Source organism: Pseudothauera nasutitermitis (genome assembly GCF_004801295.1).
GTDB lineage: Bacteria > Pseudomonadota > Gammaproteobacteria > Burkholderiales > Rhodocyclaceae > Pseudothauera > Pseudothauera nasutitermitis.
Map to the genome: position 1 here is coordinate 225,338 of NZ_SSOC01000001.1, position 54,951 is coordinate 280,288.

Annotated in this window: 59 protein-coding genes and 2 tRNA genes (2 of these 61 only partly in view); 39 read left to right on the top strand and 22 right to left on the bottom strand. The window is 67.1% G+C overall.

Annotated features, from left to right (window positions below):
- Together eutC and E6C76_RS01085 are read right to left on the bottom strand one after the other, a co-directional pair.
- Positions 1–641 carry the 5' portion of an ethanolamine ammonia-lyase subunit EutC gene (eutC, locus tag E6C76_RS01080; protein ID WP_136346425.1) on the bottom strand. Its footprint begins 256 nt before the window's first position, so the window shows 641 of its 897 coding nt (coding positions 1–641); its start codon is at positions 639–641; its stop codon lies beyond the left edge, outside the window.
- Positions 642–660: 19 nt separating this feature from the next.
- Positions 661–2,022, bottom strand: a complete 1,362-nt coding sequence (locus tag E6C76_RS01085; protein ID WP_136346426.1) for an ethanolamine ammonia-lyase subunit EutB — start codon at positions 2,020–2,022, stop codon at positions 661–663.
- Between the two features lie 372 nt (positions 2,023–2,394).
- Between E6C76_RS01085 and E6C76_RS01090 the strand changes: the two genes are divergently transcribed.
- Positions 2,395–3,480: a helix-turn-helix domain-containing protein gene (locus tag E6C76_RS01090; protein ID WP_136346427.1), complete on the top strand. Its 1,086-nt coding sequence runs from the start codon at positions 2,395–2,397 to the stop codon at positions 3,478–3,480.
- A gap of 66 nt (positions 3,481–3,546) precedes the next feature.
- Here E6C76_RS01090 and E6C76_RS01095 read toward each other — a convergent pair whose 3' ends face one another.
- Genes E6C76_RS01095 through E6C76_RS01105 form a run of 3 tightly spaced genes read right to left on the bottom strand, consistent with a single transcriptional unit; the run spans position 3,547 to position 4,554 of the window.
- Positions 3,547–3,819 carry a hypothetical protein gene (locus tag E6C76_RS01095; RefSeq protein ID WP_136346428.1) on the bottom strand — a complete coding sequence of 91 codons (273 nt, stop codon included), beginning with the start codon at positions 3,817–3,819 and terminating at the stop codon, positions 3,547–3,549.
- A gap of 1 nt (position 3,820) precedes the next feature.
- Complete coding sequence (gene fdxA, locus E6C76_RS01100; protein ID WP_136346429.1) at positions 3,821–4,201, bottom strand: ferredoxin FdxA; 381 nt, start codon at positions 4,199–4,201, stop codon at positions 3,821–3,823.
- Positions 4,198–4,554 (bottom strand): hemerythrin domain-containing protein, encoded by a 357-nt coding sequence (locus E6C76_RS01105; RefSeq protein ID WP_136346430.1) that lies wholly within the window; start codon positions 4,552–4,554, stop codon positions 4,198–4,200. Before E6C76_RS01105 ends, fdxA begins: the two co-directional genes overlap by 4 nt.
- Before the next feature lie 131 nt (positions 4,555–4,685).
- Here E6C76_RS01105 and E6C76_RS01110 point away from each other — a divergent pair, with 131 nt between their 5' ends.
- The 13 genes from E6C76_RS01110 (at position 4,686) to E6C76_RS01170 (ending at position 16,134) form a co-directional block, all read left to right on the top strand.
- Positions 4,686–5,171 carry an RrF2 family transcriptional regulator gene (locus E6C76_RS01110; RefSeq protein ID WP_136346431.1) on the top strand — a complete coding sequence of 162 codons (486 nt, stop codon included), beginning with the start codon at positions 4,686–4,688 and terminating at the stop codon, positions 5,169–5,171.
- Positions 5,172–5,393: 222 nt separating this feature from the next.
- Positions 5,394–5,738, top strand: a complete 345-nt coding sequence (eutS, locus tag E6C76_RS01115; RefSeq protein ID WP_136346432.1) for an ethanolamine utilization microcompartment protein EutS — start codon at positions 5,394–5,396, stop codon at positions 5,736–5,738.
- 8 nt (positions 5,739–5,746) lie between these two features.
- Positions 5,747–6,244, top strand: coding sequence for a EutP/PduV family microcompartment system protein (locus E6C76_RS01120; RefSeq protein ID WP_136346433.1), 498 nt, complete (start codon positions 5,747–5,749; stop codon positions 6,242–6,244).
- A complete protein-coding gene (eutQ, locus tag E6C76_RS01125) occupies positions 6,228–7,040 on the top strand; it encodes an ethanolamine utilization acetate kinase EutQ (protein ID WP_136346434.1) in 813 nt (270 codons plus the stop codon). Before E6C76_RS01120 ends, eutQ begins: the two co-directional genes overlap by 17 nt.
- 20 nt (positions 7,041–7,060) lie before the next feature.
- Complete coding sequence (gene eutT, locus E6C76_RS01130; RefSeq protein WP_136346435.1) at positions 7,061–7,909, top strand: ethanolamine utilization cob(I)yrinic acid a,c-diamide adenosyltransferase EutT; 849 nt, start codon at positions 7,061–7,063, stop codon at positions 7,907–7,909.
- Positions 7,900–8,946: a phosphotransacetylase gene (locus tag E6C76_RS01135; protein ID WP_136346436.1), complete on the top strand. Its 1,047-nt coding sequence runs from the start codon at positions 7,900–7,902 to the stop codon at positions 8,944–8,946. Before eutT ends, E6C76_RS01135 begins: the two co-directional genes overlap by 10 nt.
- Positions 8,947–8,981: 35 nt before the next feature.
- A complete protein-coding gene (eutM, locus tag E6C76_RS01140) occupies positions 8,982–9,269 on the top strand; it encodes an ethanolamine utilization microcompartment protein EutM (protein ID WP_136346437.1) in 288 nt (95 codons plus the stop codon).
- A 190-nt stretch (positions 9,270–9,459) separates the two neighbouring features.
- The gene (locus tag E6C76_RS01145) at positions 9,460–9,744 is read left to right on the top strand and encodes a EutN/CcmL family microcompartment protein (RefSeq protein ID WP_136346438.1); all 285 of its coding nucleotides are present in this window, start codon (positions 9,460–9,462) and stop codon (positions 9,742–9,744) included.
- A 106-nt stretch (positions 9,745–9,850) separates the two neighbouring features.
- Positions 9,851–11,275 carry an aldehyde dehydrogenase family protein gene (locus E6C76_RS01150; protein ID WP_211090071.1) on the top strand — a complete coding sequence of 475 codons (1,425 nt, stop codon included), beginning with the start codon at positions 9,851–9,853 and terminating at the stop codon, positions 11,273–11,275.
- Positions 11,276–11,296: 21 nt separating this feature from the next.
- On the top strand, positions 11,297–12,145 hold the full coding sequence (eutJ, locus tag E6C76_RS01155) for an ethanolamine utilization protein EutJ (RefSeq protein WP_136346439.1): 849 nt from the start codon (positions 11,297–11,299) through the stop codon (positions 12,143–12,145).
- Positions 12,146–12,148: 3 nt separating this feature from the next.
- Positions 12,149–13,375, top strand: a complete 1,227-nt coding sequence (locus E6C76_RS01160; protein ID WP_136346440.1) for an iron-containing alcohol dehydrogenase family protein — start codon at positions 12,149–12,151, stop codon at positions 13,373–13,375.
- A 35-nt stretch (positions 13,376–13,410) separates the two neighbouring features.
- The gene (eutH, locus tag E6C76_RS01165; protein WP_136346441.1) at positions 13,411–14,652 is read left to right on the top strand and encodes an ethanolamine utilization protein EutH; all 1,242 of its coding nucleotides are present in this window, start codon (positions 13,411–13,413) and stop codon (positions 14,650–14,652) included.
- 33 nt (positions 14,653–14,685) lie between these two features.
- Entirely contained in the window at positions 14,686–16,134 is a 1,449-nt protein-coding gene (locus tag E6C76_RS01170; protein ID WP_136346442.1) for an ethanolamine ammonia-lyase reactivating factor EutA, read from the top strand.
- Between the two features lie 22 nt (positions 16,135–16,156).
- Here the strand turns inward: E6C76_RS01170 and E6C76_RS01175 are convergent, their stop codons facing one another.
- Positions 16,157–17,410, bottom strand: a complete 1,254-nt coding sequence (locus tag E6C76_RS01175) for an HD-GYP domain-containing protein (protein WP_136346443.1) — start codon at positions 17,408–17,410, stop codon at positions 16,157–16,159.
- Positions 17,411–17,493: 83 nt separating this feature from the next.
- Positions 17,494–19,002, bottom strand: coding sequence for an NAD(P)H-hydrate dehydratase (locus E6C76_RS01180; protein WP_136346444.1), 1,509 nt, complete (start codon positions 19,000–19,002; stop codon positions 17,494–17,496).
- Between the two features lie 122 nt (positions 19,003–19,124).
- Between E6C76_RS01180 and E6C76_RS01185 the strand changes: the two genes are divergently transcribed.
- From E6C76_RS01185 to E6C76_RS01200, 4 genes are all read left to right on the top strand, one after another.
- Complete coding sequence (locus E6C76_RS01185; protein ID WP_230976119.1) at positions 19,125–20,924, top strand: EAL domain-containing protein; 1,800 nt, start codon at positions 19,125–19,127, stop codon at positions 20,922–20,924.
- Positions 20,925–21,036: 112 nt separating this feature from the next.
- Positions 21,037–21,309, top strand: a complete 273-nt coding sequence (locus tag E6C76_RS01190; protein WP_136346445.1) for a type II toxin-antitoxin system Phd/YefM family antitoxin — start codon at positions 21,037–21,039, stop codon at positions 21,307–21,309.
- A 2-nt stretch (positions 21,310–21,311) separates the two neighbouring features.
- On the top strand, positions 21,312–21,590 hold the full coding sequence (locus tag E6C76_RS01195) for a type II toxin-antitoxin system RelE/ParE family toxin (RefSeq protein WP_211090072.1): 279 nt from the start codon (positions 21,312–21,314) through the stop codon (positions 21,588–21,590).
- A gap of 84 nt (positions 21,591–21,674) precedes the next feature.
- Entirely contained in the window at positions 21,675–22,250 is a 576-nt protein-coding gene (locus E6C76_RS01200) for a YceI family protein (RefSeq protein WP_136346446.1), read from the top strand.
- A 71-nt stretch (positions 22,251–22,321) separates the two neighbouring features.
- Here the strand turns inward: E6C76_RS01200 and E6C76_RS01205 are convergent, their stop codons facing one another.
- From E6C76_RS01205 to E6C76_RS01215, 3 genes are all read right to left on the bottom strand, one after another.
- Positions 22,322–24,760, bottom strand: a complete 2,439-nt coding sequence (locus E6C76_RS01205; RefSeq protein WP_136346447.1) for a TonB-dependent siderophore receptor — start codon at positions 24,758–24,760, stop codon at positions 22,322–22,324.
- A gap of 82 nt (positions 24,761–24,842) precedes the next feature.
- Positions 24,843–25,790, bottom strand: a complete 948-nt coding sequence (locus E6C76_RS01210) for a FecR family protein (RefSeq protein WP_136346448.1) — start codon at positions 25,788–25,790, stop codon at positions 24,843–24,845.
- The gene (locus tag E6C76_RS01215; RefSeq protein ID WP_230976120.1) at positions 25,783–26,304 is read right to left on the bottom strand and encodes a sigma-70 family RNA polymerase sigma factor; all 522 of its coding nucleotides are present in this window, start codon (positions 26,302–26,304) and stop codon (positions 25,783–25,785) included. Before E6C76_RS01215 ends, E6C76_RS01210 begins: the two co-directional genes overlap by 8 nt.
- A 205-nt stretch (positions 26,305–26,509) precedes the next feature.
- Here E6C76_RS01215 and E6C76_RS01220 point away from each other — a divergent pair, with 205 nt between their 5' ends.
- The 4 genes from E6C76_RS01220 (at position 26,510) to E6C76_RS01235 (ending at position 27,974) form a co-directional block, all read left to right on the top strand.
- Positions 26,510–26,779: a type II toxin-antitoxin system Phd/YefM family antitoxin gene (locus E6C76_RS01220; RefSeq protein ID WP_136346449.1), complete on the top strand. Its 270-nt coding sequence runs from the start codon at positions 26,510–26,512 to the stop codon at positions 26,777–26,779.
- A gap of 2 nt (positions 26,780–26,781) precedes the next feature.
- A complete protein-coding gene (locus tag E6C76_RS01225; RefSeq protein ID WP_136346450.1) occupies positions 26,782–27,201 on the top strand; it encodes a type II toxin-antitoxin system VapC family toxin in 420 nt (139 codons plus the stop codon).
- A gap of 116 nt (positions 27,202–27,317) precedes the next feature.
- Positions 27,318–27,560 (top strand): type II toxin-antitoxin system Phd/YefM family antitoxin, encoded by a 243-nt coding sequence (locus tag E6C76_RS01230; RefSeq protein WP_136346451.1) that lies wholly within the window; start codon positions 27,318–27,320, stop codon positions 27,558–27,560.
- A complete protein-coding gene (locus E6C76_RS01235) occupies positions 27,561–27,974 on the top strand; it encodes a type II toxin-antitoxin system VapC family toxin (RefSeq protein ID WP_136346452.1) in 414 nt (137 codons plus the stop codon). It abuts the gene before it with no gap.
- A 117-nt stretch (positions 27,975–28,091) separates the two neighbouring features.
- On the opposite strand, the gene E6C76_RS01240 is transcribed toward E6C76_RS01235, so the two are convergent.
- The 6 genes from E6C76_RS01240 to E6C76_RS01265 all read right to left on the bottom strand — a co-directional run bounded on the left by E6C76_RS01240 (position 28,092) and on the right by E6C76_RS01265 (position 37,014).
- Entirely contained in the window at positions 28,092–30,590 is a 2,499-nt protein-coding gene (locus E6C76_RS01240) for a TonB-dependent siderophore receptor (RefSeq protein ID WP_136346453.1), read from the bottom strand.
- Positions 30,591–30,686: 96 nt separating this feature from the next.
- Positions 30,687–31,664 (bottom strand): FecR domain-containing protein, encoded by a 978-nt coding sequence (locus tag E6C76_RS01245; protein WP_136346454.1) that lies wholly within the window; start codon positions 31,662–31,664, stop codon positions 30,687–30,689.
- Complete coding sequence (locus E6C76_RS01250) at positions 31,661–32,158, bottom strand: sigma-70 family RNA polymerase sigma factor (protein ID WP_136346455.1); 498 nt, start codon at positions 32,156–32,158, stop codon at positions 31,661–31,663. The genes E6C76_RS01245 and E6C76_RS01250 overlap by 4 nt, the downstream gene beginning before the upstream one ends.
- Before the next feature lie 77 nt (positions 32,159–32,235).
- Positions 32,236–33,771, bottom strand: coding sequence for a SpoVR family protein (locus E6C76_RS01255; protein WP_136346456.1), 1,536 nt, complete (start codon positions 33,769–33,771; stop codon positions 32,236–32,238).
- A complete protein-coding gene (locus E6C76_RS01260; protein ID WP_136346457.1) occupies positions 33,768–35,033 on the bottom strand; it encodes a YeaH/YhbH family protein in 1,266 nt (421 codons plus the stop codon). Before E6C76_RS01260 ends, E6C76_RS01255 begins: the two co-directional genes overlap by 4 nt.
- Before the next feature lie 58 nt (positions 35,034–35,091).
- Positions 35,092–37,014: a PrkA family serine protein kinase gene (locus E6C76_RS01265; protein WP_136346458.1), complete on the bottom strand. Its 1,923-nt coding sequence runs from the start codon at positions 37,012–37,014 to the stop codon at positions 35,092–35,094.
- A 305-nt stretch (positions 37,015–37,319) separates the two neighbouring features.
- Here E6C76_RS01265 and tig point away from each other — a divergent pair, with 305 nt between their 5' ends.
- From tig to E6C76_RS01330, 13 genes are all read left to right on the top strand, one after another.
- Positions 37,320–38,633, top strand: a complete 1,314-nt coding sequence (gene tig, locus E6C76_RS01270; protein ID WP_136346459.1) for a trigger factor — start codon at positions 37,320–37,322, stop codon at positions 38,631–38,633.
- Positions 38,634–38,653: 20 nt separating this feature from the next.
- Positions 38,654–39,292 (top strand): ATP-dependent Clp endopeptidase proteolytic subunit ClpP, encoded by a 639-nt coding sequence (gene clpP, locus E6C76_RS01275; RefSeq protein ID WP_136346460.1) that lies wholly within the window; start codon positions 38,654–38,656, stop codon positions 39,290–39,292.
- A 19-nt stretch (positions 39,293–39,311) separates the two neighbouring features.
- Positions 39,312–40,580 (top strand): ATP-dependent Clp protease ATP-binding subunit ClpX, encoded by a 1,269-nt coding sequence (gene clpX / locus E6C76_RS01280; RefSeq protein WP_136346461.1) that lies wholly within the window; start codon positions 39,312–39,314, stop codon positions 40,578–40,580.
- A 72-nt stretch (positions 40,581–40,652) separates the two neighbouring features.
- The gene (lon, locus tag E6C76_RS01285; RefSeq protein ID WP_136346462.1) at positions 40,653–43,073 is read left to right on the top strand and encodes an endopeptidase La; all 2,421 of its coding nucleotides are present in this window, start codon (positions 40,653–40,655) and stop codon (positions 43,071–43,073) included.
- 232 nt (positions 43,074–43,305) lie between these two features.
- Positions 43,306–43,578, top strand: coding sequence for an HU family DNA-binding protein (locus E6C76_RS01290; RefSeq protein ID WP_136346463.1), 273 nt, complete (start codon positions 43,306–43,308; stop codon positions 43,576–43,578).
- 34 nt (positions 43,579–43,612) lie between these two features.
- Positions 43,613–43,688 (top strand) — tRNA-Val (locus E6C76_RS01295).
- Between the two features lie 126 nt (positions 43,689–43,814).
- Positions 43,815–43,889 (top strand) — tRNA-Val (locus tag E6C76_RS01300).
- A gap of 123 nt (positions 43,890–44,012) precedes the next feature.
- On the top strand, positions 44,013–44,549 hold the full coding sequence (locus E6C76_RS01305; RefSeq protein ID WP_211090073.1) for a GspH/FimT family pseudopilin: 537 nt from the start codon (positions 44,013–44,015) through the stop codon (positions 44,547–44,549).
- 186 nt (positions 44,550–44,735) lie between these two features.
- On the top strand, positions 44,736–45,266 hold the full coding sequence (locus E6C76_RS01310; RefSeq protein WP_330999994.1) for a CoA pyrophosphatase: 531 nt from the start codon (positions 44,736–44,738) through the stop codon (positions 45,264–45,266).
- 71 nt (positions 45,267–45,337) lie between these two features.
- Entirely contained in the window at positions 45,338–46,735 is a 1,398-nt protein-coding gene (gltX, locus tag E6C76_RS01315; protein ID WP_136346465.1) for a glutamate--tRNA ligase, read from the top strand.
- Positions 46,736–46,935: 200 nt separating this feature from the next.
- On the top strand, positions 46,936–47,475 hold the full coding sequence (locus E6C76_RS01320; RefSeq protein WP_136346466.1) for a sigma-70 family RNA polymerase sigma factor: 540 nt from the start codon (positions 46,936–46,938) through the stop codon (positions 47,473–47,475).
- Positions 47,472–48,494: a FecR domain-containing protein gene (locus tag E6C76_RS01325; RefSeq protein WP_136346467.1), complete on the top strand. Its 1,023-nt coding sequence runs from the start codon at positions 47,472–47,474 to the stop codon at positions 48,492–48,494. Before E6C76_RS01320 ends, E6C76_RS01325 begins: the two co-directional genes overlap by 4 nt.
- Before the next feature lie 215 nt (positions 48,495–48,709).
- On the top strand, positions 48,710–51,220 hold the full coding sequence (locus E6C76_RS01330) for a TonB-dependent siderophore receptor (RefSeq protein WP_136346468.1): 2,511 nt from the start codon (positions 48,710–48,712) through the stop codon (positions 51,218–51,220).
- Between the two features lie 128 nt (positions 51,221–51,348).
- On the opposite strand, the gene E6C76_RS01335 is transcribed toward E6C76_RS01330, so the two are convergent.
- Positions 51,349–51,726 carry a type II toxin-antitoxin system PemK/MazF family toxin gene (locus E6C76_RS01335; protein ID WP_136346469.1) on the bottom strand — a complete coding sequence of 126 codons (378 nt, stop codon included), beginning with the start codon at positions 51,724–51,726 and terminating at the stop codon, positions 51,349–51,351.
- Positions 51,720–51,974, bottom strand: a complete 255-nt coding sequence (locus E6C76_RS01340; protein ID WP_136346470.1) for an AbrB/MazE/SpoVT family DNA-binding domain-containing protein — start codon at positions 51,972–51,974, stop codon at positions 51,720–51,722. The genes E6C76_RS01335 and E6C76_RS01340 overlap by 7 nt, the downstream gene beginning before the upstream one ends.
- Between E6C76_RS01340 and E6C76_RS01345 the strand changes: the two genes are divergently transcribed.
- From E6C76_RS01345 to E6C76_RS21960, 4 genes are read left to right on the top strand one after another with little or no spacing between them, the layout of a single operon-like run.
- Complete coding sequence (locus E6C76_RS01345) at positions 51,973–52,275, top strand: hypothetical protein (protein ID WP_136346471.1); 303 nt, start codon at positions 51,973–51,975, stop codon at positions 52,273–52,275. The two genes, E6C76_RS01340 and E6C76_RS01345, sit on opposite strands and share 2 nt — an antisense overlap.
- A 16-nt stretch (positions 52,276–52,291) precedes the next feature.
- Positions 52,292–52,843, top strand: a complete 552-nt coding sequence (locus tag E6C76_RS01350) for a hypothetical protein (protein ID WP_211090074.1) — start codon at positions 52,292–52,294, stop codon at positions 52,841–52,843.
- Entirely contained in the window at positions 52,840–52,992 is a 153-nt protein-coding gene (locus tag E6C76_RS21955) for a hypothetical protein (RefSeq protein ID WP_168734200.1), read from the top strand. Before E6C76_RS01350 ends, E6C76_RS21955 begins: the two co-directional genes overlap by 4 nt.
- Before the next feature lie 29 nt (positions 52,993–53,021).
- A complete protein-coding gene (locus E6C76_RS21960) occupies positions 53,022–53,177 on the top strand; it encodes a hypothetical protein (RefSeq protein ID WP_168734201.1) in 156 nt (51 codons plus the stop codon).
- Between the two features lie 145 nt (positions 53,178–53,322).
- Here the strand turns inward: E6C76_RS21960 and E6C76_RS01355 are convergent, their stop codons facing one another.
- From E6C76_RS01355 to E6C76_RS01370, 4 genes are all read right to left on the bottom strand, one after another.
- A complete protein-coding gene (locus E6C76_RS01355) occupies positions 53,323–53,751 on the bottom strand; it encodes a type II toxin-antitoxin system death-on-curing family toxin (RefSeq protein ID WP_136346472.1) in 429 nt (142 codons plus the stop codon).
- 11 nt (positions 53,752–53,762) lie between these two features.
- Entirely contained in the window at positions 53,763–53,984 is a 222-nt protein-coding gene (locus tag E6C76_RS01360; protein ID WP_136346473.1) for an AbrB/MazE/SpoVT family DNA-binding domain-containing protein, read from the bottom strand.
- Positions 53,985–54,076: 92 nt separating this feature from the next.
- Positions 54,077–54,388: a P-II family nitrogen regulator gene (locus tag E6C76_RS01365; RefSeq protein ID WP_136346474.1), complete on the bottom strand. Its 312-nt coding sequence runs from the start codon at positions 54,386–54,388 to the stop codon at positions 54,077–54,079.
- 2 nt (positions 54,389–54,390) lie between these two features.
- Positions 54,391–54,951, bottom strand: the 3' portion of a protein-coding gene (locus tag E6C76_RS01370; RefSeq protein WP_136346475.1) for a sodium-dependent bicarbonate transport family permease. The gene runs 378 nt beyond the window's last position; only the last 561 of its 939 coding nucleotides appear in the window; the start codon falls outside the window, past its right edge; its stop codon occupies positions 54,391–54,393.

Below are 54,951 nucleotides of genomic sequence, written 5' to 3' on the forward strand. Positions count from 1 at the left end.
TCGACCTTGACGCGGCCGTAGCGCACGAAGAACGGCGTGCCCACGTTCAGCCCGGCGCTTTCCAGCCCCTTCAGCAGCGGCGGCAGGATTTCGTCGTAGTTGGCGGTGATCGCGTCGGTGGATAGTCCGTCGGACACCACCACCTGCACCTGCGGCGCCTGCTTGCACTGGGCCTTGAGGGTCTGCACCGCTTCGGCCGACAGGCGCCGCCCCAGGTCGGGCCGGGTCAGGTACTGGTCCTTGTCGCTGATTTCGCTGTGCACTTCGAGCAGGCCGGTCTTTTCCAGCCAGGCGGCGGGCACGTCCTGCAGCACGGTGTCCTTGGAGCGCGAGTGGTCGGCCAGGAAACGCAGCAGCGAGGTGGTGCGCGGGCGCGTGCCGACGCGGCCCGAGCACACGCGCGAGCCGGTGTTGCGCTTGAGTTCCTGCAGCACCTCGGCATGCTTGGGCTGCTGCACGCCGATCCAGTTCTTCACCGAGACGTCGCCCAGGTCGGGCAGGCATCCGCCGTCGTCCGCCGGGGCCGCCTGCGTTGTTGCCGCGCCGGCTTGCGCCGCGCCGCCGTTTGCCGCCGCGCCGGCCGTGGCGCCGATCTGCCCGAGTACCGCGCGGACAATGCTCTCGATCTGTTTCTGGTCCATGATCAACACGCCCCCAATGTCAGAAGAACCACGACGCGTCGCCGGCGTTGCGGGTCAGGCGGCCGTCTTCCATCAGCCCCATCTTTTCCAGCCAGCGCTCGAACTCCGGCGCCGGGCGGCGGTTCAGCACCTTGCGCAGGGTGGCCGTGTCGTGGAAGGCGCTGGTCTGGTAATTGAGCATGATGTCGTCGCCCAGGGGCATGCCCATGATGAAGTTCACCCCGGCGGCGCCGAGCAGCACCATCAGGTTCTCGTTGGAGTTCTGGTCGGCCTCGGCGTGGTTGGTGTAGCAGGTGTCGCAGCCCATCGACACGCCCGTCAGCTTGCCCATGAAGTGGTCTTCCAGCCCGGCGCGGATGATCTGGCGGTCGTTGTAGAGGTATTCCGGCCCGATGAAACCCACCACGGTGTTCACCAGCATCGGGTCGTAGTGGCGCGCCAGCCCGTAGTTGCGCGCCTCCATGGTCACCTGGTCGGCGCCGTGGTGCGCGCCGGCCGACAGGGCCGAGCCCTGGCCGGTCTCGAAGTACAGGCAGTTCGGCCCGGCCAGGCGGTTGTGCGTGCGGCCGACCTCGGCGGCCTCGTCGAGCATGGCGATCTCGACGCCGAATTCCTTCAGGCCCTTCTCGCTGCCGCAGATGCTCTGGAAGATCAGCCCGCCCGGCGCGCCTCGGCGGATCGCGGCGATCTGCGTGGTGACGTGGGCCAGCACGCAACCCTGGGTGGGGATGCCGTACTTGTCGATGATCTCGTAGAGGGTGTCGAGAATGCGGTGCACGTTCTCCACGTTGTCGGTCACCGGGTTCACCCCGATCACCGCGTCGCCGACGCCGTAGGACAGCCCCTCGAAAATCTGCGCGCGGATGCTCTCCAGGTTGTCGCGCGTGTCGTTGGGCTGCAGGCGCGCGGAGATGCGCCCCGGCAGGCCGATGGTGGTGTTGGCCTTCTTCACCACGGGCATCTTCGAGGCGCCGTAGATCAGATCGGCGTTGGAACAGATCTTCGCCACGGCGGCGACCATCTCTGCCGTCAGGCCCTTGCGGATCAGCGCGATGTCATCGTTGGTGGTGGTGTCGTCGAGCACGTATTCGCGCAGTTCGCCGACCGTCCAGCTCTTGACCTTGTCGTAGGCCGCCGAGTTGATGTCGTCCTGGATGATGCGCGTGACGCAGTCCTCCTCGTACGGCACCGCCGGGTTGTTGCGCAGGTCAGCCAGGGTCAGCTCGGACAGCACGTACTTCGCCGCCACCCGCTCGCGCGCGCTCTGCGCCGCCACCCCCGCCAGAACGTCGCCCGAACGCGGGTCGTTCGCCTTGGCCAGCACTTCCTTGACGTCCTTGAACGGGTACGTCTGGCCGAACAACTGAGCCTTGAGTTTCATGTGCGTTCCACCCCGAAAGAAAGAGGAAACGATCGGCCGCGCCGCGAGCGCCGCACCGTGCTGCTGCACGGCTCGGCCGGACGGGTCTGCCGGCAGGGTCCGCGCCCGGCGGCCGGAGCCATTCCATTCGATGTGCCGATGCTACGCCCGGGGTTTTTTCGGCCGCTAACAAAAATCGGCAAGTTTCGGCGGAGGCCGCCATCCGCATATCCGCACAATGCGCCGTCATTGACGCCGGCTGGTCGGCGGTCTATGGTTTTTACGCCTGCGAGGGCTCCGTTCACCGTTCCCGACGCGTGAAGGGCAGTCTCGTGCAGAACCGGAAATCCGGGGGGCGGCCCCCGGTGCGCCCGGTCGAGGCGGAGGAAGAAGATGAAGGACAGCGACACGATCGCCATGGCGGACGGCACCCCCCTGCCGCTGGGCGACACGAAGGGGCGCATCCGCGTCTCGGACGTCGGCGACGTCGACGAACAGGCGGCCAACATCACCGCCTGGTACCAGGAATACGATCAGCTCGGCGCCGGCAAATTCTTCGGCTCGATCACCGAGGTGTGGCTCGGGCAGATGCAGTTCTTCCTCGAAACCACCAGCCACGCGCTGCGCCAGACCTGCGTGGTGTGGCCCGGGGCGTTCTGGTTCGGCCTGCCGCGCTGCGACAGCGCCGACGGCCTGGTCAACGCATCGCCGCTGGACCGCAACGCCATCGCCGTGCGCCCCGGCGGCGCCGATTTCGAGCTGCTGACCCCGGAGGACTACCAGATTCTCGGGGTCGTCATCGACGAAACCCTGCTCGAACGCCACGCCCACGTCGCCGAGCGTCCCGATCTGCTCGACCTGCTGCGCAAGGGCGAGTCCTTTCCGCTGCTGGCGCGGCAGAAGGCGTGGTTCTGGCAGCGCGTGTCGCACACCCTGCTGGAGGCCGCCAGCCTGGGGCAGCAGCGGCTGCCCGACACGGTCTGCGACACGCTGGTGGAAGAGCTGATGACCGGGCTGTTCGAACTGTTCGACGACCATATCGCCCCGGTCAAGCTGCGCCACAGCAATCTCAGCTACCGCCGGCTGGTGTCCGGCGCCCGCGACTACGTGCTGTCGCAGCCCGACCAGCTGTTTTCGGTGACCGATCTGTGCGAACAGCTCCACGTCAGCCGCCGCACCCTGCAGAACGCCTTCCACTCGGTGCTCGGCATCTGCCCGGTCAGCTACCTCAAGGCCCTGCGCCTGAATGCCGTGCGCCGCACGCTGCGCAACCACGAATCCGGCTTCAGCACCGTGCAGGACGTCGCCGCGCTGTGGGGCTTCTGGCACATGAGCCAGTTCGCCGCCGACTACTTCGCCATGTTCTCGGAGCATCCCTCCGAAACGCTCAAGGCCGGCGGCGGCGACGGCATGTGCTTCCGCTATCCGTCGGGCGAACGCAGCAGGGCGGGCCACGGGCCGCGCCCGCTCAATACCTGAGCGCCTGCTGCAATCTTCCCGGGAGCGCTGCTGGCGCGCGCCCGGCGCGGCGGATGGCGACCCCGCTCAACCGGCCGAGTAGTTGCCGAGCGCGTGATGCGCAGCCAGGCGCACCACGTAGCCGAGCTTGAAGAACGCGGCGGCCACCGGCAGCAGCAGGTGGGCGGCGATCTGCGCGGGCAGGCTGAAACTGGACGCATAGGGGTAGGCGATCATCACCGTGACCAGCATCGCCACGAAGGACGCGGCCATCATGGCGCGGCCCAGAGACAGTATCCGCTGTGGCGTGCGGAACAGCGGGGTGGACGCGATGTAGTCGGCGAGCGATGTCGGTCGCATGTCAGGAATCCTCTCGGTGCGTTGATGGGGACGATGGAGTGCCGGCGGCAGCCGGCGTTCCGCTTTCCAGCCACTGGCGTTTTTCGCCGACGCCGGCCCAGGCATCGGCGTCCGGCAAGGGCGCGTGGCTCGCGACGATGCTCGGCCAGGCTTTTGCCAGTTCGGCGTTCAGCACGGCGTACTCGCGCTGGGCCTCACTCAGATCGTCTTCGGGCAGGATGGCATCGACCGGGCATTCGGGGATGCACAAGGTACAGTCGATGCACTCCCCCGGATCGATGACCAGAAAATTCGGGCCTTCGCGAAATGCATCGACCGGGCAGACATCGACGCAGTCGGTGTATTTGCAGCGGATGCACGCTTCGGTGACGACATGGGTCATGGCGCGGCCTCCCCGAGCAGGCGCTCGACGGCCGGGAACAGTTCCCGCTCCTCGAAGCGTACGTGATCGATCAGCGCCTGCCCGGCTTCGGCCTCGCCGCGGCCCTGCTTCGCGTGGGCGAACAAGCCGGCCAGCATGGCGTGCTCCCCGGTCAGGCGCCGGGCCAGCGTGTGCTGGCCGTTGGCTTCGAGCAGCGGCAGCAGCGTGCGCTCCTCTTCCGTGAAATGCGCAGCCAGCGCGTCGGCCTGCTCGCACAGCGCGGCGCTCGCGCCGCCTTTCAACAGGTAGCGCCCCAGCCTGAGGGCGGCGTGATGCTCCCTGGACAGATGAACGAGGCGTCGATCGCGTTTCATGGCGGGCTCCGGTGAGCGGGCTATAAGATTCATATTACGCGCATCTTTTAAAGAGTCAACTTGGATGCATCTTTTGTTGCTACCATGGCCCGACCCCTCCCTTTGCACGCGGCACGGCCGGAGAATCCGCGATGAACATCACCCAGCACACCGACTACGCGCTGCGCCTGTTGATCTATCTCGGCGCCTGTCCGGAACGGCGCGTCACCATCAAGGAAGTGGCGGAACGCTTCGACATTTCGCGCAGCCACCTGATGAAGATCGTCAACGAACTGGTGGCCGCCGGCTTCGTGGACGGCGCGCGGGGCAAGGGCGGCGGGTTGCGGCTGGCCCGCCCGCCCGAGGCGATCCGGCTGGGGGAGGTGGTGCGGCAAATGGAACGGGGATTCGAACTGGTCGAATGCTTCGGCGCCCACTCGCGCTGCCTGCTGGATTCGGGCTGTCGCCTGAAGGGTGCGCTGCAGGGCGCGCTGCAGGCATTCCTGGCCTCGCTCGACGAGGTGTCGCTGGCGGACCTGATCGCGCCGCGCGCGCGGCTGCGCCAGATCCTCAGCATCGCCACCCCCATCGCGGCGCCCGTGCGGCGCACGGGCGCCGGGGCCCCGTCGTCTTCGTAGCGGCGCGTCCCCGTCCGCGCCGCCTGGCGCCTCCCGGCAAACTTGCCGATTTTTGTTAGCGGCCGAAAAAACGCCGACGGTAGTATCGAAGCGTGCCCGTTGCCATCGCGGCGGCGCGGGCGGAGGCCCGGCCTTCGCCCGCATCGTCCGCGGCGGGGTGTTCGCAGGGCGTTCTTCGAGGAGGAGCCGCCTCCGGCGTGTCGCGGAGCGTTGGCCGAAGCCATGAAATTCGACGACAAGGAACGCATCATCCAGGAGTTCGTGCCCGGCAAGCAGGTCACGCTGGCACACCTGATCGCGCATCCCACCGAAGAGCTGGCCCACAAGATCGGCGTGCCCGGCACCGAGGCGATCGGCATCCTGACGCTCACGCCGGGCGAAACCGCGATCATCGCCGGCGACATCGCCACCAAGGCGGCCGCGGTGCATATCGGCTTTCTCGACCGCTTCAGCGGCGCGCTGGTGATCTGCGGCTCGGTGGGCGCCGTCGATGAAGCCCTCAAGGAAACCCTGGGCGTGCTGCAGCGGCTGCTCGACTATGCCGTGTGCAACATCACCAGGACCTGAGGCGCGCCATGGAACCGTCTTCCGCCCCCTCGATCTACGACCCCAGCCGCTTCGTGCTGGTCGGCCCGGTCGCGGCGGGCAAGACCACGCTGTTCAACGCGCTGATCGGCCGCCGCGAGGCGGCGATGAAGACCCAGGCGCTGGACTACGAGAACGGCATCGTCGACACCCCGGGCGAGTTCTTCAGCCATCCGCGCCTGTACCACGCGCTGATCAACACCATCGCCGACGCCAGGACCATCGTCTATGTGCACGGCGCCATCGACTTCGACTACCGGCTGCCGCCGGGGCTGCTCGACGTCAATGCCGACAAGCGCCTGATGGCGGCGATCACCAAGATCGACCTGCCGGGCGCCGACCCGCAGCGCGTCGAGGCGCTGCTGCGCGCGGGCGGCTTCAGCGCGCCGATCTTCCAGGTGTCGGTGTTCCGGCCCGAGACGCTGGCGCCCTTCAAACGCTATCTGTTCGAACAGGAAAGGCAGAACGATCATGAAGCAACTCATTAGTGCCGAGGTGGTGCGCAGTGAGCACGCTGCCGGAAAGCGCGACATCATCGTCACGCGCAACGGACATATCGTCACGCCCGAGGCCCGCACGGTGGCGGAAGGGCTGGGCATCCTCATCCGCGAAGGCGCGGGCGAACACAAGGAAGGCGGCGCGAAGCACTGCGGCGCTCCACCCGCGCCGGCCATGCCGGCCGCCGCCGCGGCGCTGCCCGCCGAGGCGCTCGCGCACATCCGCAAGGCGGTGCTGGCGCAGCTGCCGGAAGGCGCGGTGTCCGCCGAGGTGGTCGATCAACTGGTCACCAAGGTCGCCCGCGAGCAACTGGCCCGCCAGGCCGCCACCGCGGCGGTCAACGCGCCGCCCAAGCCCGCCGCGCTCCCCGCCGCGCCGCCGGCCGCCGAACCCGCCGCCGCGGCCGGGCCGCAGCCCTACGAATCGCGCACCATCGCCGGCGGCATCAAGGTGGTGAAGGGCGATTCGGTGCGCATGGGCCTGTTCGACGGCGCCGGCGAGGACAGCCACGTGGGCATCGCCGACGTCGTCACCAGCGCCGACGGCAGTTCGATGGCCGCCGGCTTCATGAGCTGGAACCGCTGCTTCTTCCCCTGGACGCTGAACTATGACGAAGTCGATCTGGTGCTCGAAGGCGAACTGCACATCCGCTGCAACGGCCAGACCGCGGTCGGCAAGGCCGGCGACGTGATCTTCATCCCCAAGGGCTCCAACATCGAATTCGGCACCCCCAGCGAAGTGCGCTTCCTCTACGTCGCCTACCCGGCCAACTGGGCCGACTGCTGAGGGCGAGCGGGGCGGTCATCATGACAACCTACATCACCGAAACCTGGCTGCGCGAGCGCCACGCCCTGGCCGACGGCACCGAGCTGCATCTGCCGGCCGGCGCGGCGCTGACGCCGGCGGCGCAATCGCTGATCGGCGAGCGCCATCTGCGCGTGAAGTACGTGGATGAATCCGGCCAGGTGTTCGTGGACAACCCGAGCGCGGGGCGCGGCAAGCCCGGCGGCGGTGGTGACGCCGGCGAGCGCAAGCGCGTGCACCCGCTCACCGGCGGCGACCGGGCGCACCCCATGCATTGCACGCTGTGCCGCCAGGCGGTGGACAAGAAGCCGGACACGCTGACCCACCTGAACGCCGACACGCTGGTGTCCAAGAACGACCCGCGCATCCATCTGCGCGGCCGGATCGACAGCGCCATCGCCTGCGCGGTGTGGATCCAGGCCGAACTGGCGGAGAGCGACAAGCCGTCGAGCCGCCGCATCGCTCCCTACCTCGCCGACATCCGCTCCGACCTGGGCAACGTGCTGCGCGCCGAGGCCACCGGCGAACCCCTGCACGCGGTGCACATGGGCGGATTCGACGCCGAGGCCATCCACCGCATGTCGCACGCGCCGCTCCAGCACCTGGGCTACGACCATATCGTGCCCGAGGCTGCGCACGGGCTGACCGCCGCGCGCCTGAACCTGCTGCGCACCGCCATCCGCGACGTCGAACTGGTGGCCGCGCGCCTCTACATCGGCGGCGATTTCGAGATCGCCCGCCCGGACATCCTGGAAGGGCTCAACCGCCTGAGCAGCGCCGTGTATGTGCTGATGATCGTCGCCGTGATGGTGGACCGCGGCATGACGGTGAAGGAGGCGGCATGGAACTGATGCGCCGCTGCGCCGAGTTCGCCCAGGGGCAGCCCCCGCGCGTGGTCTTCCCGGACGCGCTGGACGCGCGCGCCATCGAGGCCGCCCGCCATCTGCAGGCGCGCGGCTGGGCCAGGCCGGTGCTGCTCGCCAACCCCTTCGAGCTGCGCGCGCTGTGCCTGGAAAAAGGCCTCGGCCAGGGCACGCTGAAGCTGCTCGACCCGGCCCGCGCGCAGGCGCGCCATGCCTATGGCGAACTGCTGCGGGCGCGCATGCCCAAGGCCGCGCAGGAAGAAATCGCCGCGCGGCTGTCCGAGCCGCTGTGGTTCGCTGCGGCCATGCTCGCCAGCGGCGACGCCGATCTGTGCATCGGCGGCAACCTGTCCGCCACCGCCAGCGTGCTGCGCGCGGCCATCCGCGTGCTCGGCCTGGCGCCGGGCAACGCCACGGTGTCGTCGATCTTCTTCATGCTTCCACCGGCCGAAGCCTGCGGGCACGACCGGCGCATCCTCGGCTTTGCCGACTGCGGCGTGGTGCCGCAGCCCACGCCGGCGCAACTGGCCGACATCGCCATCGCTTCGGCGGCCAACTACGAACGCGTCACCGGCGAACGCGCCGCCGTCGCGCTGCTGTCCTTCTCCAGCCACGGCAGCGCCCGCCACCCGGCGGTGGACGCGGTGCGCGCGGCCACCGCGCTGGTGCGCGAGCGCCAGCCCGGCCTGCTGGTGGATGGCGACCTGCAGTTCGACGCCGCCATCGTGCCCGCGGTCGCCGCGCTGAAAGTGCCGGACAGCCCCCTGCAAGGCCGCGCCAACGTGCTGGTGTTCCCCTCGCTGGAGGCCGGCAACATCGGCTACAAGATCGCCCAGCGCCTGGGCGGCTACAGTGCGCTCGGCCCGATGCTGCAAGGGCTGGCCGGCCCCATCCACGACCTGTCGCGCGGCTGCAGCAGCGAGGACATCGTCGAAACCTGCCTGCTGGCCACGCTGATGGCCAGCGGCAATGCCGCACCGGCGCCCGTCCCGAACGGGCAGCGCGCCGCTTCCGTATCACCATGATTCCCCAGGAGGGGACTTTTTAAGGAGCAATGAAAATGGAAGCCCTGGGACTGATCGAAACGAAAGGCCTGGTTGCCCTGATCGAAGCCTCCGACGCCATGGTCAAGGCCGCGCGCGTCAAGCTGGTCGGCGTCAAGCAGATCGGCGGCGGTTTCGTCACCGCGATGGTGCGTGGCGACGTGGCGGCCTGCAAGGCGGCCACCGATGCCGGCGCCGCGGCCGCGCAGCGCATCGGCGAACTGGTGTCGGTGCACGTCATCCCGCGTCCGCACGGCGATCTGGAAGAAGTGTTCCCGATCAAGCTGGACGGCGGACTGGACTGAGCGGCCGGACGGTTCGGCGCAGCTCGACCGGACGGCCCGGCCGCCACGCCCCGCCAGGGGCAGGCGGCCGATGGCCGATCCACGGCGGTACAGGCAAGCGGATCACGCGCGCCAGCGCCGGCACGCCCTGCCAACGGCAAGGGTGGGTCGCGGTGCGAGCGCCGGCGGTCGAAGGCTCTGTGGTGAACACATGGAACTAGCAATCGTACTGGGGCAGGTCGTTTCCACGGTGAAACACGCCGGGTTCGAGCAGCAGCGCCTGCTGCTCATCGACTTCATCGACCCCGAAGGCAAACCCAAGGGCAGCCCCTGTGTGGCCGCCGACAGCATCGGCGCGGGCGACGGCGAATGGGTGCTGGTGGTGCAGGGCAGCTCCGCGCGCAAGACGATTTCCAACGAGGTGCCGGTGGACATGAGCGTGGTCGGCATCGTCGATGAAGTGGTGGTCGGCGGAAGGCTTACTTTCCACAAATAGGCCACCGACACGGCCCCGGACGGCGCCGCACGGCGCGCTCCGGCGGGCGGATGAACGAAAGCCGGACGGCCTTGCGGCCGCCCGGCGCAGATGAACACGGGAGTGCATGGTGGATATCGATCTGAAAGACGTCGAACAAATCGTTCGCACGGTACTGGCATCCATGCAGACGCAACCTCAGGCGGCGCAGCCGGCCGCCGGACGGCGCGCCGCACCAGGGGTATTCACCGAACTGGACGACGCGGTCGCCGAGGCCAGCGCGGCGCAGCGGGCCATCCGCCCCCTGGCACTGCGCACCAAGGTGGTCGAGGCCATCCGCAAGGCCGGCGAGGCGCATGCGCGCGAACTGGCCGAACTGGCGGTGGCCGAGACCGGCATGGGCCGCGTCGAGGACAAGTGCGCCAAGAACGTGTCGCAGGCACGCCATACCCCGGGCATCGAATGCCTGGCGCCGACGGCGCTGACCGGCGACCGCGGCCTGACGCTGATCGAAAACGCCGCCTGGGGCGTGATCGCCTCGGTGACGCCGTCCACCAACCCGGCCGCCACCATCCTCAACAACGCCATCAGCATGATCTCGGCCGGCAATTCGGTGGTGTTCGCGCCGCACCCGGCGGCGAAGAAGGTTTCGCAGCGCGCCGTGTCCCTGCTCAACGAGGCCTCGGTGGCCGCCGGCGGGCCGGACAACGTGGTCACCACCGTGCTCAACCCGGACATCGCCACCGCGCAGCGCCTGTTCAGCTACCCCGGCATCCACCTGCTCACCGTCACCGGTGGCGAGGCGGTGGTCGAGGCCGCGCGCAAGCATACCGACAAGCGCCTGATCGCCGCCGGCGCCGGCAACCCGCCGGTGGTGGTGGACGAGACCGCCGATCTGGCCCGCGCCGCGCGCGACATCGTCTGGGGCGCCTCGTTCGACAACAACATCATCTGCGTGGACGAGAAGGAAATCATCGTCGTCGACCGCGTCTGCGACGCGCTGAAAACCGAGATGGCGCGCCACAAGGCGGTGGAACTGACGCCCGACCAGGGCAAGCGCCTGGTCGATGTGCTGCTCAGCAACGTGGGCGCGGACGGCCGCGGCACCGTCAGCCGCGACTGGGTGGGGCGCGACGCGGCCAAGATCGCCGCCGCCATCGGCCTGGAGGTGCCGGCCGACACCCGCCTGCTGTACCTCGAAACGCCGGCCGACCACCCCTTCGCCGTCACCGAACTGATGATGCCGGTGATCCCGGTGGTGCGCGCGCCCGACGTGGATGCCGCCATCGACCTCGCGGTGAAGCTCGAAGGCAACTGCCGCCATACCGCCGCGATGCACTCGCGCAACATCGACGCGCTCGACCGCATGGCCAACGCCATCAACACCAGCATCTTCGTCAAGAACGGCCCCTGCCTGGCCGGGCTGGGCTTCGGCGGCGAAGGCTGGACCACGATGACCATCTCCACGCCCACCGGCGAAGGCGTCACCAGCGCGCGCACCTTCGTGCGCCTGCGCCGCTGCGTGCTGGTGGATCACTTCCGCATCGTCTGAACCCCGCACGCAGGCCTGATCATGCGCCGCATCGACGACTGGCTCGAACCCCGCCTCGCCCGCGCCGCCGCCCTCGCGGCCAGCGGCGAGGCGGCGGGCGACGCGGCGCCGGACACGGAACTGCACCTGGGCATCGACCTGGGCACCAGCGACGTGGTGTCGATGGTGCTCGACGCACGGGGCAACCCCGTCGCCGTGCGCCTGGACTGGGCCGACGTGGTGCGCGACGGCGTGGTGTGGGATTTCTTCGGCGCGGTGCAGATCGTGCGCCGGCAGATTGCTTCGCTCGCCGCGCAGCTCGGCGAGCGCCTGCCGCGCCATGCCGCCACCTCCTACCCGCCGGGCACCGACCCGCGCATCTCGGTCAACGTCATCGAGGCCGCCGAACTGGAGGTCTCGGGCGTCATCGACGAACCCTCGGCGGTGGCCGCGCTGCTGCGGCTGGACCGCGCCGCCGTCGTGGACATCGGCGGCGGCACCACCGGCGTGGCGGTGGCGCAGCAGGGGCGCATCGTCTATTCGGGCGACGAACCCACCGGCGGCCACCACGTCACGCTGACGCTGGCCGGCGCGCGCAACCTGCCGCTGGCCGAGGCCGAGGCGCTCAAGCGGCGCGCCGACAACGCCGCGCTGTGGCCCGTGGTGCGCCCGGTGTTCGACAAGATGGCGCACATCGTCGCCACCCATCTGCAAGGCCAGCAGGTGGACACCCTGTATCTCTCCGGCGGCTCGTGCAGCATGCCCGGCGTACGCGAACTGTTCGCCGAGGCCTTCCCGCAGCTGGCGGTGATCCTGCCGCGGCCCCCGCTGTTTCTCACCCCGCTCGCCATCGCCGCCCACGGGCTGCCCGGCGCGCGGCCGGAGGTTTAGGCCATGAACCACGAAGACGTCAGCACCGTCGTCTATCAGGCCATCGACCTGCTCAACGCCCGTTCGGTGCGTGAATTCTCGGTGCCGCCGAGCACCTTCATCGGCCCCGGCGCCATCGCCCGCATCGGCCAGGCGATCGCCGCGCGCGGCATCGGCCGGGTGTTCGTCGTCATCGACGAAAGCCTGGAAAAGCTCGGGCTCGCCGACGGCATGTACCGCTCGCTGAAAACCCAGGGCCTGGCGCACACCGTGTATTGCCAGCCGGCGCGCGAGCCGGACACCGCGCTGGTGGACAAGATGGCCGTGGCGATGCGCGAGACGCCGTTCGACGGCGTGGTCGCCTTCGGCGGCGGCTCCATCCTCGACGCCGCCAAGGCCGCCGTGGTGCTGGCCGCCAACCCCGGCCTGGGTGTGCACGACATGGCGCAGGATCCGGCGCGCATCGCCGTGCGGCGCGCACCGCTGATCGCCGTGCCGACCACCGCCGGCACCGGCTCGGAGGCCACCAACGCCACCGTCATCACCGGCACCGGCGAGGGCGGCGAACACATCAAGCACCTGATCATCCATCCGGACATGATTCCGGACCTGGCGGTCATCGACGCCTGCCTGACGCTGGGCACGCCGCCGCAGTTCACCGCCGCCGTGGGCGTGGATGCGCTCACCCACGCCATCGAAGCCTACCTCGCCACCCACGCCACGCCGCTCACCAAGGCGCTGGCCTACCGCGCGCTGACGCTGATCGGCGAAGCGCTGCCGATCGCCGTCGGCCAGGGACAGAACGTCGAGGCGCGCGAATCGATGATGCTGGCCTCCTACATGGCCGGCGTGGCCTTCTCCAACGCCGGCCTGGGGCTGTGCCACGCCATGGCGCACCAGATCGGCCCGGCTTACGACATCCCGCACGGCGTGGCCAACGCCATCCTGCTGCCCTCGGTGATGCACTTCAACCAGCTGGTGTGCAAGCGCGACCTGGCCGAGATCGGCCACGCGCTGAGCGGCCGCCTGCTCGACGCGGCGCAGGCGATCCAGTACGTGCAGGAACTCATCGCCGAGTTGGGGCTGCCGGTGAATCTGCGCGACGCCGGCGGCCAGCCCGCCGATTACGAAGGCTTCGCCGACGCCGCGCTGCTCGACCCCAGCCTCGCCACCAACCCGCGCAGCGTGTCGCGCGCGCAGATCATCGAAGTGTATCGCCATGCCCACGCCCGCCAGGGCGCCGGCGGCTGAACCGGATCACCACGGACCACAAGGGGAGCAACATCATGGACAACATCAACGTCATCATCATGTGGATCATGATGAGCTTCATGGTCATCGCCGCGCTGGACCGCATGATGGACCAGTTCGACGGTGCCGAGAAACTGCTCGGCAAGATCGGCCTGGGCGGCCTCGGCCGCGCCATCGGCGGCTCCGGCAAGCAGTTCGAGGAAGGCTTCATGGCGATGGGCGCCCTGGGCCTGGCGATGGTCGGGGTGATGGCGATGGCGCCGGTGCTGGCGCGCATGCTCGGTCCCATCGTGATTCCGCTGTACGAAGCGCTGGGCGCCAACCCGGCGATGTTCGCCACCACGCTGCTGGCGCTGGACATGGGCGGCTTTCCGCTGGCGCGCGAACTGTCCGGCGGCGACGTGGCCGCGTGGATGTACGCCGGGGTGATCCTCGGTTCGATGATGGGCCCCACCATCGTGTTCTCGATTCCGGTCGGGCTGGGCATCATCGACAAGGAAGACCGCCGCTTCCTCGCCATGGGCGTGCTCGCCGGCATGGTCACCATTCCCATCGGCTGCATCGCCGGCGGCCTGGTGGCGATCGGCTCCAACGTGGTCATCGACGGCCAGCCGGTGGACTTCACCCTGGGCATGGTCCTCGGCAACATGACGCCGGTGATCCTGGTCGCGGTGCTGGTGGCGCTGGGGCTGAAGTTCTTCCCCGAGAAAATGATCGCCGGCTTCCAGGTGTTCGCCAAGATCCTGGTCGCGGTCATCACCCTGGGGCTGGCCGCCGCGGTGCTGCACGACCAGATCGGCGTGCGCCTGATCCCCGGCATGGACCCGATCTTCATGGCGCCGGGCGACGTGCCGGGCGAGGACCTGCGCGCCATCGAGACCATCGGCAAGATCGCCGCGGTGCTGCTCGGCGCCTACCCGATGGTGTTCCTGCTGACGCGCTGGTTCGGCAAGTCGCTGGCCAAGGTCGGCGGCCTGCTGAAGATGAACGACACCGCCGCCGCCGGCATGGTGGCCACGCTGGCCAACAACATCCCGATGTTCGTCATGCTCAACAAGATGGACGACCGCGGCAAGGTGCTCAACATCGCCTTCGCGGTGTCGGCGGCCTTCACCTTCGGCGACCACCTGGGCTTCGTCGCGGCGGTGGCCTCGCCGATGATCTTCCCGATGATCGTCGGCAAGCTGGTCGGCGGCGTCACGGCGATCTTCGTGGCGATGATGATCGCGCCCAAGCCGAGCGTCGGCGTCGCCGCACCGGCCGGGCAGAACGCCTGAGCGCCGGCGGGGAGGACAACGGAGAACGCGGCCATGGCCGAGTCCTGGCAGATCCACAGCGTCGGCATCGACATCGGCACGACCACTTCGCAGGTGATCTTCTCGCGCCTCGAAGTGGTCAACCGCGCGGCCGCCTCGCAGGTGCCCAACTACGAGTTCTCGCGCCGCGAGATCCTCTACGTCAGCCCCGCGATCGCCACCCCGGTCGATTTCGAAGGCCACGTGCACGACGACCAGCTGCGCCAGTTCATCATGTCGCAGTACGCTGCGGCCGGGCTGGACACCGAGCAGGTCAAATCCGGCGCCATCATCATCACCGGCGAAACCTCCAAGGCGCGCAACGCCCGCCAGGCGGTGATGGGGCTGGCCGAGCAGCTCGGCGACTTCATCGTCGCCACCGCCGGCCCGCACCTGGAATCGGTGATCGCCGGACAGGGCTCGGGTGCCGCGGAATACTCGCGCACCAACACCTGCCGCGCGCTCAACATCGACATCGGCGGCGGCACCTCCAACTACGCGGTGTTCGAAGCCGGCCGCGTGGTCGACACCGCCTGCCTCAACGTCGGCGGCCACCTGCTCGAACTGGAAAGCGACGGCCGCCTGCGCCACCTGCACGCCCCGGCCAGGCCGATCTGCGCCGAACTGTTCGGCGCCGACTACGCCCGCCGCCTGGCCGACGGGCAGCGCGTCGACGACGACACCGTGACGCGGCTGGCCGAGCGCATGGCCGGCCTGATCCACGAAATCTGCCTCGGCCAGCCCTCGCCGCTGGCGCGCCAGCTGCTGATGACCGAATCCCTGCGGCCGGGCCATCGCTACGACGCGGTATACCTCTCCGGCGGCGTCGGCGCCTGCTACTACGACCCGCGCAGCGCGGCCTCGGCGCGCGCCTTCGGCGACATCGGCCCGGCGCTCGCCGAGGCCCTGCACCGCCATGCCGGCATGCAGGCGCTGCCGCTGCGCGAGCCGCGCCACACCCTGCGCGCCACGGTGATCGGCGCGGGCGCCTACAGCCTGTCGCTGTCGGGCAGCACCATCTGGGTGGACGAGCAGCACCTGCCGGTGCGCAACCTGCCGGTGGTCCATGCCACGCGGCCGTGGGCCGGGTGCACGGCCGAACAGCTCGCCGGGGACTGGGACACCGCGATGCAGCGCATGGACCTCGTCGCCGGCAAGGACGGCTACGCGCTGGGCCTGCCCGACGACCTGCCGGTGGCCTACGCCGACGTCGAGCGCGCCATCGAGGCCATCGTGTGCTTCGCCGCCGCCCACCCCGACCCCGCACGCGCGCTGTTCATCGTCGCCCGCCAGGATCTCGGCAAGGTGCTCGGCATGCTGCTGCAGCCGCGCCTGCAGGGACGCAAGCTCGCCGTCATCGACGAGGTGCAGACCCGCCCGGGCGACTACATCGACGTGGGCAAGCCCTTCATGGGCGGCGAGATCGTGCCGATCACGGTGAAGTCGCTGGCCTTCCCGGGCTGAGCCTTCCCGCCGTCGGGGGGGCTCAGCCGGCGGCGCCCTCGATGTAGTAATCCAGCCGGCCGCGCGGGGCCAGGTATTCGACCACCTCCACCGGCAGCTTGGCCGGATGGGCCACGGATTCGATCTTCAGGTCGAGGTCACGCAGGTCGAGCAGCATGGCCTCGCTGCGCGGGATGTCGGCGTCGTGCAGCATCACCAGCGGAGTGAGCAGGGCGGCCGGGTTGGTTTCCACCACCAGGCCGACGGCGCCGTTGGACAGATGCACGAAGGAGCCCGGCGGATACACCCCCAGCGTCTTCACGAAGGCCTGCAGCAGCGTGGGGTCGAAGTGCGCGCCTTCTTCCTTGAACAGATGGCGCAGCGCTTCCGCCGGCGTGCGCGCGTGGCGCGTGTCCAGCGGGTTGCACAGGTTGTCGTAGCGGTTGGCGATGGCCACGATGCGCGCCAGGCGGGGAATCTTCTCGCCGGCCAGGCGGTTCGGGAAGCCGCTGCCGTCCCAGCGTTCGTGGTGACAGGCGATGACGTTGCGCTCGCCCACCGCCATGCCGCGCGCGCCGGCCACCGCCTGGATGCCGTAGCCGATGTGTGCGCGGTAGAACTCCTCTTCCGGCGGGCTGCGAGTGAGCGCGCGCAGGATGCGCGGCGGAATCTCCGCCTTGCCCACGTCGTGCAGCAGGGCGCCCACGCCGAGCTGGCGCAGGTCGGCCTCGGGCAGTTGCAGCGCGCGCCCGAGCAGCAGCGCGAGCACCATGACGTTGAGCGCATGGAAGGCCAGGCCGCCTTCCCTGGCCTTCTGATTGACCAGATGGATGGCCATGCTTTCCGCGCCGATCAGGCTGTCCACCACCCGGCCGGCGAGCTGGCGGCCGCGCGCGTGGGCTTCCGGGGCATTGGCCGGGAAACCCTTGAGGATGTCGCCGGCGGCGGCCGCATCCTGCTCGTACTGGCGTTCGCGGCGGGCCAGTCCGTCGCGCTGGCGGCGCAGGCGTTCCAGGCGGTGGCGCTTTTCGTCGAGCATGCCGGCCAGCGCGGCGCTGCCGAAGTCGATTTCGGCTTCGTCCCCGTCGTCGTGCGCCAGGGCCTCCGGCAAGGGCTCCACCTCGCTGCGCGCGGGGTCCCAGGGCACTTCGGTCAGCCCCATCTCGCGCAGGGCGCGGATCTGCCGTTCGCTGGACAGGCGGAATTCGTTCAGCATGAACGGATGGCGCATCCAGCCGACCGCGGTCAGCGAGATGAAGACGCCAGGCTGGAGCCGGTCGATGGGAATCTTGTGCATGGGCTGCGTGCAGCGGGGCTGGTGGCGGGATTGTAATCCGGGAGTGCGCGGCGCATCGCGGTACGAATGCGCGTCGGCGGGCGTCAGCCGCCGTTGCGCTGTGCTTCCAGCAGCCAGCCGTTGAGCAGCCCGCGCGCGGTGCCGATGACCTCGCTGGCGGTCAGGCCCACCGGGCCGATGCCTTCGCGGGAAAGGCGGTCGGCGGCCGCGCCGTGCAGGTGCACCGCGCCGATCAGCGCGCGCTCGGCCGGCCAGCCCTGGGCGAGCAGGGCGACCAGCAGGCCGGTGAGCACGTCGCCCATGCCCGCGCTGGCCATGCCGGGGTGGCCGGTGCCGTTGATGTACCAGCGCCCGTCGGAGCAGGCGATCACGCTGCCGCAGCCCTTCAGCACCACCTCGGCGCGCAGGCGCGCGGACAGTTCCAGCGCGGCGGCCACGCGGTCGGCCTGCACGGCGGCGGTGTCGCTGGCCAGCAGGCGGCCGGCCTCGGCCGGATGCGGGGTGAGCAGGGTGGGCGCGGCGCGGGCGGCCAGCACGCGCTGCAGCGCGGGGTCGGCGGCCAGCAGGTTGAGCGCGTCGGCATCGAGCACCAGCGGGCGGTCCAGGCAGACGCTGCGCGCGAGCAGCGCGGCGGCGGCGTCGCTGCGCCCCAGGCCGGGCCCGATGGCGAGCGCGCTGACCTGCTCCGGCAATTCGTCGGCCGGGCGCAGCATGAGTTCGGGGTTGCTCACATCCACCGTCGGCGCGCGCGGATCGAGCAGGCCGGCATACACCCGGCCGGTACCCAGCCACAGCGCGGCGCGCGCGGCCAGCAGGGCCGCGCCGCACATGCCGGGCGCGCCGCCGAGGATGGCGGTGTCGCCATAGCTGCCCTTGTGCGAGTTGCGCGCGCGCGGCGTCAGCTGCGGACGGAACAGGCTGGGGCGCACCGCGTGGCCGAGCGGTGGCAGCCAGCCGGCGGCATCCACGTCGAGGCGCTGCACCGAGACTTCGCCGGCGTGGTCGGGGCCGTCCAGGGTCAGCAGGCCCGGCTTGAGGGCGATGAAGGTGGTGGTGTGGGTGGCGCGGAAGGCGATGCCCAGCACGCGGCCCGTATCGGTATCCAGCCCGCTGGGCATGTCGAGGGCGAAGCGCGGGGCATTCTGCTGGTTCAGCGCGCCGATCCATTCGGCGTGGCGGCCTTCCAGCGGGCGGGTCAGGCCGATGCCGAACAGTGCATCCACCACCAGCGCCCAGCCGCCGGCCGGCGCCGCGGGCAGGCTGGAGACCGGCTCGCCGCCGCTGGCGCGGAAATCCGCCAGCGCCTTGGCCGCGTCCGGCGGCATGCGCGCGGGGTCGTCCGCGTAGGCGGCGACCACCTCGCGTCCGGCCTGGCGGAAATGGCGCGCCAGCACGAAGCCGTCGCCGCCGTTGTTGCCCGGGCCACAGGCCACCAGGATGGGGCCGGGGCGGTCGATCAGCAGACGCACGGCGTCCTCGGCGGCGGCGCGTCCGGCGCGCTCCATCAGCGACGGTTTGGCGCCCGGCATGACGCGGGCTTCGATCTCGCGGATTCCGGCAACCGGATAGATGGGCTGGGCGGGCAGGAACATGATGTGCGCGGCCTTCTGGGAAGAGCCTGGATTGTAAGGCGTGCTGCGGTGCAGCGCGCGTTCATCGTAGCTTCACGCACGCCGGGCACAATCGCCGCGCTTCTTCCGATCCGAGGATTTCCATGATGATGGGCGATGCGCGACTTGCGGTGCAACTGCGCCAGGTGCTGGAACGACACGAGCTGAACTTCGTGTTCCAGCCGATCGTGGATCTGGCGCAGGCTGACGTTCTTGGCTACGAGGCACTGATGCGCGGGCCGCTCGGCACGCCCCTGCATGCGCCGGAAGACCTGCTGCGCGTCGCCCGTCTGCACGGGCTGACGCAGGAACTGGAAGTGGCCGCATGCACCGGGGCGATGCACGCCTTCGCCGCGCTGCGCCTGCCGGGGAAGCTGTTCCTCAATCTCGGCGCGCCGGCCATTGCCTCCTTCGGCGGCGCGGACGGCGGCGAGCTGCTGCGCCACGCAGCGGATGCCGGGCTGGCGCCCGGGCGGCTGATGCTGGAACTGACCGAGCACGAACGCGTGGAAGACGCCGAAGCGCTGCAGGCGGCCTTTTCCACGCTGGCCGGGCAGGGGGTGGGGCTGGCGCTCGACGATTTCGGCGACGGGCGTTCCAGCCTGCGCCTGTGGGCGCAGCTGAAGCCGCGCATGGTGAAGGTGGACAAATTCTTCGTGCGTGGCATCCACCACGACCGCCGCAAGGTCGAGGTGCTGCGCGCCATCCTCAATCTATCGACGGCCTTCGGCACCTCCATCGTCGCCGAGGGCGTGGAGGAGGCCGAGGAACTCAGCGTGCTGCGCGATCTGGGCTGCCATTTCGGCCAGGGCTATCTGCTCGGCCGCCCGGCCGAACGTCCGGCGCCGGTGGTGGCCGATGCCGCGCGCACGGTGCTCGATTCCTCCAAGGTGGCGGTGCTGCCCAATGCCGTGCCGCGCACCGGCCTGGCGGAAACCGTGGGGCGCCTGAAGGTCGGCGCGCCGACCATCGCTGCCGACGCGAGCAACGCCGAACTGATGCAGCTGTTCGCCCACCATCCCGAATTGCAGGCGGTGGCGGTGGTGGCCAACGGCTATCCGGTCGGGCTGGTGAACCGGCGCAACTTCGTCGACCGTTTCGCCCGCCCGTACTCGCACGAACTCTATGGCCGCCGCCCGACCACGCTGTTCATGAACGACGCGCCGCTGCGCGTGGAGATGAGTACGCCCATCGACGCGCTGATCACCGTGCTCACCGGCGACGACCAGCGCTATCTGTACGAGGGCTTCATCCTCACCGAGGATGGCCGCTACGCCGGGCTCGCCACCGGCGAGAGCCTGGTGCGCGCGGTGACCGAGCGGCGCATCGAGGCCGCGCGCCACGCCAACCCGCTCACCTTCCTGCCCGGCAACATCCCGATCACCGAGCACATCGGCCGCCTGCTGAGCGCCGGCGCACGCTTCGCGGCGTGCTACTTCGACCTGAACAACTTCAAGCCGTACAACGATCTGTACGGCTACTGGCGCGGCGACGAGATGATCAAGCTGGCCGCGCGGGTGATCGCCGCGCACGCCGACCCCTCGCAGGATTTCGTCGGCCACGTGGGCGGCGACGATTTCGTCGTGCTGTTCCAGAGCGAGGACTGGCAGGGCCGCTGCGAGCGCACCGTGCATGCCTTCAATGTGGGCGCACGGGCCTTGTTCGATGCGGGGGAACTGGCCCGTGGCGGCTTCGAGAGCGAAGACCGGCGCGGCTTCCGCGTGGTGTTCCCGCTGACCACGATGGCTGCCGGCGTGGTGCGCGTGAGCAGCGGGCAGTTCCAGACCCCGGAAGAAGTGGCCTCGGCCGCGGCGGCCGCGAAGAAGGTGGCCAAGCAGTCCGGCAGCGGCATCCACCTGGCGCCGGCGGTACGTCCGCGCCTGCTGCTGGAGGCGACCGGCTGAAGAACATGACTTCGTGCGCTCGCCCGGCGATTGGGAGCGCCGGGAACTTGGGTGTGAGATCGGATTCGGTCCATAATCGGCCCTTGTTGCAGTGATCCTGTTGAGACCGGCTATGAAGCTCTCCACGCAAGTCAAGCCCATCAGCTACCTCAAGAGCCATGCGGCCGAGATCGTGAAAGACGTTTCGGAAAGCCGCGAACCCCTGCTCATCACCCAGCATGGCGAAGCCAGGCTCGTGGCGATGGACGTGCGTTCCTATGAGGAACGCGAAGAAACGCTGGCGATGCTCAAGATACTGGCCATGGGGAGCCGTGAGATCGAGCAAGGCCGCTTTCGCGACGCCAGCGATGTTTTCGCCGACATGGACGAAGCAGACCGGCAGTGAGGGTGGTTTTCACCGAAAGTGCGGAACAGGACTTGCAGGATCTTCGCCGCTACCTGCTCAAGCGCTTCGACCGGCAGACCTGGCAGAAGAGCTACCGAAAAATCCGGGAAGCCGTGGGCACGATTCAGGCTTTTCCGCAGAGTGGCTCACAGCCTGACGAATTACTCGATCTGAATCTTGCCCGCTACCGGCAGGTGGTCGTCGGGATGAACCGTATCATCTATGAAATCAGCAGTGAAAACCTCTACTCCATATCGTGTGCGACACCCGGCGCGATATGAAATCCGTGCTTTCCCGTCGGTTGTTGCGGGGTGGGTCGCTGTGAACAGGTCTTGGTCCTGTCCCTGATTACTGAGGAGCGCTTCATGAACAAGTCCGTCCTGGCCCTGTCCGCCGCCGCATTGCTGGGGGCCGCGTCCGCGCAGGCCGCCTCCTACGCGATCGATCCCACGCACACCTTCGTCACCTTCGAGATCGACCACAACAAGACTTCCACCAACCGTGGCCGCTTCGACCAGGTGGAAGGCAGCATCCAGTTCGACCGCACCGCCAGGACCGGCAAGGCCGACGTCACCGTGCACATCGCCTCGGTGAACACCGGCACGCCGGACTTCGACCAGCATCTGCGCGCGCCCGACATCTTCAACGCCGGGCAGTTCGCCACCGCGCGTTTCGTCAGCACCCGTTTCAAGTTCGACGGGGACGAGGTCGATGAGGTCGAAGGCGAGCTGACCCTGCTGGGCAGGACCCTGCCGGTGACGCTCGACGCCGAGAAATTCAACTGCTACGCGAGCCCTCAGCAACAGGGGAAGGAAGTGTGCGGTGGGGACTTCGAGGCCAAGATCGACCGCAGCCGCTGGGGCCTCGACTTCGGCCTGGACTGGGGCGCGGCCAGGGAAGTGAAGATCGTCATCCAGATCGAGGCTGTCCGGCAGGATTGATCGCCGGCGACCGCTGAAGAGCAGGAAACAGGACGGCACCCCCAGGCGGGTGCCGTCCTGCTTTGCGCTGCTCAGAAGCTGCCGCGCACGGTCAGCAGGAAATTGCGCGGGTTGCCGACGTGGCTGTAGAAGTAGTTGTCGGCGATGGACGAGTAGTACTTCTTGTCGAACAGGTTCTCGATGTTCAGCGCGGCCGACCAGGTCTTGTCGATCTGGTAGGCCACGCGGGCGTTCCAGATCGCGTAGCCGCCCTGCACCGGGTTCAGCATGGTGCTGCTGCTGGTCTTCTGCTTGCTGCGGTAGGTGGTGCCCAGGCCGAGCTGCCACGGATGCAGTTCGCCGGGCAGCCGGTAGTTGGACCACAGGCGCAGCATGTGCCTGGGGGCGAGATAGTCGAACGGTTTGCCGACCTGTGCCGGGTCGACGTCGTCGAGGTATTCGTTGCGGCCATAGGTGTAGCCGCCGCTGATCTGCCAGCCTTGCGCGAGTTCGCCATGCGCTTCGATCTCGACGCCTTCGCTGCGTACCTTGCCGGCGGCGCGCGAGCAGTACCAGCCGCCGCACGCCATCGGTGAATCGTAGTCGGTGACGGCGCGGTTTTTCTGTTCGGCGCGGTAGACCGCCAGCGAGGTGTTCAAGGCGCCGCCGAAGAGTTCGCCCTTGACGCCAAGTTCGTAGTGGGTGCCGGTCATCGGCTCCAGCATGCGCCGCTGGGCGTCCGTGGCGCTCTGGGGGTTGAAGATCTCCGCGTAGCTGGCGTAGGCCGACCATTGCGGTGTCAGGGCATAGACCAGTCCGCCGTAGGGCGTGAATTCACCGCTCTCCTTCTTTGCCGAGGAGAACGTGTAGCCATCCACGCGGCTGATTCCCATGTCGTTGAATTCGTACCAGCTCGCCCGTCCGCCCAGCACCAGGGTCGCGCGCTCGGTCAGGTGGCTGCGCAGCAGCGCGTACAACCCCTTTTGCGTGGTGTCCGCCTGCTGCTCCCAAATGTCCGAAGGCGTGTAGGCGGAAAGGTGCGACGTGTCGTGATCCGGGTTGAAAACGTCGTAGGTCGTGTAATTCCAGTACTGGACATAGCCATCATCGCGTTTCTGTTTCGCGTAGTTGCCGCCGATGACCACCTCGTGCGCCAGCCCCAAGGCCCGGAGTTTGCCGCTGAGATGGATGTCCAGCCCCTGGCTGGTCGCCGAGTCGTCGTAGGCATAGCCGACGCCGCTGACCGTGCTGCCGCCCACGGCGACGCGTCCATTCGCGTGCGACTCGACCGCATCGTAGTTTTCGCGGACGTAGGCCGCGGTGGCCTTCAGCTTCCAGTGCTCGCTGAAACGATGCTCCAGATCGAGGAAGACCTGGGTTTCGCGCCGGTCGGCCTCATTCCAGCCTGCGGCGACATAGGCCGAGCGCGGCAGGCCCAGGTCTCGCCCATCGGCGTAGCGGGGCACACCGGGATTGAGTGCGCTGTTGCCTTTCAGCCGGGCATGCGCCACGCCCACGCCGATGGTGGTGTCCGGTGTGGCGTCTAAATCCAGCGCGGCGTAGACATTGAGGTTGCGGTCCCACACCGTGTCGAGGAAGGACTGCTTGTCTTCGTAATCGAGCACCGCGCGGCCGCGCAGCGTGCCTTCCCGGTTCAACGGACCGCCGACGTCCAGGCGAGTGCCGTAGTGGTCCCACGAGCCGACCCGGCCCTCGACGGTCAGGGCGGACTCGGCCAGGCCGCGCTTGCGCACCAGGTTGACCGCGCCGGCCGGGCTGCCTGCGCCTTCCAGCAGACCCTGTGCGCCGCGCAGCACTTCGACGCGGTCCAGGTGAACGGCGCTTGCCGCCAGTGCATTGCCCCAGTTGTGGTAGCGCGACAGGGGAATGCCGTCATATTGGATCGTCTCGGTCAGAAAACCGCGCGAATAGATGTCGTTGCCGCCGTTGGGCCGCTTTCTCAGCGTGATGCCGGGCGTCTGTTCGAGCACCTCGGTGAGCGTGTCCAGCCCCTGGTCGTCCATCCGCTGCCGGGTGATCACGGTGACGGACTGGGGGATCTCCTTCAGCGACTGGGCGCCCTTGAACAGCGTCGAGCCGCGCGCGGCATAGCTGCCGCTGCCTTCGGTGGTGACCTCGCGCAGTACGCCGGCGCTGACCGTCACCGGTACCAGGGTCGCTTCGCCCTGCCGCAGCGGCAGCTTGCGCAAGGTGTATTCGTTGCCGTCCTGGCTCACCGCCTCCAGGCCCGAGCCTTCCAGCAGCTTGTCCAGGGCGGTGGCCGGCGTATACGTGCCGTTGAGGGCCGGTGCCTGCTTGCCGGCCAGCAGGCTGCTGTCCACGCCGATCAGCAGGCCGGTCTTGGCGGCCAGTTCGGTCAGCGCCTTGTCCAGCGGCTGGGCGGAGATGGACAGGGGAAGCGGGGACGCCAGGGGGCTGCCGGTCTGTGCCCAGGCCGGCGCAGCCAGTCCCAGGCACAGGGCGATCAGCGACAGCCGCGCGGGCAGCCGGCCGTGATGAAGACGATGCACGATGAACTCCTGATGGTTGATGAAAGCGGCTTCTCAACCTCCATGACTGGCGCCGGAAAAAATCGGGCAGTCCACCGTGAAATTATTTTTGCGTCCGGGTTTCCTCCGGCGCCAGCCAGACCACGTACGGCGTGGCCTGTTCCACCGATACGGGCAGCGACCGGGCCAGGATGCGCAGCGCGGCATCGCTGTCCTGCAGCGGCAGCATGCCGGTGAAGCGCAATTCGGCCAGCGCGTCGGCCCGGCGCAGGGTCAGGATGCCGCGCCGGTGGCGCGCCAGTTCGGCAACGACCTCGGGCAGCGGCGTGGCGTTGAAGATCAGCTGGCCGTTCGCCCAGGCCGCGTCCGTGGCGGCGGGGGCCAGGGTCTCCGGCCTGCCCGGCGCTGCGCGCGTATAGCGCACGGTTTGTCCGGCCTGCAGGACGACCGGCTGGTCCGGCCGGGCGCGGCTGGCCACCGCGACGGAGGATTCCAGCACGCTGACCGCCGTGTCGGCGGCCTGCTGATCGACGATGTAGCGCGTGCCCAGCGCCGTTGCCGTGCCGTCGCGGCCGACGACGCGGAAGCTGCGGCCCTGCGGATCCTTGGCCACGTCGGCCAGCAAGCGGCCGGCATGCAGATGCACCGAGCGCGTCTGCCCGTCGAAGCGGATATCGACGCTCGCGCCGCTGTCGAGCGTCAGGCGGCTGCCATCCTCCAGCGTCACCTGGCGCAGTTCACCCGGCGCCACGCGCACGTCGGCCAGCCAGGCCTGCAGCGGCAGCAGCCAGCACAGCACGAGCAGGGCAAGCAGGCCGGCCGCGGCGGTGGTTTTCCCGCCGCGTTTCGGTTTGGCGGGCTGGGCTGCGGCCTGCCACATCTGCTGCATCTGGCGGAAGATGCGCGCGTGCCGCTCGTCCTGCGCACACCACGCCCGGCAGGCCGCCTGCACGGCCTGGCGCTGGGCGTCGTCCAGTGCGTCATCGAGGCGTACGATCCACTCGGCGGCCTGTTCGCGGATCGCGGATTCGTTCAGCGCCGCGTCAGTCATGGGTGTAGAGGCGGGCATGGCAATACGCCAGGGCTTTGCTCAGGTACTGCTTGACGCTGCTCTCGGACACGCCGAGCGCGGCGGCGATCTCCGCGTAGGACATGCCATCCACGCGCGCCATCAGAAAGGCCCGGTATGGCTTGTCGCCCAGTTCGCGGGCCAGGACGTGCAGGGTCTCGCCCAGCAGCTGGCGGGTCGCGGCCTGCTCCTCGGGGCTGGCGGCCAGCGCGTCTTCGGCCAGCACCGCCATGGTTTGCAGGCTCTCTTGTTCCAGCTTGCGCCGCCGGTATTGATCGATCATCAGGTGGCTGGCGATCACCAGCAGATAGGCGCGCGGCTCGCGCAGGGCCGGCAGATTGGCGGACGACAGCAGTTTGACGAAGGTGTCCTGCACCAGATCGGCGGCCTGGTGCAGGCAGCCGATCTTCTTGCGCAGCCAGCCCTGCAACCAGCCGCGATGGCTGGAATACAGTTCGCCGATCAACCGGGTTTGTTCTGTCGCTTTGTGCTGCAAGGCAGGCTCCGTGCCGGGCAAGCCGGCCGTTCGACCCGTAACGCTCAGGTACGGAAAGGGGCAAGAGTTGTTGTGAGAATCATTCGCAAATGATAGCACCGTTGCCCGCACAGGCGGCTGGCTCGAGTCCCGGCTCTTTTGGCCGCTGGCATGCGTTCGGTCGATGTTCTAACATACAAACATTGGTGGTGCACAGGGGATAGAAATGACCATCCACACTTTTTCAAGCCGTGAGTTCACCCGCGATGTCGGGGCTGCCAAGCGGGCGGCCGCTTCCGGGCCGGTATTCATCACGGACCGGGGGAAACCGCGCTACGTGCTGCAAACCATCGAGGACTACTACGCGCAGCAGGCGGAAGGCGGGCAATCCCTGCTGGCGTTGATGGATGCCATTCCGGGCGGGGAGGGGGTCGATTTCGAGGTGCCGCGTGTTCCGGTCGCCGCGCGTCCCGTCGATTTCGACGCGGCGCAATAGCGATGTTCATCCTCGATACCAACGTGCTTTCCGAACTGCGCGCGGGTAAACGCAATCAGTCCTCTGCCGTCAGGGAGTGGGCGGCGCAGGTCAGGCCCGAGCAGATGTTTCTGACCAGCATCAGTGTCTTTGAAATCGAGGCGGGCATCCGGCGCCTTGAACGGCTGACCCCGCCCCAGGGCGAGATGATCCGCCATTGGTTCGATACCGTACGTGGTCATTTTTCCGGTCGGGTGCTGCCGTTCTCGGAACAGGCCGCCTTGATCTGCGCCAGACTGCATATTCCCGACCCCATGGCCATGAACGACTCCATGATCGCGGCCATCGCGCTGGAACATGGCTTTACCGTGGTGACCAGGAATACCAGGGATTTCGAGAACAGTGGGGTTGGGCTGATCGATCCGTGGGCGTATGGAGCGTAGTGCAGTGCAATAGGACTTGCCACGGGCTGCAACTGAAGGATTGGCGGGCGGGAGTGGACATCGGGAAAGGAGTGGACTAAGTTTGGTCAAGTCAACCGTGTCGGGGTAAGAGATCCATGCAATCGATCAACATCCACGAAGCAAAAACGCATTTGTCGCGCTTTGTCGACCTTGCCGCGGCAGGCGAAGAGATCATCATCGCCCGCGCCGGAAAGCCGGTGGCACGCCTCGTCGCACTGGAAACATCACAGCCGGTGCCGCGCAGGCTCGGGCTGGGCAAGGGCCGTTTCACCCTGCCTGAAAATTTCGATGCCCTGGCTGCGGATGAAATCCGCGCCATGTTCGAAGGTGCTGGCTGAATGGAAAAAGCGTCGGCAAGCAGCACCGTGTTGCTGGACACCAATATCCTGCTTGCGGCATTGATCGACCCCGAGCGTTTGCCGGCTGCGGTGCGCAGCGAACTGGAAAATCCGGATAACGTCATTCTGTTCAGTGCCGCCAGCATCTGGGAAGTCGCCATCAAGCGTTCGCTCCTGCGCGACGACTTCGACTTCGAACCCGAAGATATCGAGCCCCTTGCCCTGCAGACCGGCTTTGCCGAGCTTCCCGTCCTGGCGGCGCATTGCCGGCATGTCCGGCATCTGCCCTGGCACCATCGTGACCCTTTCGACCGCCTGCTGATCGCCCAGGCGCAGTCCCTGCCGGCCCATCTGTTGACCACGGATGCTGCCCTGGAAAGCTACTCCGTGCTGGTCCGGCGGGTGATCGTCTGACTGCCGGGGATGAAGCCCTGCCCGGTACGGCGGAGCGTGAAAACAATGCGGCGGCACCCGCAAGCGGGTGCCGCCGTGGTTGATGCGTGCAGCGCCGGGGCGCGCCCGGTAGCGGCGTCAGAAGCTGCCGCGCACGGTCAGCGTGAAGTTGCGCGGGGCGCCGACGTAGCTGCCGTAATACCAGTAATTGTCGATGAAGGCGTAGTAGCGTTTGTCGAACAGGTTCTCGATGTTCAGGGCAGCGGACCAGCGTTTGTCGATCTGGTAAGCCACCCTGGCGTTCCAGACGGAATACCCGCCCTGCAGCGGATTGCGGATGCTCGTCGGACTGTTGGTTTCCTGGGCGCTCTGGTACTGGACGCCAGCGCCAACGCGCCATGGGTTCAGCCCCCCCGGCAGACGCCAATCCGACCACAGGCGCAGGATATGCTTCGGGGTGTTGTAGTCGAAGCGTGTGCCGATCAAAGCCGCATTGTTGTCCTGTAGAAACTTGTTGCGGTTGTAGGTGTAGCCGCCGCTGATCTGCCAGTTCGAGCTCAATTGACCGTGGGCCTCCAGCTCCCAGCCTTCGCTGCGGACTTCACCGGCAGCACGGGAGCAGGCGCTCGTACCCGCAGAGCCGCAGACCATCGGCGCGCTGGTATCGGTGACCGCCCGGTTCTTCTGATCGATGCGGAAATGGGCGAGGGAGACGTTCAACGCGCCATCGAACAGCTCCCCCTTGACGCCTGCTTCGTAGTTGCTGCCCACGATGGGTTGCAGTACCTGGCGCTGGGCGTTCGTGGCGGTCTGGGGCTGGAAGATGTCGGCGTAGCTGGCATAGGCCGACCATTGGGGGGTGAGCGCGAAGACGAGGCCGGCGAACGGGGTGGTCTCACCACGCTCCCGCATCTTGCTGGCACTGCTCCAGGTGGTGGTCTGGGTGTTGTCACGGTAGTCATACCAACTGCTCCGGGCGCCAAGCGCCAAGGTCAGCCGGTCGGTGAGGTGGCTGCGCAGCACGCCATACAAGCCTTTCTGGCGGGTGCGGGAGTCACTGGCAAGTTGGCTGGTCGGTGAGGTGCTGCCCAGTCTGGGGGCGTCGTGATCCGGGTTGAATACGTCATAGCTCATGTAATTGAAATATTGAACATAGCGGTTGTCGGTGTCCACATTGGAGAAATTTCCGCCGACGACGATTTCGTGCTCGATTCCCAGGCCATTGAACCTGCCGGAGAGATTGGCATCCAGCCCCTGGCTGGTGGTCTGGTAAGCGTAGGCATAGCCCGAGCCGGCCACGGTCGTGCCGCCCACCGGGACTCGCCCGTTCGCATAGGAAACAAGCGCGTCCCAGTCTTCGATCATGTAGTTGCCGCTGACCTTCAGTGTCCAGTCGGCATTGAGGCGATGCTCCAGGTCGAGGAACAGTTGGTTCTTGCGGTGGTTGTTGTCGTTCCAGTCAGCGCCGATGTTGGTCGAGCGGGAAATGTCGAGTGGTTCGCCATTCGCATAGCGCGGAACGCCGTGGTGAAGCGCCGCGTTGCCGTCGACCCGTGAATGGATGAGGCCGAGGCCAAGCGTCGTGTCCGGCGTGAGGTCGAAATCCAGTGCGCCGTAGAGGTTCAGGTTGCGGTCGGTGATGGCGTCGAGGAAGGATTTCTTGTCCTCGAAATCGATCACCGCGCGGGCGCGCAGCCTGCCTTGTTCGTCGATCGAACCGCCCGCGTCCAGGCGCGTGCCATAGTTGTCCCAGGAGCCGAGCCGCCCTTCGACATTGAACGCCGTTTCCGCCAGCCCCCGTTTTCGTACCAGATTGACGGCGCCGCCGGGATTTCCCGCACCTTCCAGGAGACCTTGCGCGCCGCGCAGGACTTCGACCCGGTCCAGCCAGGTGGTGGAGGCGATGGATGAATTCCCCGAGGATACGCCGCGTGTCACCGGTACGCCGTCGTATTGCAGATTGGGGGCGATGAAGCCGCGTGAATAGATGTCGTGCCCTCCGGCGGGACGCTTGACGATGGTGATGCCGGTGGTGTTTTCGAGCAGATCGGTCAGGGTGTCCAGCCTCTGATCGTCCATCCGCTGCCGGGTGATGACGGTGACCGACTGGGGAATTTCCTTCAGCGACTGGGTACCCTTGAACAGGGTGGTACCACGTGCGGCGTAGGAACCGGTGCCTTCGCTGGTGGCGTCGCGCAGCGCGCCGGCCTTGACCGTCACCGGCGCCAGCGTGGCGTCGCGCTGGGCGGGCAGCAAGCGCAGCGTATATCCGCCGTTGGCCTGGGGTACGGCCTCCAGGCCGCTGCCGGCGAGCAGGCGGGCGAGTGCGTCGGGGATGGCGTGGGCGCCGCCGAGGCCGGGGCTGCTGCGCCCGGCGGTGAGTTCAGGTGGGTAGCTGAGCAGCACGCCGGAGCGCTGGCCGAAGCGGGCGAGCGCCGCATCCAGCGGCCCGGCGGGGATGTCGTAGGCTTGCACGGCGGCGGCCGGTTCGGCGGCCTGTGCCGTGGCGAGGCCGATGGCCGGCAGCGTGGCGGCAAGGCCGAGGGCGAGCAGGGCGGCCTGCACGGCGACTGCGCCGGCCGTGCGGCGCGGGAGAACGGCGGGTTGGCGGTGGCGGGGTGCGCGGGCGGGTTTCATCGTCAAGGGGTCCTCGTGGACGGTGGTTGTCACCGTCTGTCGCACGAGAAACGGAAACGGCTCAGGCGCGGTGAAATTCGTCGCGCCCGGCTTGCTTCATGCAGCCCGTGGCCGCAGCGCCGCCCAATAGCGGGTGCGGCGGACGACGGTCACCGGCAGGGTGTTGGCGAGCGCGTCAAGGGCACGGTCGGTGTCGGCGAGCGGGAAGGAGCCGGAAACCCGCAGTGCGGCGATCTGCGGATCGCAGAGCAGCCAGCCGGGGCGGTAGCGCCCCAGTTCGTCGACGAAGTCGTCCAGCCGCATGGCGGTGACGATGAGCATGCCCTGCCGCCAGGCGGCATCGCGTTCGTCGACCGGGCCCGGCTGGCTGGCACCCTGCGCCCGCAGATAGGCCTGTTCGCCTGCGCCGAGCACGAGGGCGGGGCTCTCCTGACGGCTGGGCGTCAGCGCCACCGACCCCTCGAACACCGCGATGTGGCTGGCGTCTGCGTTCTGCCGCACGGTGAAGCGCGTGCCCAGGGCCTGGGCGCTGCCGTGGGCGGTATCCACGAAGAACGGGCGGCGCAGGCCGCCGTCCGGCGCGGTGTCGATGTGGATGCGGCCGGCGCGCAGGTGCAGGCGGCGTTCGTGGTCGTCGAAGCGCACGTCGAGCGCGGTGTCGGTGTCGAGGGTGACGCGGGTGCCGTCGGCGAGGACGATGTCGCGCCGTTCGCCGGTGCCGGTGCGGTGGTCGGCCAGCAGTTGCGTGGTGGCGTCCTGGCGTTGCAGCGCCCAGGCGGCGCTGCCGGCGAACACGAGCACGGCGAGCGTCTTGATGGCCTTGCGGCGCGAGACGGTAGCGCGCGCGGTGCTCAGCGCGGCGTGGGCAAGCGTGGGGGGCAGGCCGCTGGCGTGCAGGCGGCCGTGCGCGCTGGCGATGATCTGCCAGGCCTGTTCATGTTCGGGCCGGGCGCTGCGCCAGCGCCGGCAGGCGGCGCGCATGTCGTCGGTGACCGGGTCGGATTGCAGTTCTACCCACCAGGTCATCGCGGCTTCGGCGACTTCCGGGGAGATGCCGTGGGCGCCTGGATTCATTGCGCGAAGTAGAGCAGCGTGCCGGCCTTGACGATATGGCGCTTCACGGTGGCGATGGAGATGTCCAGTTCTGCGGCGATCTGGGCATGACTCAGGCCCTCGAGCTGGGAGAGCAGGAAGGCCTTGCGGACGACTGGCGGCAGGGTTTCCAGCAGGCGGTCGATTTCGTACAGGGTTTCCAGCCAAAGGGCGCGGGTTTCTTCCGATACGGCGGTGAGTTCCGGTTGCTGGGCGAGCGTTTCGAGCCAGGCCTGTTCAAGGTACTGGCGGCGGAAATGGCTGGCCAGCACGCGTTGGGCAATGGTGGTGAGGAAGGCGCGCGGGGTGTCCGGCATCACCGGCTCGCGCTGCGTGAGTACCCGCAGGAAGGTGTCGTGGGCGAGGTCGGCGGCCTGGTCGGCGCAGGGCAGGCGCCGGCGCAGCCAGTTCTTCAGCCAGACGTGGTGCTCGTCGTAGAGGGTGGAGACACTGCTGCGGAGTGCGTCGTCGGCCATGGGGGACTGCCCGGCGGAGGGCGTAGGAAATGGGTCGCGTAAATGCTATCCATTCTCATTGTGTGCCGCAATGCGATTCAGTCGTCGCTGGCGCTGCGGCGCTTCTCGTTGCGTACCTCGGCCAGCAGTTCCACCTGGCCGTCGGCATCCACGCTTTCCAGGCGCACGGTGAAGCCCCACAGGCGGGCCAGGTGTTTCATCACCTCGTCGGTGGCGTCGCCCAGCGGGCGGCGCTGGTATTGCTGATGGCGCAGGGTCAGCGAGCGGTCGCCGCGCAGGTCCACGTTCCACACCTGGATGTAGGGTTCGCGGCTGCCCAGGTTGTACTGCTCGGAAAGCATGGCGCGCACGCGGCGGTAGCCGTCCTGGTCGTGGATGGCGGAGATGTGCAGGGTGTCTTCCTGGTCGTCGTCGAGCACGGCGAACAGGCGCAGGTCGCGCATGACCTTGGGCGAGAGGTATTGGGCGATGAAGCTTTCGTCCTTGAAGTTGCGCATGGCGAAGTCGAACACTTCCAGCCAGTTGCCGCCGGCGATGTCGGGGAACCACTCGCGGTCTTCGTCCGTGGGGTCCTCGCAGATGCGCCGGATGTCCTGCCACATGGCGAAGCCCAGCGCGTAGGGATTGATGCCGCCGTACCAGCGGCTGTTGTAGGGCGGCTGGTACACCACGTTGGTGTGCGACTGGAGGAATTCCAGCATGAAACTGTCGGCCAGCAGGCCTTCGTCGTACAGGCGGTTGAGCAGGGTGTAGTGCCAGAAGGTGGCCCAGCCCTCGTTCATCACCTGGGTCTGGCGCTGGGGGAAGAAGTACTGGGCGATCTTGCGCACGATGCGCACCACTTCGCGCTGCCAGGGTTCGAGCAGCGGGGCATGCTTTTCGACGAAGTACAGCAGATTCTCTTCCGGTTCCGGCGGAAAGCGCCGGCTGCCGCCGGGGTCCGCATGGGCCTCATGGACCGGCAGGGTGCGCCATAGTTCATTGACCTGGCCCTGCAGGTATTCCTCGCGCTCGCGCTGGCGCAGTTTTTCCTTGGCCAGCGAGAGCTTGGGCGGGCGCTTGTAGCGGTCCACGCCCAGATTCATCAGCGCGTGGCAGGAGTCGAGCAGCAGTTCCACCTCTTCCTCGCCGTAGCGTTCCTCGCATTCGGCGATGTAATTGCGCGCGAACAGCAGGTAATCGATGATCGCGTCGGCATTGGTCCAGGTGCGGAACAGGTAGTTGCCTTTGAAGAAGCTGTTGTGCCCGTAGGCCGCGTGAGCGATCACCAGGCCCTGCATGGTCAGGGTGTTCTCCTCCATCAGGTAGGCGATGCAGGGGTTGGAGTTGATGACGATCTCGTAGGCCAGGCCCATCTGCCCGCGCCGGTAGCCCTTCTCGGTGGTCAGGAAGTGCTTGCCGAAGGACCAGTGGTGGTAATTCACCGGCATGCCCACCGAAGCGTAGGCGTCCATCATCTGCTCGGCGGTGATGATCTCGACCTGCACCGGGTAGATGTCCAGGCCGAACTCGGCGGCCGCGCGGGCGATCTCGGTGTTGTACTGGTCGATGGCCTCCGGCGTCCATTCGGAGCCGGCGGGCAACGGTGTGGGCTTGCGGGCGGCGCGCTTCATACCAAGGTCTTCTTGAACAGTTCGCGGAACACCGGGTAGATGTCGGCCGGCGTGCGGATGCGCTGCATGGCGAAGTTGGCGTGCTCGCCGTCCAGGCGGGCGTACTCGCGCCACAGGTTCTGCGGTTCGCCGGGGGTGATCTCGATGTAGGCGAAGTGCTGGCACCAGGGCAGGATGTCGGTGTCGAGCAACTGGCGGCACAGGGGGGAGTCGTTGTCCCAGTTGTCGCCGTCGGAAGCCTGCGCGCCGTAGATGTTCCACTGCCCGCCGGCGTAGCGTTCGCGGAGGATCTCGTGCATCAGCTTGAGCGCGCTGGAGACCACCGTGCCGCCGGATTCGCGCGAGTGGAAGAATTCGTTCTCGTTCACTTCCCTGGCGACCGTGTGGTGGCGGATGAACACCACTTCGATGTGCTCGTAGCTGCGCGTGAGGAAGAGGTAGAGCAGCATGAAGAAGCGCTTGGCGGTGGATTTCTTTTCCTCGTCCATCGAACCGGAGACGTCCATCACGCAGAACATCACCGCGCTGGTGGTCGGCAGGGGCGTCTTGACGCGGTTGTTGTAGCGCAGGTCGAAACTGTCGATGAACGGGATGCCCTCGATGCGTGCGCGCAGGCGGGCGATTTCCTCGCGCAGGGCCTGGATTTCCTCGCCGTGCTCGCCTTTGGCGGCGAGCAGTTCGTCCAGTTGGTGCTGCGCCTCGCGCAGCCTGGCCGACCACGGCGCGCCCAGCGCCAGGCGGCGGCCCAGCGCACCGCGCATGGAGCGCACGATGTTGATGTTGGCCGGCGTGCCGTCGGCGGTGAAGCCGGCGCGGCGGGTCTTGTATTCAGTGATGCGCGCGAGCTGGGTGCGCACCAGGTTGGGCAGGGCGAGGTCGTCGAAGAACAGGTCGAGGAATTCCTCGCGGGAGAGCTGGAAGACGAAATCGTCCTCATGTTCGCCTTCGTTGCTGGCCTTGCCCTGGCCGCCACCGCCGTCGCCATCGAGCGGACGGCGCACGTGATCGCCGGAGGTGAACTGATCGTTGCCGGCATACACCTGCTCGCGCACGCCGCCCCGGCCGTGCTGGAAATGCGGTTCGGCCAGGTCGCGCGCGGGAATGGAGATCTGCTCGCCGTTGTCCAGGTCGCGGATCGAGCGTCCCTGGATGGCGTCCGACACCGCCCTGCGGATCTGCTGGCGGAAACGGCGCATGAAGCGCTGGCGGTTCACCGCGCTCTTGTTCTTGCTGTCGAACCGCCGGTCGATGATGCGCACCATGTCTGCGTGACTCCGCGGAGTTGTCCGGCCCGCCGGCCCGTGCGGGCCGGCGGCGCGCTCAGGCGCTCTTGCGAACGCGCAGATACCACTCGCACAGCAGGCGCACCTGCTTCTCGGTGTAGCCCTTGTCGATCATGCGGTTGACGAAGTCCTGGTGCTTCTTCTGCTCGTCGGCGCTGGCCTTGGCGTTGAAGCTGATCACCGGCAGCAGGTCCTCGGTGTTGGAGAACATCTTCTTCTCGATCACCCCGCGCAGCTTTTCGTAGCTGGTCCAGCTGGGGTTCTTGCCGCCGTTCTTGGCGCGCGCGCGCAGCACGAAGTTCACCACCTCGTTGCGGAAGTCCTTCGGGTTGCTGATGCCGGCCGGCTTCTCGATCTTCTCCAGTTCGTCGTTGAGCGCGTTGCGGTCGAGGATTTCGCCGGTGTTCGGGTCGCGGAATTCCTGGTCCTGGATCCAGAAGTCGGCGTAGGTGCAGTAGCGGTCGAAGATGTTCTGGCCGTATTCCGAGTAGCTCTCCAGGTAGGCGGTCTGGATCTCCTTGCCGATGAATTCGGCGTAGCGCGGAGCGAGGAATTCCTTGATGAAGCCCAGGTAGCGCGCCTCGGTCTCCGGCGGGTACTGCTCCTGCTCGATCTGCTGTTCCAGCACGTACATCAGGTGTACCGGGTTGGCCGCCACCTCGCGGTGGTCGAAGTTGAACACGCGGGAAAGCACCTTGAAGGCGAAGCGCGTGGACAGCCCGGTCATGCCCTCGTCGACGCCGGCGTAGTCGCGGTACTCCTGGAAGCTCTTCGCCTTGGGGTCGGTGTCCTTGAGGTTCTCGCCGTCGTAGATGCGCATCTTCGAGTAGATGGAGGAATTCTCCGGCTCCTTCAGGCGCGACAGCGCGGCGAACTGCGCCATCATGCGCAGCGTGTCGGGGGCGCACGGCGCCTGCGACAGCGAGCTGTTGGCGAGCAGCTTCTCGTAGATGCGGATTTCGTCGGACACGCGCAGGCAGTACGGCACCTTCACGGTGAAGATGCGGTCGAGGAAGGCCTCGTTGTTCTTGTTGTTCTTGAACGCCACCCATTCGGATTCGTTGGAATGCGCCATGACGATGCCGTCGAACGGAATCGCGCCGAAGCCCTCGGTGCCCTTGTAGTTGCCTTCCTGGGTGGCGGTGAGCAGCGGGTGCAGCACCTTGATGGGCGCCTTGAACATCTCGACGAATTCCAGCAGGCCGCGGTTGGCCAGGCACAGGCCGCCGGAGTAGCTGTAGGCGTCCGGGTCGTCCTGGGAATACTGCTCCAGCTTGCGGATGTCGATCTTGCCCACCAGCGAGGAGATGTCCTGGTTGTTCTCGTCGCCCGGTTCGGTCTTCGCCACGGCGATCTGGCGCAGCACCGAGGGGCGCAGCTTGACCACGCGGAACTTGGTGATGTCGCCGCCGAATTCGTGCAGGCGCTTCACCGCCCACGGGCTCATGATGGTGTTGAGGTAGCGGCGCGGAATGCCGAAGTCGTCCTCCAGCAGCGTGCCGTCTTCCTGCGGGTCGAACAGGCCGAGCGGCGATTCGTGCACCGGCGAACCCTTGATGGCGTAGAAGGGCACCTTCTCGATCAGGCTCTTGAGCTTTTCCGCCAGCGAGGACTTGCCGCCGCCCACCGGGCCGAGCAGGTAGAGGATCTGTTTCTTTTCCTCCAGCCCCTGCGCGCCGTGTCGGAAGTACGACACGATGTGCTCGATGACTTCCTCCATGCCGTAGAAGTCGCGGAAGGCCGGATACAGGCGCAGCACCTTGTTGGAGAAGATGCGCGACAGGCGCGGATCGAGCCGGGTGTCGACCAGTTCCGGCTCGCCGATCGCCATCAGCATGCGTTCGGCGGCGGTCGCGTAGGCGGAGCGGTCGTTCCTGCACAGCTCCAGGTATTCCTGGATCGACATCTCCTCTTCACGGGCCGATTCGAAACGGGACTGGTACGCGTTGAAGATGCTCATGGCGCTGATCCTCCGTTCAGGGCGCCGCGGGCGGCCCCGGCAGGGCTGCGTCCGTGGCGGTCCGCGTCACTGGTGAGATAGGGCGGCATGGCCCAAGTTCCGTGTTGCCGAAAGGCTTTTCGCGTCGTGCCGTGACGCATTCTCCGCCCGCGGGGAGGCTGGAAGGAAGGCCGGGGGGCTGTGCTAGAATCAAAATTTGCTCGCAACGCGCGCACGCCCGGAAAGTACCCGCCGTCCGGCGGGGCCACAACCCGCACGAGGGGCCGGCGAAAGCGCAATCCATTGACTTGTCAGGAACCGTTTTAATGCAGACCACCCAGGAATCGCAAAGCTCGCTCGAACGCCGCATCGACATGTCCGTGCCCATGGCGGCCGTCGACAAGGAAGTGGAAGCCCGCCTCAAGCGCCTGGCGCGCACCGTGAAGATGCCGGGTTTCCGCCCCGGCAAGGTGCCCATGAAGATCGTCGAACAGACCCACGGCGCGCAGGCGCGCTCCGAGGCCATCGGCGCCGCGGTCGAGAAGGCCTTCGTCGAGCAGGTTCAGGAACAGAAATTGCGTGTGGCTGGTTATCCGCGCATCGAGCCGAAGCAGGCCGAAATCGCCGAGAACGCCGAAGCGCTGGAATTCACCGCGGTGTTCGAGGTGTATCCGGAAATCGCCCTGGGCGAACTGTCCGGCCAGGCCGTCGAGCGTCCGGTACTGGAAGTGGGCGATGCCGAAGTCGACAAGACCCTGGACGTGCTGCGCAAGCAGCGCACCACCTACGCGGCCGCCGAGAAGGCCGCCGAGGACGGCGACCGGGTGGTGATCGACTTCACCGGCCGCAAGGATGGCGAAGTGTTCGAGGGTGGTCAGGCCAGCGATTTCCCGTTCGTGCTGGGCGCCGGTTCGATGTTGAAGGATTTCGAGGAGGCCGTGCGCGGTCTGCAGGTGGGCGAGGGCAAGACCTTCGATCTGACCTTCCCGGCGGACTACCACGCGGCCCATCTGGCCGGCCAGACGGTGCAGTTCGAGGTGGTGCTGAAGCAGGTCGAGGCGGCCCAGCTGCCCGAAGTGGATGCGGACTTCGCCCGCGCGATGGGCGTGGCCGACGGCGACGTCGCCAAGCTGCGCGAGGAAGTGAAGACCAACCTGGAACGCGAAGTGAAGCGCCGCGTCCAGGCCAAGGTGAAGGAGCAGGTCATGGAAGCCCTGCTGGCGGTCAACCCGATCGAAGTGCCGAAGGCGCTGGTCGAGGCCGAAGCCCAGCAACTGGCCGAGAACGCCAAGCGCGACCTGGAAGCCCGCGGCCTGAAGGCCAAGGATGTGCCGGTGAACGCCAGCTGGTTCGGCGAGCAGGCCGAGCGCCGCGTCAAGCTGGGCCTGATCATGGCCGAACTGGTCAAGGCCAAGGAACTGCACGCCAAGCCCGAGCAGATCCGCGCCCTGGTCGAGGAAATGGCGCAGAGCTACGAGGACCCGGCCGAGCTGGTGCGCTGGTACTATGCTCAGCCGGAGCGCCTGGCGCAGGCCGAGGCCGTGGTGATCGAGGACAACGTCGTCGCCTGGGCGGTGAGCGAGGCCAAGACCACCGACAAGGCGGTGTCTTTTGACGAACTGATGGGCAATGCGGCCTGAGCCGCGGAGCGGATCGAACGATGAACAACGGAACGCCACAACACGCTAGCGACTGGAACCCGGTCGGCCTCGGCCTGGTGCCGATGGTGGTCGAGCAGAGTGGGCGCGGCGAGCGCGCCTACGACATCTATTCGCGCCTGCTGAAGGAGCGGGTGGTGTTCCTGGTCGGCCCGGTCAACGACGCCACGGCCAACCTGATCGTCGCCCAGCTGCTGTTCCTCGAGTCCGAGAACCCGGACAAGGACATCCATTTCTACATCAATTCGCCCGGCGGTTCGGTGACCGCCGGCATGGCGATCTACGACACCATGCAGTTCATCAAGTCGCAGGTCAGCACCCTGTGCATCGGCCAGGCGGCCAGCATGGGCGCCTTCCTGCTGGCGGCCGGCGAAAAGGGCAAGCGCTACTGCCTGCCCAATTCGCGGGTGATGATCCACCAGCCGCTGGGCGGTTTCCAGGGGCAGGCGTCGGACATCGAGATCCATGCGCGCGAGATCCTCTACCTGCGCGAACGCCTGAACGGCATGCTGGCCAAGCACACCGGGCAGACGATCGAGCAGATCGAGAAGGATACCGATCGCGACAACTTCATGTCCGCGAGCGCGGCAGTCGAGTACGGTCTGGTCGACAAGGTGCTGACCAGCCGTGCCGATTCCTGAGTAACCAGCGAGGAAGGTCATGACGGAGAAAAAGGCGGGCGGCGACAAGCTGCTGTACTGCTCGTTTTGCGGCAAGAGTCAGCACGAGGTGCGCAAGCTGATCGCGGGGCCGTCGGTCTTTATCTGCGACGAGTGCATCGAGCTGTGCAACGACATCATCCGCGACGAGATCGCCGGCGCCGGCGGCACGGAAGGTGACGGCAACAGCCTGCCGACCCCGCAGGAAATCTGCGGCCTCCTCGACCAGTACGTGATCGGCCAGGCACAGGCCAAGCGCAATCTGGCGGTGGCGGTGTACAACCACTACAAGCGCCTGCGCCACATGTCCGGGCGCGACGAAGAGGTCGAGCTGTCCAAGAGCAACATCCTGCTGATCGGCCCCACCGGCTCCGGCAAGACGCTGCTCGCGCAGACCCTGGCGCGCATGCTCAACGTGCCCTTCGTGATGGCCGACGCCACCACGCTCACCGAGGCCGGCTACGTCGGTGAGGACGTCGAGAACATCATCCAGAAGCTGCTGCAGAAGTGCGACTACGACGTCGACAAGGCGCAGCAGGGCATCGTGTACATCGACGAGATCGACAAGATCTCGCGCAAGTCGGACAACCCGTCGATCACCCGCGACGTCTCCGGCGAGGGCGTGCAGCAGGCGCTGCTCAAGCTGATCGAGGGCACCACCGCCTCGATTCCGCCGCAGGGCGGGCGCAAGCACCCCAACCAGGATTTCATCCAGGTCGACACCACCAACATCCTGTTCATCTGCGGCGGCGCCTTCGACGGGCTGGACAAGGTCATCCGCGACCGCACCGAGAAGGCCGGCATCGGCTTCGGCGCCGAGGTGAAGAGCCGTCAGGGCAAGAACCTCACCGAGACCTTCCGCCAGGTGGAACCCGAGGATCTGGTCAAGTTCGGCCTGATCCCGGAATTCGTCGGCCGTCTGCCGGTGGTCGCCACCTTGCAGGAACTTGACGAGGAAGCGCTGATCCAGATCCTCGTGGAGCCCAAGAACGCGCTGGTCAAGCAGTACCAGAAGCTGTTCTCGATGGAAAACGTCGATCTCGAATTCCGCCCCGCCGCGCTGCACGCGGTGGCGCGCAAGGCCATCCGCCGCAAGACCGGGGCGCGCGGCCTGCGCTCCATCCTGGAGGCCGCGCTGCTCGACATCATGTACGAGCTGCCGGCGCTGCAGTCGGTGGAGAAGGTGGTCATCGACGAAGGCACCATCGAGGAAGGCAGCAAGCCGCTGTTGATCTACGCCGATCAGCCGAAGGTGTCCGGCTCGAACTGATCCGGCGCCGCCGCTTGAATTTCCCGCTTGAGCCCATATCTGGGCTCAACGCGTCTTAAAAGGGTAAAAATCATGTCAGGCCCGCTTGACCTCCCCAACGAACAACAGGAAATGCCGCTGCTGCCGCTGCGCGACGTGGTGGTGTTCCCGCACATGGTGATCCCGCTCTTCGTGGGCCGCCCGAAATCCATCAAGGCGTTGGAAAACGCCATGGAAGCCGGCAAGAGCATCCTGCTGGTGGCGCAGAAGTCCGCCGCCAAGGACGAGCCGGCTGCCGATGACCTGTACGACATCGGCTGCATCGCCAACATCCTGCAGATGCTCAAGCTGCCGGACGGCACCATCAAGGTGCTGGTCGAGGGCGTGCAGCGCGCGCGCCTGGATTCGGTGGACGACCTGCGCAGCGTGTTCGTCGCGCGCGTCACGCCGATTCCGCCGGCCGACCTGGGCAACAACGAGGTCGAGGCGATGCGCCGGGCGATCATTGCCCAGTTCGACCAGTACGTGAAGCTCAACAAGAAGATCCCGCCGGAAATCCTCGCTTCGCTGTCGGGCATCGAGGAGCCGGGCCGTCTGGCCGACACCATCGCCGCGCACCTGCCGCTCAAGCTCGAGCAGAAGCAGGAAGTGCTGGAGATGTTCGACACCAACGAGCGTCTGGAGCGCCTGCTCAGCCAGCTGGAAACCGAACTCGACATCCTGCAGGTGGAAAAGCGCATCCGCGGCCGCGTCAAGCGCCAGATGGAGAAGAGCCAGCGCGAGTACTACCTCAACGAACAGGTCAAGGCCATCCAGAAGGAACTCGGGGAAGGCGAGGAAGGCGCCGACCTCGAGGAGATGGACAAGAAGATCAAGACCTCGGGCATGCCCAAGGATGCGCTCGCCAAGGCCCAGGCCGAGTTCAAGAAGCTGCGCCTGATGTCGCCCATGTCGGCCGAAGCCACCGTGGTGCGCAACTACATCGAGACCATGATCGGCCTGCCGTGGAAGAAGAGATCCCGCGTCGGCAAGGATCTGGTCGAGGCCGAAAAGGTGCTCGACAAGGACCACTACGGTCTGGAGCGCGTCAAGGAACGCATCCTCGAATACCTCGCCGTGCAGCAGCGCGTGGACAAGGTCAAGGCGCCCATCCTGTGCCTGGTCGGCCCGCCGGGCGTGGGCAAGACCTCGCTCGGTCAGTCGATCGCCAAGGCCACCAACCGCAAGTTCGTGCGCATGGCCCTGGGCGGCGTGCGCGACGAGGCCGAGATCCGCGGCCACCGGCGTACCTACATCGGCTCCATGCCGGGCAAGATCCTGCAGAACATGAGCAAGGTGGGCGTGAAGAACCCGCTGTTCCTGCTCGATGAAGTGGACAAGCTCGGCCAGGACTTCCGTGGCGACCCGTCCTCCGCCCTGCTCGAAGTGCTGGACCCGGAGCAGAACCACACTTTCCAGGACCATTACGTGGAGGTCGATTTCGACCTTTCCGACGTGATGTTCGTGGCCACCGCCAACACGCTCAACATCCCGGCGCCGCTGCTCGACCGCATGGAGGTGATCCGCCTGTCCGGCTACACCGAGGACGAGAAGGTCAACATCGCCCAGCGCTACCTGCTGCCCAAGCAGATGAAGAACAACGGGCTGAAGCGCGACGAGCTGTCGGTCACCGAAGAGGCGCTGCGCGACGTGGTGCGCTACTACACCCGCGAGGCCGGCGTGCGCAGCATGGAGCGCGAAATCTCCAAGATCTGCCGCAAGGTGGTCAAGTCCCTGGTGCTGCGCGCGCGCTCCAGCAAGATCGTGGTGAACGCCAAGAACCTCGACAAGTATCTGGGTGTGCGCAAGTACAGCTTCGGCATGGCCGAGAAGGAAAACCAGATCGGCCAGGTCACCGGCCTGGCGTGGACCGAGGTCGGCGGCGAACTGCTCACCGTCGAGGCCGTGGTGCTGCCCGGCAAGGGCAAGGTGATGACCACCGGCAAGCTCGGCGAGGTCATGCAGGAATCCATCCAGGCCGCGCTCTCGGTGGTGCGCAAGCGCGCCCGCTCGCTCGGCATCGACAGCGATTTCTACCAGAAGAGCGACATCCACATCCACCTGCCGGAAGGCGCCATCCCCAAGGACGGCCCGTCCGCTGGGGTGGCCATCTCCACCGCCCTGGTGTCGGTACTCTCCGGCATTCCGGTGCGCTGCGACGTGGCGATGACCGGTGAAATCACCCTGCGCGGCGAGGTGCTGGCCATCGGCGGCCTCAAGGAGAAGCTGCTGGCGGCGGTGCGCGGCGGCATCACCACCGCGCTGATTCCCGAGGAAAACGTCAAGGATCTGGCGGAGATTCCCGAGAACATCAAGAACGCCATCGAGATCATTCCGGTGAAGTGGATCGATCAGGTGCTGCAGCACGCGCTGGAGCGCCAGCCCGAGCCGCTGCCCGAGGTCGAGGTGGCCGAGACGCCGGCGGTCGCCGCCGGTGCGGAAGAGGGCGGTTCGCCGAAGATCCGCGCGCACTGAGCGCTGTTCGCATCCGGAGGCGAAACACGCCGTTTTCGGCGTGTTTCGCCTTCTTTCATTTTCCCCTCGTATTTACCCGGAAACCGCGTGGTTGCGCCCTTGACACGCCGGAATTCAGCGCGCTATAAAGCCCGTGCGAGCTTCGACGCATTTGGAATGGCCCTGAATGCCGCGCCGGTTCAGGGATTGAGCGTATCTTCATGTTGCACTCGAATCCGAAGAGGGGGCATAAGTGAACAAATCCGAGTTGATCGATGAAATCGCGGCCAAGGCCGAAATCTCCAAGTCTGCCGCAGGCAAGGCACTCGACGCCGCGATCGCGGCCGTCAAACAGGCGCTGAAGAAGGACGACAGCGTCACGCTGGTCGGGTTCGGCACCTTCTACGTCGGCGAACGCGCCGCGCGTACCGGGCGCAACCCGCGTACCGGCAAGAGCATCAAGATCAAGGCTGCCAAGGTACCCAAGTTCCGTGCTGGCAAGGCCCTCAAGGATGCGGTAAACTGACGGGCTTCGTCGGGCTCAGGCCCGATGCTAGTACGGGTGCTTAGCTCAGTTGGTAGAGCGCTAGCCTTACAAGCTGGATGTCGGCGGTTCGATCCCGTCAGCACCCACCAACCAGCCCGGTTCCGGGTATGCGAAAACCCCGCCAAGGCGGGGTTTTTTGTTGTCCATGAAAATTGCTTGCGCGCGTACTTGACTGTGCCGGAACGGTTCACTAGAATGCGCCCTTCTTCGCCGACGGGCGGTTAGCTCAGCGGTAGAGCACTGCCTTCACACGGCAGGGGTCACTGGTTCGATCCCAGTACCGCCCACCATCTGCGAAGAACACGAAACCCGCACGGCAGCACGCCCTGCGGGTTTTTGTTTGCTCCTGATTATGCATTTTGCAAATATTGCGGCTTTTACTATTATGCAAATGTTGTTTTTTGGGGGTAGGCATGATGCAGGAACGGTGCGCGGCGGCACGGGGCTGGAGTCTGATCGAACTGATGGGGGTGGTTGCGGTGCTGGCGGTGTTGGCCGGCATGGCGGTGCCATCCTTCGCGGGCATCATGGAGCGGAATCGCGTCGTCACCGCGACCGCCGATCTGCATGCGGCGCTGTTCTATACCCGTTCGGAGGCGATCCGGCGGGGCGGGCGGGTGACCCTGTGCGCCAGCGCCGATGGCGCTGCGTGCAGCCCCGGCGAGGGCTGGGGCGTGGGCTGGATCGTTTTCGCCGACGGGAATGGCGACGGGCTGCGTCAGCCCTTGGAGCCCTTGCTGCGTACCGGACAGCCGGCGCCCCAGGGGATCCGCATCGCCGGCAACGGGCCCTTGCGAGACCATGTGTCGTATCTGCCCAACGGAATCGGCCGGCAGGCCAGCGGTGCGCTGCCCATCGGCTCGATCGCCGTGTGCGCCGCGCGCGCGGGGCGCCGCATCGTGATCAGCGCGAGCGGCCGGCCGCGCGTGGAGCGTGCGGACAACTGCTGAGACAGGCTTGACGCCGGTTCGGCAATTTCCCTAGAGTGGGTCCACTGCTTCCGCCTGATGGGCCGTCCGCAAACCGATTTCCCGCCTCGTGCCGTGCTGATTCCCCCGCCATCCCCGCTGCTGCCGAATTCCCTGTCTCCCGTCTGGTTGCGGGAGCGTTTTGTCGGGGGAGAGCGAGGCCTGCCGGTGCGGGAAGGCGAACCCGGGCTGGCGCTGCGCCCCGCCGCGGTGCTGGTGCCGGTGGTGGACCGCCCGGAAGGGCTGTCGGTACTGCTCACCAAACGCACCGACCACCTGCACCACCACCCGGGGCAGATCAGTTTTCCCGGCGGGCGGGTGGAGCGTGCCGACACCTCGGCGGTGATGACGGCCCTGCGTGAGACGCAGGAGGAGATCGGACTCGGCGCGGAGCGTATCGAACTGCTCGGGGAGCTGGCCGAGTACGCCACCGGAACCGGGTTCAGCGTGACGCCGGTGGTTGGCCTGGTGCATCCGCCGTTCACGCTGCAGCTCGACGCTTTCGAAGTCGCCGAGGCCTTCGAGGTACCGCTGACCTTCCTGCTCGATCCGGCCAATCGCCAACGCCACCGGATGGAGTATCAGGGGCGCATGCGCGAGTATTACGCCATCCCCTACCGCGACCATTTCATCTGGGGCGCGACCGCCGGCATCCTCGTGCAACTGGGCCGCTTCGTCGGCGTGGGCGAGGGGGGCTGACCGGCCGCGCTATGCCCGCCCCCGGCGGGTGGCGTAAAATCCGCGCTTTGCTTCGTCAGCGGCCCGTCTCGATGTCCTCCACCGTCCGTACCCGTTTCGCCCCCAGCCCCACCGGCTTCCTGCACATCGGCGGCGCGCGCACCGCGCTGTTCTCCTGGGCCTATGCGCGCCGCCATGGCGGCACGTTCGTGCTGCGCATCGAGGATACCGACGTGGCGCGCTCCACGCCCGAGGCCGTGCAGGCCATCCTGGACGGCATGCGCTGGCTGGGTCTGGAGGCCGACGAAGGCCCGTTCTACCAGATGCAGCGCATGGATCGCTACAAGGAGGTGATCCAGCAGATGCTCGCCGCCGGCACCGCGTATCACTGCTATACCTCCAAGGAAGAACTCGACGCCCTGCGCGCCGAGCAGGAGGCGCGCAAGGAAAAGCCGCGCTACGATGGACGCTGGCGCCCCGAGCCGGGCAAGACCCTGCCCGAACCGCCGGCCGGCGTGCAGCCGGTGGTGCGTTTCCGCAATCCCACCGACGGCGTGGTGGCCTGGGACGACCAGGTGAAGGGGCGGATCGAGATCGCCAACGCGGAACTCGACGATTTCATCATCGCGCGCGCCGACGGCACGCCCACCTACAATTTCTGCGTGGTGGTGGACGACTGGGACATGCGCATCACCCACGTCATCCGCGGCGACGATCACGTCAACAACACCCCGCGCCAGATCAACGTGCTGCGCGCGCTGGGGGCGGAAGTGCCGCTGTATGCGCACCTGTCGATGATTCTCGGCGGCGATGGCGCCAAGCTGTCCAAGCGCCACGGCGCGGTCAGCGTGATGCAGTACGACGAGGACGGCTACCTGCCCGAGGCGGTGGTGAACTATCTGGCGCGCCTGGGGTGGAGCCATGGCGACGATGAACTGTTCAGCCGCGAGCAGTTCGTCGAGTGGTTCGACCTCGACCACATCACCCCGTCCGCCGCGCAATTCAATACCGACAAGCTCAACTGGCTGAACGCGCAGTACATCAAGCAGGCCGACGATGCGCGCCTGGCCGCCGAGGCCGTTGCACGGCTGGCGCGCCGCGGCGTGGTGGTGACGGATGGCCCGGCGCCCACGGCGGTGATGGCACTGTACAAGGAGCGTGCCGCCAATCTCAACGAGCTGGCCGATGCGCTGGAACTCTTCGTCACCGAGGTGCATCCGGCGGCGGAAGTGTTCGCCCAGCATCTGACCGAGCCGGCCAAGGCCGCGCTGCGCAGCCTGCGCGCACGGCTAGCCGAGGTGGTCTGGGACAAGGCGGCGATCAACCAGGCCATCAAGGACACCATGGCCGAGCATGGCCTGAAAATGCCCCAGGTGGCCATCCCGCTGCGCGTGGCGCTGCTCGGCGTACCGCAGACGCCGTCCATCGACGCGGTGGTCGAGGTATTCGGCCGTGAAGCGGCGCTGCGCCGGATCGACCGCCATCTCTGAACGGATGCCGCCGGTACGGATTCGCCCGCCGGCATCGGAGGCGGCTGGCGGGTAGCCCGGTCGGGCAGGGGTGGTTCCGGGCAACAGCCCGATTGACGCTTGAACGGAAATTCTTAAAAATAAGAATCGTTCCTGTTTTCAGGGGCGCCAGGTCCGCTATGGGGCATTGCGGATACTTCAGTCTTTCCGGAACGCGCCACTTGAGCACCATCGACCCGTTTTCCAACACCGTCACCGAGCTTTACCAGGCGCATCACGGCTGGCTGCATGGCTGGCTGCGCAAGAAACTCGGTTGTTCCCACCGCGCCGCCGACCTGGCGCACGACACCTTCGAGCGGATCTGGAAGGCCGGTGCCACCCCGGCGCTGGAGCAGCCGCGCGCCTACCTCACGGTCATCGCCAAGCGGCTCGCCATCAACCAGTTCCGTCGGCAGGCGCTGGAGCAGGCCTACCTGGAAGTGCTTGCCCAGCGACCCGAGCACCATGCGCCGTCCGCCGAGGACCAAGTGGCGGTCATCGAAACCCTCACCGAAGTCTGGCGCCTCATCGACGGCATGCCGGAGCGCCGCCGCCGGGTATTCCTGATGGCCCAGCTGGAAGGCCAGCCGCACGCCGAAATCGCCCGCCAGCTCGGCATCACCGTCAACGTGGTGCACAAGGAGGCCGCCGCCGCACTGCAGCATTGCTACCTGGCGATCTACGCCGGGCAGGCCCCGGCATCCACCCAGGCAGCGCGATGAGTTCGTCCGGCGCCTTCAAGGCGATTGCGCCCGATGCCGGGCCGCTCGATCCCGCAGTGGTCGCGCAGGCGGCCGAGTGGATCGTCCGCCTGCAGTACGAAGACAGCCCGGCATCCCGCCAGGACTGTGCCGCATGGCGCGCGGCGGACCCCAGCCACGAGTTGGCTTGGCAGCGCATGAGTGCGCTCGGGCAAGATCTGCAGGCCGGCACGCGCGGCATGGCCGCGCCGCTGGCCGCCGCCGCGCTGGAACAGGCCCGCGATGCCGGCCGGCGCGCCCGGCGCAACGGGCTGAAATGGATGCTCGGCCTGGGCCTCACCGCCGGCCTTGCCTGGCAGGCGCGTGGCATGCTGGAAGGCGCCGCGCCCTGGACGGGATTGCTTGCCGACCTGCGCACCGGCACAGGCGAACGCCGGGAGGTCACGCTCGAAGACGGCACCCGCCTGGCGCTGAACACGCGTAGCGCGGTAGACGTCGAGTTCGATGCCCGCCAGCGCCGCATCGTCCTGCGCGCGGGCGAAATCATGGTCACCACCGCGCCGGACTCGGCCGCGCGCCCCTTGCTGGTGAGCACCGCGCATGGGGACCTGCTGCCGGTCGGCACCCGCTTCGCCGTGCGCCACCTCGACCAGCCCGGCCAGCCGATCCGCGTCGCGGTGTTCGAGGGGGCGGTGGATATCCATCCGCATGGCGCCTTGGCTGTGCAGCGCGTCAGCGCCGGCCTGCAGCGCGAATTCACCGCCGCTGCCCTGTCCCCGGAACATCCGCTGCCCGCCGGCGGCGGCGCGTGGACCGGCGGCATGCTGGTCGCCAGCCGCATGCCGTTCGAAGATTTCATCGCCGAACTGGGCCGCTACCGCCCCGGCCTGCTGCGCTGCGATCCCGGCGTGGCCGGCCTGCAGGTCACCGGCGCCTTCCCGCTCGACGACAGCGACCGCGTGCTCGCCATGCTCGAACAGGTCCTGCCGGTGCGCGCCGAATACCGTACCCGCTATTGGGTCACGCTGACGCGGCGCTGAAGCGCCGTAGCGCGAGCGCGCAAGATAGCCCCCACGCTCCACCGCTGCGCGGGTCGCTGCCCCCCGAGGGGGCGCTTTTGCCTTGGGGCGGCCCGGCGGCAAAAAAATCCAAACCGTCGGCAGTTTTTTCCTTGTCGCGTGTTAACCGGGAAGAACCCCTGCGAGGCGCCCGCGGGGTTTCCCTTTCCATTCATCACGCAAGAGGAAATCCCGGCATGAATCCAGCCAAACCCCGGTCCGCACGCGCAACGCGCGTGCCGCCGCAAAAGCGTCCGCTCCAACGCGCCGTCTGCGTTGCCTTGCTTGCCCTCGGCGGCCTCGATGGCTTCGACGTTCCCGCCGCCCACGCGCAGGAAGTCCAGGCCATCCGCCAGCAGTTCGCCATTCCCGCCGGCCCCCTCGACGACGCCCTCGGCGCCTTCGGCGCCGCCGCCGGCATCATGGTCGCCGCCGACCCCGGCCTGACCGCCGGCATCCGCAGCTCCGGCCTGAGCGGCGAATATGGCATCGAGGACGGCCTGGGCAGGCTGCTCGCCGGCAGCGGGCTGGAAGCGGTACGCGGGCAGAATGGCGGCTACCGACTGCGCAGGCTACCGGCGGCAAGCCGGGGTGAAGCGCGGCTTGCGCCGGTGACGGTCACCGCCGCGGCCGAGCGCAGCGGCACCACGGAAGGCACCGGCAGCTACGCTCAGAGCGGTCCGAGCAGCACGGCCACCGGGCTGAACCTGACCCTGCGCGAAACGCCGCAGACAGTCAGCGTGATGACCCGCCAGCGCATCGAGGACGAGGCGCTGCTGGGCGTCAAGGACGTGCTGAACAAGACCCCCGGCATCAAGGTCGTCGAGATGGGGCCGGAGCGTTATACGGTCGGCTCGCGCGGGTACTCGATCACCAACTACCAGTTGGACGGCGTCGGCACGCACACCGACGTCACGACCCAGAACGTTTTTCAAGCCAATACCGACCTGGTGATCTACGATCGCGTCGAAGTCCTGCGCGGCGCTTCCGGCCTGCTGACCGGTGCCGGCGATCCGTCCGGCGCCATCAATCTGGTGCGCAAGAAGCCGACCAGCGAATTCCAGGCCCATGTGGCCGGCGGTATTGGTTCATGGAACCAGCGCCGCGCCGAGGCGGATGTTTCCGGTCCGCTGAACGAAGCCGGCAGCCTGCGCGGTCGCCTCGTCGCCGCGTGGCAGAAGAAGGACAGCTTTGTTGATTACCACGAGAACGAAAAGAAGGTGCTCTATGGCGTCATCGAGGCCGATCTGAGCGACCGCACGCGCTTGACCGTGAGCATCGACCACCAGATCAGCGACACCGTGGGGTCGTGGTATGGCATCGGCCAGCCGATGTTCTTCAGTAACGGCGAGCAGACGAAATTCTCCCGCTCCAAGAGTTTTTCCAGCCGGGACAACTTCAGCGATTTGAAGACGACCAACGCCTTCCTGACGCTGGAACAAGGGCTGGCGGCCGACTGGAAGCTCAAGCTGTCGGCCAACTACCTGCATGGCGAGCGGGATTACCGGACGACATTCCTGAACAGCATGTACCCATTCCCCGACAAACTGACCGGCAATGGTTTGCGATTGGATGCCACGCAAGGCAAAAACAAGCAGGCCCAGAAAAATCTGGATATCAACCTGCAAGGGTCATTCGAACTGTTCGGCCGCCAGCATGAAGCCGTCCTTGGTTTCAACTACCTGGATTACGAGGATCTTGCCGACATCGAAGTCGACACGGGCGGCGTGCACGGAACCCCGGCCAACATCTACACCTGGAACAACCGTGGCCACGGCACCCACTACGTCGGCTCCAGCGATTCCGACACCTTCGTGCGTCAAACCGGCTTCTACGCCGCAGGCCGCTTCTCGCTGAGCGACCGGCTCAAGACCATCGTCGGCGTCAACGTGTACAACCATCGCAACCAGTACATTCTCGATAATTACCTGTACAGCTACTACAACACCACCAAGGCGAAGGAACACGGCGTAGTCACGCCCTACGCCGGCATCACCTATGACCTGACGCCGGCGCACACCCTGTACGCCAGCTACACCACCATCTACAAGCCGCAGACCGTGCAGGACCGCACCGGCGCCATGCTCGACCCGCGCGAGGGCGCCAACTACGAGCTGGGCGTGAAGAGCGAATTCCTCGGCGGCAGGATCGTCGGCAGCGCATCGGTCTATCAGATCCGCCAGGACAATCTGGCGGTGGTCGATCCCGGCCACACCGTGCCCGGCACCACCAGCAGCGCCTATCGCGCGGTCAACGGCGCGAAGACCACCGGCGTCGATCTGGAAATCAACGGCGAGGTGCTGCGCGGCTGGAACGTGGCGGCGTCGTGGACCTATGGCCGTACCGAGGACGATGCCGGCAAGCGGATCAACACGGTGTATCCCGAGCATCTGGTCAAGCTGTGGACGACTTACCGGCTTCCCGGCGCCCTGCACAAGCTGACGGTGGGCGGCGGCGTGGATTGGCAGAGCAAGACCTACTACACGGTTCGTCCGTGGTGGGTCGGGCGCAACATCACCGCCAGACAGAGTGCCTACGCGGTCGCCAACCTGATGGCGCGCTACGAGATCAGCAAGGATCTGTCGCTCACGTTGAACGTGAACAACCTGTTCGACAAGACCTATCTCGGTTCGCTGGAATCGACGTTCTACAGCGGCATGTACGGCGCGCCGCGCAATGCGCAGTTGAACGTCAAGTACAGTTTCTGACCCGCTCCGGGTGATTCACGGCACGCGGCGCAATGGGCGCCCGCCTGAGCGCGGGCGCGCAGCCATTGCTCGCCGGCCAGGCGGCTGTTGGACGACATCAGCCCGAGGATGCGTTTTGCCTCGACCCTTCAGGCCAGTTGCACGATCTGGTTGAGGATGGCGAGCACTTCGGCGAAGCGGGCATCGGGAATGTGCTTCATCGGGTGCGGTGCGCCGCCTCGCAGGCGCCAGTCGAAGGATTTTGGCTGATGGCAGAGCACATAACTGGTCTGCCCGGCCTTGCGCCCTTTTGCCGCGCCGGCCGCTACGGCAAAAGGGTTGTCGGCGTTGTAGGCGGCGGTGGTCATGGGCAGGCCGATGACCAGCGAGGTGCGTTCGTTGAAGGCTTTGGGGGAGAGCACCAGGAAGGGGTGCACGTTGCGCATTTCCTGCCCGCGCTGCGGGTTGCAGTCGATCCAGATGACGTCCTGCCGGTCCGGCACCCAGCTCTTGGCGGCTTTCACCATTGTTCGGCGCCGAGCGTTTCGTCAACCAGCATGGCTTCGCCGCCGTGCTGCTGCGGGTCGAAACGGGCCAGGCGCTGTTCCAGGCTGAGCGCTTCGTCGCGGATGGGGGTGATGATGACGCGCTCGTCTTCCACGGTGATGCTGACGCGCTGGTCGGCATGCAGACGGGCTGCATTGGCGATGGCGGCCGGCAAGCGTACGCCGAGGTTGTTGCCCCAATGTTTGATGTCGAGGACGGCTGAGGTCATGGTCTGGCTCCAAATGCTGTTTATACGGAGTTTAAACTCACCCTGCGCCGGATACAAGGAATGGGTTTCCCTGAGAACTTGTGAAGTGAAGGCGATGGTGACCGGATTGAAATCGGGTGCTTCTGCATTGTTGACCGCGGGGCGGTGCAGCCTCGCCCAGGCGAATGCCCTCTCGCTGCAAAAGGCTGGCCAGTGCTTCAAGGCGCTGATCGGCAAACTGCGCTCACCACTGACTCGCCACCTTCTAAACAACCCATTGATAGAAAATGGATTCACCGCCATATTCGCTATTTGCAAGTAGCGAACGAGTGTCGGCCATGTATCGTTCCAAGTCCAATCCCCAAGTGGTGCTGCACCCCCAGGATCTGGTGGTCCTGCTGCGCCTGTCCCTGGAGCAGGGGCCACCGCCGACCTATGCCGCGTTGGCGGCCGAGTTGAGTCTGACCGCGTCGGAAGTGCATGCGGGTGTCGAGCGGGCGCGGATGGCGCAACTGGTGCGCAAGGGGGCGGATGGCAAGCCGCTGGTGGTGCGCGAAGCACTGCGCCTGTTCGTGCGGCACGGAGCACGCTACTGCTTCCCGGCCACGCGGGGCGAAGCCACGCGAGGCATGCCCACGGCTCATGCCGCAGAACCACTGGTCAGCCGCGTCGTGCAGCCGGCTGGCGAGCCGGTGCCGGTATGGCCGCACAAGCAAGGCACAGTGCGCGGCATGGCGTTCTATCCGCTGTACCCCACGGTGCCCGAGGCGGCGGTCCGCAATCCCGCGCTGTACGAGTTGCTCGTGTTGTTCGATGCGGTGCGCGGCGGCAGTGCCCGCGAACATGGCCTGGCCATCGAATTGCTGGATGCGCGCTGGAAGGTGGGATGATGGCCGAACTGAACCCCAACGATCCGAACGTGCTCCTGCTGGAATTGGTGGCATCCCGCTTTGGCGATGCGCTGCGGGCAGAACTCGTGTTCGTGGGCGGCGCCGTCACGGGACTCTTGATCACCGACCCGGCCATGCCGGCCATCTGATTGCCGAGTGCCGCGCGGCGACATCCGATTTGCGTGCCTATCTCAGCATGCAGTTCACGTCATTACTGAGCCGTCGTGCCTTTCTGGACGCACTCCCCGGCCATCTGCCCGGCGATCCAGCCAGCCAGGATCGGCTGCCGGAGTTGGCGGTACGACTGCAGGCGCTGGCGCAGTTGACGGCCTGAAGCATGTACGGCCGGTCTGTGCGCGGGCGCCGTCCGGTGGAGCTGCCCCGGGTGGATGCATTGCCGGGGGCCTTTCCGGTTGGAAGGAAAACCGGCCAGAGGAGGTGAGCCGTCTGGGGCAGGCAGGGATGTGCTCGTCGCCTTTTCAGCGCCGGTAGGTGGCGACGGGCTCCTGCACGCTGCCGGGTATGTCGGCTGCGATGCGGGCGCGCAGCCACTGCGCGAACTCGGTTTCGCTGATCGTGCCGTCGGCCAGGCCAATGTACTGCGGATAAAGTTCGAGGTCGTCGGCCTGCAGCACGCCGCCGTTGAGTTCTATGAAGACTTCGCAGGCAACGGCGGCAGTGCGTTTATTTCCGTCGACGAACGGGTGATTGTGCGCCAGTCCGCACGCCAGACTGGCGGCGAGGTCAGCCAGTTCCGGTGGTGGATCGCCATAGGCGCGGCGCTGCTGCGGACGTGCCAGCGCCGAATCCAGCAAAGCGTCGTCACGCACGCCGCCAGCACCGCCATGCTCGGCGAGCTGGCGATCATGAATGGCTAAAGCAAGCGCCTTGCCGATCCAGACGATCATGCCGTTCTTCTTTACTGCGCCAGCTTGTGCAGCAGAGCCTTGCGCTTGCGCATAACCTGCTCGGCCACAGCCATTTGCGCGGCTAGCGTGGGATCGTAGGCGGTCAGGCGGATGCCGTCGGGGGTTTCGATGGCGTAGAGTTCGTCGCCTTTTTCCACGCGCAGGCGGGCCAGCAGTTCCTTGGGAAGGATGACGCCGGCGGAGTTGCCTACCGTGGTGATCTTGAGTTTCATCGGCCGCTCCTTATCGAGTTATAACGAATGTTATCACTGTGGAGGTGGCGATGCGCAAGGGGTACGACGACCGGGCGTGGTCACACCCCTTTTCAGCGGACGAACTTCTGCGGCCGCAGCACGCCCACGTCCGCCACGAAGGCCACCATGGCGTAGTGGCGGAAGTATTGTTCCTCCACGTGGCGGGTGATCGCCAGCGAGGTTGCCTCGTCGCACAGGATTTCCATGCGGATGCTCTTGTCCGCCTCCCAGGCGCCGCTGCGCGCGCCGTGGGCGCCCCAGCCGCGCACGTCGGCCACCGTGTAGCCGTGCGCGCCGAGGGCCATCACGTCGCGGGCCAGCGGCCCTTCCAGCGCCTGTTCGGCGATGATCACCACGAGCTTGCAGGGATGGGTGTTGGACATGGTCAGGCTCCGTGCAGCAGGCCCACGATGCGATCGTAGAGCGGAATGCCGAGCAGGATGTTGAACGGAAAGGTGATCACCAGCGCAGCGGTGATCGACAGCCCCGGGTTGGCTTCCGGCACGGCGATGCGCATGGCCGCCGGCGCGGCGATGTAGGAGGCGCTGGCCGCCAGTGTGGCGAGCAGCAGGGTGCCGCCGGCCGACAGGCCGATCAGCGCGCCGGCGATGGTGCCGATCAGCGCGGAAAGAATCGGCATGCCGATGGCGAAGCCGGCCAGGAAGGCGCCGCTGGTGCGCAGGGCGCCGGCCTGGCCGGCGGCGACCAGGCCCATTTCCAGCAGGAACAGGCACAGCACGCCCTTGAACAGGGTGAAGAAGAAAGGTTCCAGCGGCGCCAGCCCGGCGGGGCCGGCCGCCCAGCCGATCAGCAGGCCGCCGGCCAGCAGCACCATGCTCTTGCCGAGGAAGATTTCGTGCAGCAGCGCGCCCCAGCGGATGCCGCGCGCCGGGCCGCCGAGGCGGGCGAGCAGGATGCCCACGGCGATGCCGGGCATCTCCAGCAG

Bases quoted from the DNA above. Each gene is read 5' to 3' on its own strand.
- E6C76_RS01110 (WP_136346431.1), top strand. From the start codon at position 4,686: ATGAACATCACCCAGCACACCGACTACGCGCTGCGCCTGTTGATCTAT.
- E6C76_RS01190 (WP_136346445.1), top strand. From the start codon at position 21,037: ATGAAGCTCTCCACGCAAGTCAAGCCCATCAGCTACCTCAAGAGCCAT.
- E6C76_RS01235 (WP_136346452.1), top strand. From the start codon at position 27,561: ATGGAAAAAGCGTCGGCAAGCAGCACCGTGTTGCTGGACACCAATATC.
- E6C76_RS01175 (WP_136346443.1), bottom strand. From the start codon at position 17,410: ATGCACAAGATTCCCATCGACCGGCTCCAGCCTGGCGTCTTCATCTCG.
- E6C76_RS01120 (WP_136346433.1), top strand. From the start codon at position 5,747: ATGGAACCGTCTTCCGCCCCCTCGATCTACGACCCCAGCCGCTTCGTG.
- E6C76_RS01145 (WP_136346438.1), top strand. From the start codon at position 9,460: ATGGAACTAGCAATCGTACTGGGGCAGGTCGTTTCCACGGTGAAACAC.
- E6C76_RS01220 (WP_136346449.1), top strand. From the start codon at position 26,510: ATGACCATCCACACTTTTTCAAGCCGTGAGTTCACCCGCGATGTCGGG.
- eutT (WP_136346435.1), top strand. From the start codon at position 7,061: ATGACAACCTACATCACCGAAACCTGGCTGCGCGAGCGCCACGCCCTG.
- fdxA (WP_136346429.1), bottom strand. From the start codon at position 4,201: ATGACCCATGTCGTCACCGAAGCGTGCATCCGCTGCAAATACACCGAC.
- E6C76_RS01355 (WP_136346472.1), bottom strand. From the start codon at position 53,751: ATGATCGTCTGGATCGGCAAGGCGCTTGCTTTAGCCATTCATGATCGC.
- eutM (WP_136346437.1), top strand. From the start codon at position 8,982: ATGGAAGCCCTGGGACTGATCGAAACGAAAGGCCTGGTTGCCCTGATC.
- clpX (WP_136346461.1), top strand. From the start codon at position 39,312: ATGACGGAGAAAAAGGCGGGCGGCGACAAGCTGCTGTACTGCTCGTTT.
- E6C76_RS01305 (WP_211090073.1), top strand. From the start codon at position 44,013: ATGATGCAGGAACGGTGCGCGGCGGCACGGGGCTGGAGTCTGATCGAA.
- E6C76_RS01150 (WP_211090071.1), top strand. From the start codon at position 9,851: ATGGTGGATATCGATCTGAAAGACGTCGAACAAATCGTTCGCACGGTA.
- eutH (WP_136346441.1), top strand. From the start codon at position 13,411: ATGGACAACATCAACGTCATCATCATGTGGATCATGATGAGCTTCATG.
- E6C76_RS01225 (WP_136346450.1), top strand. From the start codon at position 26,782: ATGTTCATCCTCGATACCAACGTGCTTTCCGAACTGCGCGCGGGTAAA.
- E6C76_RS01240 (WP_136346453.1), bottom strand. From the start codon at position 30,590: ATGAAACCCGCCCGCGCACCCCGCCACCGCCAACCCGCCGTTCTCCCG.
- eutS (WP_136346432.1), top strand. From the start codon at position 5,394: ATGAAATTCGACGACAAGGAACGCATCATCCAGGAGTTCGTGCCCGGC.
- E6C76_RS01135 (WP_136346436.1), top strand. From the start codon at position 7,900: ATGGAACTGATGCGCCGCTGCGCCGAGTTCGCCCAGGGGCAGCCCCCG.
- E6C76_RS01170 (WP_136346442.1), top strand. From the start codon at position 14,686: ATGGCCGAGTCCTGGCAGATCCACAGCGTCGGCATCGACATCGGCACG.
- E6C76_RS01105 (WP_136346430.1), bottom strand. From the start codon at position 4,554: ATGAAACGCGATCGACGCCTCGTTCATCTGTCCAGGGAGCATCACGCC.
- E6C76_RS01230 (WP_136346451.1), top strand. From the start codon at position 27,318: ATGCAATCGATCAACATCCACGAAGCAAAAACGCATTTGTCGCGCTTT.
- eutQ (WP_136346434.1), top strand. From the start codon at position 6,228: ATGAAGCAACTCATTAGTGCCGAGGTGGTGCGCAGTGAGCACGCTGCC.
- E6C76_RS01265 (WP_136346458.1), bottom strand. From the start codon at position 37,014: ATGAGCATCTTCAACGCGTACCAGTCCCGTTTCGAATCGGCCCGTGAA.
- lon (WP_136346462.1), top strand. From the start codon at position 40,653: ATGTCAGGCCCGCTTGACCTCCCCAACGAACAACAGGAAATGCCGCTG.
- E6C76_RS01255 (WP_136346456.1), bottom strand. From the start codon at position 33,771: ATGAAGCGCGCCGCCCGCAAGCCCACACCGTTGCCCGCCGGCTCCGAA.
- E6C76_RS01085 (WP_136346426.1), bottom strand. From the start codon at position 2,022: ATGAAACTCAAGGCTCAGTTGTTCGGCCAGACGTACCCGTTCAAGGAC.
- E6C76_RS01210 (WP_136346448.1), bottom strand. From the start codon at position 25,790: ATGACTGACGCGGCGCTGAACGAATCCGCGATCCGCGAACAGGCCGCC.
- E6C76_RS21955 (WP_168734200.1), top strand. From the start codon at position 52,840: ATGATGGCCGAACTGAACCCCAACGATCCGAACGTGCTCCTGCTGGAA.
- E6C76_RS01180 (WP_136346444.1), bottom strand. From the start codon at position 19,002: ATGTTCCTGCCCGCCCAGCCCATCTATCCGGTTGCCGGAATCCGCGAG.
- E6C76_RS01365 (WP_136346474.1), bottom strand. From the start codon at position 54,388: ATGTCCAACACCCATCCCTGCAAGCTCGTGGTGATCATCGCCGAACAG.
- E6C76_RS01200 (WP_136346446.1), top strand. From the start codon at position 21,675: ATGAACAAGTCCGTCCTGGCCCTGTCCGCCGCCGCATTGCTGGGGGCC.
- E6C76_RS01335 (WP_136346469.1), bottom strand. From the start codon at position 51,726: ATGGTGAAAGCCGCCAAGAGCTGGGTGCCGGACCGGCAGGACGTCATC.
- E6C76_RS01185 (WP_230976119.1), top strand. From the start codon at position 19,125: ATGATGATGGGCGATGCGCGACTTGCGGTGCAACTGCGCCAGGTGCTG.
- E6C76_RS01160 (WP_136346440.1), top strand. From the start codon at position 12,149: ATGAACCACGAAGACGTCAGCACCGTCGTCTATCAGGCCATCGACCTG.
- E6C76_RS01245 (WP_136346454.1), bottom strand. From the start codon at position 31,664: ATGAATCCAGGCGCCCACGGCATCTCCCCGGAAGTCGCCGAAGCCGCG.
- E6C76_RS01350 (WP_211090074.1), top strand. From the start codon at position 52,292: ATGTATCGTTCCAAGTCCAATCCCCAAGTGGTGCTGCACCCCCAGGAT.
- tig (WP_136346459.1), top strand. From the start codon at position 37,320: ATGCAGACCACCCAGGAATCGCAAAGCTCGCTCGAACGCCGCATCGAC.
- E6C76_RS01260 (WP_136346457.1), bottom strand. From the start codon at position 35,033: ATGGTGCGCATCATCGACCGGCGGTTCGACAGCAAGAACAAGAGCGCG.
- gltX (WP_136346465.1), top strand. From the start codon at position 45,338: ATGTCCTCCACCGTCCGTACCCGTTTCGCCCCCAGCCCCACCGGCTTC.
- E6C76_RS01345 (WP_136346471.1), top strand. From the start codon at position 51,973: ATGGTCTGGCTCCAAATGCTGTTTATACGGAGTTTAAACTCACCCTGC.
- E6C76_RS01360 (WP_136346473.1), bottom strand. From the start codon at position 53,984: ATGAAACTCAAGATCACCACGGTAGGCAACTCCGCCGGCGTCATCCTT.
- E6C76_RS01325 (WP_136346467.1), top strand. From the start codon at position 47,472: ATGAGTTCGTCCGGCGCCTTCAAGGCGATTGCGCCCGATGCCGGGCCG.
- clpP (WP_136346460.1), top strand. From the start codon at position 38,654: ATGAACAACGGAACGCCACAACACGCTAGCGACTGGAACCCGGTCGGC.
- E6C76_RS01090 (WP_136346427.1), top strand. From the start codon at position 2,395: ATGAAGGACAGCGACACGATCGCCATGGCGGACGGCACCCCCCTGCCG.
- eutJ (WP_136346439.1), top strand. From the start codon at position 11,297: ATGCGCCGCATCGACGACTGGCTCGAACCCCGCCTCGCCCGCGCCGCC.
- E6C76_RS01330 (WP_136346468.1), top strand. From the start codon at position 48,710: ATGAATCCAGCCAAACCCCGGTCCGCACGCGCAACGCGCGTGCCGCCG.
- E6C76_RS01095 (WP_136346428.1), bottom strand. From the start codon at position 3,819: ATGCGACCGACATCGCTCGCCGACTACATCGCGTCCACCCCGCTGTTC.
- E6C76_RS01250 (WP_136346455.1), bottom strand. From the start codon at position 32,158: ATGGCCGACGACGCACTCCGCAGCAGTGTCTCCACCCTCTACGACGAG.
- E6C76_RS01340 (WP_136346470.1), bottom strand. From the start codon at position 51,974: ATGACCTCAGCCGTCCTCGACATCAAACATTGGGGCAACAACCTCGGC.